This is a genomic window from Komagataeibacter xylinus, from assembly GCF_009834365.1.
GTDB lineage: Bacteria > Pseudomonadota > Alphaproteobacteria > Acetobacterales > Acetobacteraceae > Komagataeibacter > Komagataeibacter xylinus_D.
On record NZ_CP041348.1, the window covers coordinates 1142271 to 1198777 of the forward strand.

Annotated in this window: 54 protein-coding genes, 1 tRNA gene and 1 pseudogene (2 of these 56 cut by a window edge); 29 read left to right on the plus strand and 27 right to left on the minus strand. The window is 62.1% G+C overall.

Annotation, left to right across the window (positions count from 1 at the left end):
- Window positions 1-28, minus strand: the 5' end (the start) of a protein-coding gene (gene rho, locus FMA36_RS05395; RefSeq protein ID WP_159261390.1) for a transcription termination factor Rho. It extends 1283 nt beyond the left edge of the window; the window shows 28 of its 1311 coding nt (coding positions 1-28); it begins with the start codon at window positions 26-28; the stop codon falls past the left edge of the window.
- A 312-nt stretch (window positions 29-340) separates the two neighbouring features.
- On the opposite strand from rho, the gene FMA36_RS05400 reads away from it, so the two are divergent.
- The 3 genes from FMA36_RS05400 to FMA36_RS05410 are packed head-to-tail and all read left to right on the plus strand — an operon-like array spanning window position 341 to window position 5106.
- Window positions 341-1471 carry a glycosyltransferase family 61 protein gene (locus FMA36_RS05400; RefSeq protein WP_159261391.1) on the plus strand — a complete coding sequence of 377 codons (1131 nt, stop codon included), beginning with the start codon at window positions 341-343 and terminating at the stop codon, window positions 1469-1471.
- Between the two features lie 45 nt (window positions 1472-1516).
- Complete coding sequence (locus tag FMA36_RS05405) at window positions 1517-2980, plus strand: discoidin domain-containing protein (protein WP_159261393.1); 1464 nt, start codon at window positions 1517-1519, stop codon at window positions 2978-2980.
- A 41-nt stretch (window positions 2981-3021) separates the two neighbouring features.
- Window positions 3022-5106 (plus strand): hypothetical protein, encoded by a 2085-nt coding sequence (locus tag FMA36_RS05410; protein WP_159261395.1) that lies wholly within the window; start codon window positions 3022-3024, stop codon window positions 5104-5106.
- 96 nt (window positions 5107-5202) lie between these two features.
- Here FMA36_RS05410 and FMA36_RS19875 read toward each other — a convergent pair.
- Window positions 5203-5459, minus strand: a pseudogene (locus FMA36_RS19875) (outer membrane beta-barrel protein); the annotation flags it as partial.
- Window positions 5460-5635: 176 nt separating this feature from the next.
- Here FMA36_RS19875 and FMA36_RS05415 point away from each other — a divergent pair.
- Together FMA36_RS05415 and FMA36_RS05420 are read left to right on the plus strand one after the other, a co-directional pair.
- On the plus strand, window positions 5636-7387 hold the full coding sequence (locus FMA36_RS05415; protein ID WP_159261397.1) for a Hint domain-containing protein: 1752 nt from the start codon (window positions 5636-5638) through the stop codon (window positions 7385-7387).
- A 53-nt stretch (window positions 7388-7440) separates the two neighbouring features.
- Window positions 7441-8007: a helix-turn-helix domain-containing protein gene (locus tag FMA36_RS05420; protein ID WP_159261399.1), complete on the plus strand. Its 567-nt coding sequence runs from the start codon at window positions 7441-7443 to the stop codon at window positions 8005-8007.
- Window positions 8008-8283: 276 nt separating this feature from the next.
- On the opposite strand, the gene FMA36_RS05425 is transcribed toward FMA36_RS05420, so the two are convergent.
- Both FMA36_RS05425 and FMA36_RS05430 read right to left on the minus strand, forming a co-directional pair.
- Window positions 8284-9591: an outer membrane beta-barrel protein gene (locus tag FMA36_RS05425; RefSeq protein ID WP_159261401.1), complete on the minus strand. Its 1308-nt coding sequence runs from the start codon at window positions 9589-9591 to the stop codon at window positions 8284-8286.
- Between the two features lie 156 nt (window positions 9592-9747).
- Complete coding sequence (locus tag FMA36_RS05430) at window positions 9748-10713, minus strand: magnesium transporter CorA family protein (RefSeq protein ID WP_159261403.1); 966 nt, start codon at window positions 10711-10713, stop codon at window positions 9748-9750.
- 197 nt (window positions 10714-10910) lie between these two features.
- On the opposite strand from FMA36_RS05430, the gene trpB reads away from it, so the two are divergent.
- The 4 genes from trpB to FMA36_RS05450 all read left to right on the plus strand — a co-directional run bounded on the left by trpB (window position 10911) and on the right by FMA36_RS05450 (window position 15397).
- Window positions 10911-12140, plus strand: a complete 1230-nt coding sequence (trpB, locus tag FMA36_RS05435; RefSeq protein ID WP_159261405.1) for a tryptophan synthase subunit beta — start codon at window positions 10911-10913, stop codon at window positions 12138-12140.
- Window positions 12137-12967 (plus strand): tryptophan synthase subunit alpha, encoded by an 831-nt coding sequence (gene trpA, locus FMA36_RS05440; RefSeq protein ID WP_159261407.1) that lies wholly within the window; start codon window positions 12137-12139, stop codon window positions 12965-12967. The genes trpB and trpA overlap by 4 nt, the downstream gene beginning before the upstream one ends.
- Window positions 12968-13190: 223 nt before the next feature.
- Window positions 13191-14057, plus strand: a complete 867-nt coding sequence (gene accD, locus FMA36_RS05445; protein WP_159261408.1) for an acetyl-CoA carboxylase, carboxyltransferase subunit beta — start codon at window positions 13191-13193, stop codon at window positions 14055-14057.
- A gap of 17 nt (window positions 14058-14074) precedes the next feature.
- Entirely contained in the window at window positions 14075-15397 is a 1323-nt protein-coding gene (locus FMA36_RS05450; RefSeq protein WP_159261409.1) for a bifunctional folylpolyglutamate synthase/dihydrofolate synthase, read from the plus strand.
- A 104-nt stretch (window positions 15398-15501) separates the two neighbouring features.
- Here the strand turns inward: FMA36_RS05450 and FMA36_RS05455 are convergent, their stop codons facing one another.
- From FMA36_RS05455 to FMA36_RS05470, 5 genes are all read right to left on the minus strand, one after another.
- Complete coding sequence (locus FMA36_RS05455; RefSeq protein ID WP_159261410.1) at window positions 15502-16917, minus strand: sugar porter family MFS transporter; 1416 nt, start codon at window positions 16915-16917, stop codon at window positions 15502-15504.
- Window positions 16918-16961: 44 nt separating this feature from the next.
- The gene (locus tag FMA36_RS05460) at window positions 16962-17510 is read right to left on the minus strand and encodes a hypothetical protein (RefSeq protein ID WP_240906485.1); all 549 of its coding nucleotides are present in this window, start codon (window positions 17508-17510) and stop codon (window positions 16962-16964) included.
- A gap of 64 nt (window positions 17511-17574) precedes the next feature.
- Complete coding sequence (locus tag FMA36_RS05465; RefSeq protein ID WP_159263649.1) at window positions 17575-18063, minus strand: transcriptional repressor; 489 nt, start codon at window positions 18061-18063, stop codon at window positions 17575-17577.
- Between the two features lie 72 nt (window positions 18064-18135).
- Window positions 18136-18267 (minus strand): hypothetical protein, encoded by a 132-nt coding sequence (locus tag FMA36_RS19685; RefSeq protein WP_276612604.1) that lies wholly within the window; start codon window positions 18265-18267, stop codon window positions 18136-18138.
- Window positions 18268-18411: 144 nt separating this feature from the next.
- Complete coding sequence (locus tag FMA36_RS05470) at window positions 18412-18906, minus strand: flavin reductase (RefSeq protein WP_130730809.1); 495 nt, start codon at window positions 18904-18906, stop codon at window positions 18412-18414.
- Between the two features lie 125 nt (window positions 18907-19031).
- Here FMA36_RS05470 and FMA36_RS05475 point away from each other — a divergent pair, with 125 nt between their 5' ends.
- From FMA36_RS05475 to FMA36_RS05485, 3 genes are all read left to right on the plus strand, one after another.
- Window positions 19032-20093 (plus strand): enoyl-CoA hydratase/isomerase family protein, encoded by a 1062-nt coding sequence (locus FMA36_RS05475; RefSeq protein WP_159261411.1) that lies wholly within the window; start codon window positions 19032-19034, stop codon window positions 20091-20093.
- Between the two features lie 25 nt (window positions 20094-20118).
- On the plus strand, window positions 20119-21552 hold the full coding sequence (locus tag FMA36_RS05480) for a protein adenylyltransferase SelO family protein (RefSeq protein WP_159261412.1): 1434 nt from the start codon (window positions 20119-20121) through the stop codon (window positions 21550-21552).
- Between the two features lie 63 nt (window positions 21553-21615).
- Complete coding sequence (locus tag FMA36_RS05485) at window positions 21616-23097, plus strand: sugar porter family MFS transporter (RefSeq protein ID WP_159261413.1); 1482 nt, start codon at window positions 21616-21618, stop codon at window positions 23095-23097.
- A gap of 46 nt (window positions 23098-23143) precedes the next feature.
- Here FMA36_RS05485 and FMA36_RS05490 read toward each other — a convergent pair whose 3' ends face one another.
- Window positions 23144-25123 carry a S9 family peptidase gene (locus FMA36_RS05490; RefSeq protein ID WP_159261414.1) on the minus strand — a complete coding sequence of 660 codons (1980 nt, stop codon included), beginning with the start codon at window positions 25121-25123 and terminating at the stop codon, window positions 23144-23146.
- Between the two features lie 96 nt (window positions 25124-25219).
- On the opposite strand from FMA36_RS05490, the gene FMA36_RS05495 reads away from it, so the two are divergent.
- A complete protein-coding gene (locus FMA36_RS05495) occupies window positions 25220-25888 on the plus strand; it encodes a DedA family protein (RefSeq protein ID WP_240906486.1) in 669 nt (222 codons plus the stop codon).
- Window positions 25885-26826, plus strand: coding sequence for an SDR family oxidoreductase (locus FMA36_RS05500; protein WP_159261415.1), 942 nt, complete (start codon window positions 25885-25887; stop codon window positions 26824-26826). Before FMA36_RS05495 ends, FMA36_RS05500 begins: the two co-directional genes overlap by 4 nt.
- Here the strand turns inward: FMA36_RS05500 and trmB are convergent, their stop codons facing one another.
- Window positions 26827-27531 carry a tRNA (guanine(46)-N(7))-methyltransferase TrmB gene (gene trmB, locus FMA36_RS05505; protein WP_159261416.1) on the minus strand — a complete coding sequence of 235 codons (705 nt, stop codon included), beginning with the start codon at window positions 27529-27531 and terminating at the stop codon, window positions 26827-26829.
- A 39-nt stretch (window positions 27532-27570) separates the two neighbouring features.
- Here trmB and FMA36_RS05510 point away from each other — a divergent pair, with 39 nt between their 5' ends.
- The gene (locus FMA36_RS05510) at window positions 27571-27711 is read left to right on the plus strand and encodes a hypothetical protein (protein ID WP_159261417.1); all 141 of its coding nucleotides are present in this window, start codon (window positions 27571-27573) and stop codon (window positions 27709-27711) included.
- Here FMA36_RS05510 and metK read toward each other — a convergent pair.
- The 5 genes from metK to FMA36_RS05535 all read right to left on the minus strand — a co-directional run bounded on the left by metK (window position 27701) and on the right by FMA36_RS05535 (window position 34131).
- The gene (gene metK, locus FMA36_RS05515) at window positions 27701-28888 is read right to left on the minus strand and encodes a methionine adenosyltransferase (protein ID WP_130730815.1); all 1188 of its coding nucleotides are present in this window, start codon (window positions 28886-28888) and stop codon (window positions 27701-27703) included. The two genes, FMA36_RS05510 and metK, sit on opposite strands and share 11 nt — an antisense overlap.
- A 265-nt stretch (window positions 28889-29153) precedes the next feature.
- Complete coding sequence (gene dapB, locus FMA36_RS05520) at window positions 29154-29942, minus strand: 4-hydroxy-tetrahydrodipicolinate reductase (RefSeq protein WP_159261418.1); 789 nt, start codon at window positions 29940-29942, stop codon at window positions 29154-29156.
- Window positions 29943-30118: 176 nt separating this feature from the next.
- Window positions 30119-31246: a molecular chaperone DnaJ gene (gene dnaJ, locus FMA36_RS05525; RefSeq protein WP_159261419.1), complete on the minus strand. Its 1128-nt coding sequence runs from the start codon at window positions 31244-31246 to the stop codon at window positions 30119-30121.
- A gap of 189 nt (window positions 31247-31435) precedes the next feature.
- The gene (dnaK, locus tag FMA36_RS05530) at window positions 31436-33343 is read right to left on the minus strand and encodes a molecular chaperone DnaK (protein ID WP_159261420.1); all 1908 of its coding nucleotides are present in this window, start codon (window positions 33341-33343) and stop codon (window positions 31436-31438) included.
- A 185-nt stretch (window positions 33344-33528) separates the two neighbouring features.
- Window positions 33529-34131, minus strand: coding sequence for a nucleotide exchange factor GrpE (locus FMA36_RS05535; protein ID WP_159261421.1), 603 nt, complete (start codon window positions 34129-34131; stop codon window positions 33529-33531).
- A gap of 244 nt (window positions 34132-34375) precedes the next feature.
- Here FMA36_RS05535 and FMA36_RS05540 point away from each other — a divergent pair, with 244 nt between their 5' ends.
- Together FMA36_RS05540 and FMA36_RS05545 are read left to right on the plus strand one after the other, a co-directional pair.
- Window positions 34376-35086 carry a response regulator transcription factor gene (locus FMA36_RS05540; RefSeq protein ID WP_061275238.1) on the plus strand — a complete coding sequence of 237 codons (711 nt, stop codon included), beginning with the start codon at window positions 34376-34378 and terminating at the stop codon, window positions 35084-35086.
- Window positions 35087-35196: 110 nt separating this feature from the next.
- Window positions 35197-36867 carry a stimulus-sensing domain-containing protein gene (locus FMA36_RS05545; protein ID WP_240906553.1) on the plus strand — a complete coding sequence of 557 codons (1671 nt, stop codon included), beginning with the start codon at window positions 35197-35199 and terminating at the stop codon, window positions 36865-36867.
- Here the strand turns inward: FMA36_RS05545 and pqqE are convergent.
- The 5 genes from pqqE to pqqA are packed head-to-tail and all read right to left on the minus strand — an operon-like array spanning window position 36848 to window position 40026.
- Window positions 36848-37954 (minus strand): pyrroloquinoline quinone biosynthesis protein PqqE, encoded by a 1107-nt coding sequence (pqqE, locus tag FMA36_RS05550; protein ID WP_159261423.1) that lies wholly within the window; start codon window positions 37952-37954, stop codon window positions 36848-36850. The two genes, FMA36_RS05545 and pqqE, sit on opposite strands and share 20 nt — an antisense overlap.
- Window positions 37951-38232 (minus strand): pyrroloquinoline quinone biosynthesis peptide chaperone PqqD, encoded by a 282-nt coding sequence (gene pqqD / locus FMA36_RS05555; RefSeq protein ID WP_159261424.1) that lies wholly within the window; start codon window positions 38230-38232, stop codon window positions 37951-37953. Before pqqD ends, pqqE begins: the two co-directional genes overlap by 4 nt.
- Entirely contained in the window at window positions 38229-38966 is a 738-nt protein-coding gene (gene pqqC / locus FMA36_RS05560) for a pyrroloquinoline-quinone synthase PqqC (RefSeq protein WP_159261425.1), read from the minus strand. The genes pqqD and pqqC overlap by 4 nt, the downstream gene beginning before the upstream one ends.
- The gene (gene pqqB, locus FMA36_RS05565; RefSeq protein ID WP_159261426.1) at window positions 38963-39886 is read right to left on the minus strand and encodes a pyrroloquinoline quinone biosynthesis protein PqqB; all 924 of its coding nucleotides are present in this window, start codon (window positions 39884-39886) and stop codon (window positions 38963-38965) included. Before pqqB ends, pqqC begins: the two co-directional genes overlap by 4 nt.
- A gap of 59 nt (window positions 39887-39945) precedes the next feature.
- On the minus strand, window positions 39946-40026 hold the full coding sequence (pqqA, locus tag FMA36_RS05570; RefSeq protein ID WP_010508617.1) for a pyrroloquinoline quinone precursor peptide PqqA: 81 nt from the start codon (window positions 40024-40026) through the stop codon (window positions 39946-39948).
- 281 nt (window positions 40027-40307) lie between these two features.
- Between pqqA and FMA36_RS05575 the strand changes: the two genes are divergently transcribed.
- Window positions 40308-41585, plus strand: coding sequence for an AI-2E family transporter (locus FMA36_RS05575; RefSeq protein ID WP_408885648.1), 1278 nt, complete (start codon window positions 40308-40310; stop codon window positions 41583-41585).
- A 107-nt stretch (window positions 41586-41692) separates the two neighbouring features.
- On the opposite strand, the gene FMA36_RS05580 is transcribed toward FMA36_RS05575, so the two are convergent.
- The gene (locus tag FMA36_RS05580) at window positions 41693-42463 is read right to left on the minus strand and encodes a Crp/Fnr family transcriptional regulator (protein ID WP_159261427.1); all 771 of its coding nucleotides are present in this window, start codon (window positions 42461-42463) and stop codon (window positions 41693-41695) included.
- 208 nt (window positions 42464-42671) lie between these two features.
- Between FMA36_RS05580 and FMA36_RS05585 the strand changes: the two genes are divergently transcribed.
- The 7 genes from FMA36_RS05585 (at window position 42672) to FMA36_RS05615 (ending at window position 49723) form a co-directional block, all read left to right on the plus strand.
- Complete coding sequence (locus FMA36_RS05585) at window positions 42672-43139, plus strand: hypothetical protein (RefSeq protein WP_240906488.1); 468 nt, start codon at window positions 42672-42674, stop codon at window positions 43137-43139.
- A 139-nt stretch (window positions 43140-43278) separates the two neighbouring features.
- Window positions 43279-44106: an OmpW/AlkL family protein gene (locus tag FMA36_RS05590; RefSeq protein WP_159261428.1), complete on the plus strand. Its 828-nt coding sequence runs from the start codon at window positions 43279-43281 to the stop codon at window positions 44104-44106.
- Window positions 44107-44110: 4 nt separating this feature from the next.
- Window positions 44111-45475 carry an oxygen-independent coproporphyrinogen III oxidase gene (gene hemN / locus FMA36_RS05595; protein ID WP_159261429.1) on the plus strand — a complete coding sequence of 455 codons (1365 nt, stop codon included), beginning with the start codon at window positions 44111-44113 and terminating at the stop codon, window positions 45473-45475.
- A gap of 55 nt (window positions 45476-45530) precedes the next feature.
- On the plus strand, window positions 45531-46172 hold the full coding sequence (locus tag FMA36_RS05600) for a 2OG-Fe(II) oxygenase family protein (RefSeq protein ID WP_159261430.1): 642 nt from the start codon (window positions 45531-45533) through the stop codon (window positions 46170-46172).
- Between the two features lie 148 nt (window positions 46173-46320).
- Window positions 46321-47961, plus strand: a complete 1641-nt coding sequence (locus FMA36_RS05605) for an electron transfer flavoprotein-ubiquinone oxidoreductase (RefSeq protein ID WP_159261431.1) — start codon at window positions 46321-46323, stop codon at window positions 47959-47961.
- Between the two features lie 71 nt (window positions 47962-48032).
- Window positions 48033-48782 carry an electron transfer flavoprotein subunit beta/FixA family protein gene (locus FMA36_RS05610; RefSeq protein WP_159261432.1) on the plus strand — a complete coding sequence of 250 codons (750 nt, stop codon included), beginning with the start codon at window positions 48033-48035 and terminating at the stop codon, window positions 48780-48782.
- A gap of 2 nt (window positions 48783-48784) precedes the next feature.
- Window positions 48785-49723 carry an electron transfer flavoprotein subunit alpha/FixB family protein gene (locus FMA36_RS05615; RefSeq protein ID WP_159261433.1) on the plus strand — a complete coding sequence of 313 codons (939 nt, stop codon included), beginning with the start codon at window positions 48785-48787 and terminating at the stop codon, window positions 49721-49723.
- Window positions 49724-49793: 70 nt separating this feature from the next.
- On the opposite strand, the gene FMA36_RS05620 is transcribed toward FMA36_RS05615, so the two are convergent.
- Window positions 49794-49997: a hypothetical protein gene (locus tag FMA36_RS05620; RefSeq protein ID WP_159261434.1), complete on the minus strand. Its 204-nt coding sequence runs from the start codon at window positions 49995-49997 to the stop codon at window positions 49794-49796.
- Window positions 49998-50568: 571 nt separating this feature from the next.
- Between FMA36_RS05620 and FMA36_RS05625 the strand changes: the two genes are divergently transcribed.
- Entirely contained in the window at window positions 50569-52002 is a 1434-nt protein-coding gene (locus tag FMA36_RS05625; protein ID WP_159261435.1) for an MATE family efflux transporter, read from the plus strand.
- Window positions 52003-52044: 42 nt separating this feature from the next.
- Here FMA36_RS05625 and FMA36_RS05630 read toward each other — a convergent pair whose 3' ends face one another.
- The 3 genes from FMA36_RS05630 to FMA36_RS05640 all read right to left on the minus strand — a co-directional run bounded on the left by FMA36_RS05630 (window position 52045) and on the right by FMA36_RS05640 (window position 53765).
- Window positions 52045-52677: a dTDP-4-dehydrorhamnose 3,5-epimerase family protein gene (locus FMA36_RS05630; RefSeq protein WP_159261436.1), complete on the minus strand. Its 633-nt coding sequence runs from the start codon at window positions 52675-52677 to the stop codon at window positions 52045-52047.
- A 315-nt stretch (window positions 52678-52992) separates the two neighbouring features.
- Window positions 52993-53068 (minus strand) — tRNA-Ala (locus FMA36_RS05635).
- A gap of 97 nt (window positions 53069-53165) precedes the next feature.
- Window positions 53166-53765, minus strand: coding sequence for a Maf family protein (locus tag FMA36_RS05640; RefSeq protein ID WP_408885649.1), 600 nt, complete (start codon window positions 53763-53765; stop codon window positions 53166-53168).
- A 452-nt stretch (window positions 53766-54217) separates the two neighbouring features.
- Between FMA36_RS05640 and hemE the strand changes: the two genes are divergently transcribed.
- From hemE to hemJ, 3 genes are read left to right on the plus strand one after another with little or no spacing between them, the layout of a single operon-like run.
- The gene (hemE, locus tag FMA36_RS05645; RefSeq protein WP_159263655.1) at window positions 54218-55279 is read left to right on the plus strand and encodes a uroporphyrinogen decarboxylase; all 1062 of its coding nucleotides are present in this window, start codon (window positions 54218-54220) and stop codon (window positions 55277-55279) included.
- Window positions 55280-55282: 3 nt separating this feature from the next.
- A complete protein-coding gene (locus tag FMA36_RS05650; RefSeq protein ID WP_159261438.1) occupies window positions 55283-55996 on the plus strand; it encodes an HAD family hydrolase in 714 nt (237 codons plus the stop codon).
- Window positions 55989-56438, plus strand: coding sequence for a protoporphyrinogen oxidase HemJ (hemJ, locus tag FMA36_RS05655; RefSeq protein WP_159261439.1), 450 nt, complete (start codon window positions 55989-55991; stop codon window positions 56436-56438). Before FMA36_RS05650 ends, hemJ begins: the two co-directional genes overlap by 8 nt.
- Window positions 56439-56468: 30 nt before the next feature.
- Here hemJ and FMA36_RS05660 read toward each other — a convergent pair whose 3' ends face one another.
- A protein-coding gene (locus FMA36_RS05660) for a YjjA family protein (protein ID WP_159261440.1) crosses the window boundary here: on the minus strand, window positions 56469-56507 show its final stretch. Its footprint extends 399 nt past the window's final position; only the last 39 of its 438 coding nucleotides appear in the window; its start codon lies beyond the right edge, outside the window; it ends in the stop codon at window positions 56469-56471.

The following is a 56507-nucleotide window of genomic DNA, read 5'->3' on the forward strand; positions in this document are numbered from 1 at the left end:
TTTTGGCCTTGAGTTCGGCGAGTTGCATGCAGGATGTGCCTATAAGTGGGCAGTTCACGGAGGGAAAGAAAAGTCAGCAATCAGAGGGACAAAGGCGCGCCATGAAAGGGGCCTGACCATGTTCGGATGAAACGGTTGATGCTGCTTGACTGATAGGTGGGAATTCCAGCGGCACTGAAAGCACCTGCTGTAATTGCCATCTCTAATATGCTTTCATACGCCACATGTCAAGTCCCTGCTCACCTTTCTGGCCGGTTTCATGTGCTGCAGGCATGATGGATACGTTACATTAATCATTCACATCTACCGTGCGGCACGCCATTTTTGCCGGAGCCGTAGGATGAAAATTTCCATCAAGCCTTTTTTTGACATGTCGTGGCTGCGGACCGTCGAGGAATACCGCGAAATTTCCCGGCAAATTCCCCAGAAGATCATTATGCCTCCCCCACCATGGAAGGGAGCAAGCTCCGAGAATCTCCAGACAGGCATCCGGCGTTATAATGCCTTTGCAGAAAACGGATCCTTTTTTACGCCTTCCCTGAGCACGAACCTGTGCACCATCCGCAACGGCAAATTCCTTGTCGGGCATGGCATGGACGGCCTGATCCTGAATGATGACAACCAACCCATTCCCAATACAAACCTGCTGATAAAAAATACCAATATTGGCCGGGTCAACAATTATGCCATCGATCTTCCCGTTCAGCATCATTTCGATGAAATCTTCGTAAGCTTCGATGGCGCATGGAAAAACTATTTCCACTGGCTGACATTCGTCATTGCCCAGGGCGCCATGGCCAAGGACATTCTCGGCCCCGATGTCCAGATCGCAGCACCGGCCCATAACATCGACAATGACGAAACCCTGCCGGGCTACAGCCGGGATGTCTACAACCAGTCCATCCACTTCAGCGGACTGCGCAACAATATCGTTCCACTGAGATCGGGGCTGTATTCCGCCCGCAAGATCCACTTTTTCCTGCTGTTTCCGATGGATCCGCTGCATGTCATCTTCAACCGGAAATTCTATGATATTTTCGAGGCAATGCAGAAGTTCATACCACCTGCCACGAACACGCCCAAAAACATCTACCTTGCCCGTCGGGGCAACGCTCAGGAACGTATCCCGCCCGCATCACTGAACATACTGGAACGCGAACTGGCACAGCGGGGCTACACCAAGGTTCATTTTGAAGGCCACGACCTGCTGACACAGATGGCCTGTATCCAGAATGCAAAAAGTATCGTCTCACCGCATGGGGCAGGGCTGACCAATATCCTGTTCGGCAACAGCAGGCTCAGGGTAATGGAAATAAACCGTCAGATCGACGGGCCGAAAAATGGCTTTCGTCCGGCCTACTTCCTGTTCAGCAACGCGCTGGGCAACCGTTACCTGAATGTCGATGGCGATGAACTTGGTACGAACAGCACCAACATCACCCAGGCGCTAGATCAGCTCGAAGCCCTGTAAACAGGCATGCGAACGTACCGGATCTGAGCAGAAAGCCCTGTTGCAATGCCCCGAATTTATGACTGCTTCCTTTTCTTTAATGAACTCGATCTCCTGGAAATCAGGCTCCATGAACTTTACGATACAGTAGATCAGTTTGTACTGTGCGAATCTGCGTATACTTTTACAGGGCAAAAAAAAGAGACCATCTTTTTCAATAACAGGGAAAGGTTTGCGCCTTTCCTTGATAAGATAAAATACATGTGCATCGAAGAATTTCCCGATGGCATCAGCACCAGCATGCGGGATTTCTATCAAAGGCAGTATCTGCTCAATGGCATAGAGGATGCAGATGATGATGACCTGATCATCATGTCAGATGTCGATGAAATCCTGCGCGTGCCAGCGATAGAAAAAGCCCTGGCATTTGATGGCGTTACGCATTACCGCATGAACATCTACCAGTATTTCCTGAATATGCTCATCGCACCTGACTGGCAGGCCCCTTATGCCATAAGAAAAAAATATATCCCTCGCCTTGCCATCGCCTGCGAGGAAAAAGGCAGCAGCCTGACATTTGCCCGTTTCCACATGCCTCGCCTGACGCGTGAAGGAAACATTCCGTGCCAGACCATTGACGATGCCGGATGGCATTTTACTTTCATGGGGGGATTTGACGCCGTAAAGGCCAAGTTGCGGGCCTATGCCCATGCTGATGATTACTGGCCCGCGATGATGCGTGATGATGAACGCCTGCAGCAGGTGCTTGATATCGGCATCAAGATCTGGTCAGCAGATGAACTGGTGCATTATGTGCCGATTGATGAAACCTATCCCCGCTTCGTACGGGACAACATCACGGACCTGACAGGCAAAGGCCTGATCCGGAACATTTTTGATGCGCATTCTTCCCTGCAGCGCCTTTATATGGACCTGCGCCGGAAATTCGCCTTTTCCAATCTGGGGAACAACCACAAGCGGCAGGAACTGGGTAATTTTACCGGCCTTGAATACCTGGACTATACCAGCAAGCCGGAAGTGCCGCTTAGTTACATAGACCTGCCTGCGCCAGCAGGTCGGCTTGTCAGCCATGATGCAACTGCGACCCAGAGTTCGCGCTCCCCATGGTCACATGGCACGACGGAACAGGATGACGCCTCACGCGCCCTGACCGGGCTGCCCAATGGCAATTTCAGTTTCCATACGGAAAGCGAGCAGGATCCATGGTGGGAGGTTGATCTGGGCCGCGATGTCAATATTGCGGAAATCAGGATATTCAACCGTATTCTCCCGCGCCTGCATGATGATGCCGTGCCACGCCGTGCGGATGAAATGCAGGTCTATGTTTCACGTGACCGCCATCATTACAAATGCGTCTACTATCATAATTCCACTGAATACATCGGCGGCATCGACGGCAGGGCGCTGGTCCTTCCCCTGCATAAAGAGACCCATGCGCGGTATGTGAAAATACAGATTGGCGCTCACGGTTACCTGCACCTGGATAAAGTCTATATTTACGAAAAATAATAACACCGCAATGACGCCATAAAAACGGATGACTTACCGTCATGCAGATTGACAGAAAGAAAGCGCAATCCCCCCGTGGCATCAGTGCCCTCTATTTCATGGGAATGATTGCTTTTTCTGCGTCGTTTTTGCCAACGCTCATCCATGCCCAGACCACACGGCAGGCGAACCATACATTACCCCGGTATAAAGATGACAGCACGCCAATATCAGGCGCTCCATCGCCTGGCCTGAACACACCCATTGCGGGCGCATATGCCGATGGCTCCCCCGCGACACTGGCACAGATTGCCCGCATGGCTGACGGTTCCGTGCAGCAATCGGAAGGCAACAGGGCAAACGGTTACGCGCAACTCGATGCCAATGGTCATGTCACGGCACCCCTGGTGGGTGATATTTCAGGCGCACGCGTAAAAATGGATGACACGGCGCTCTCGCGCACACTGGCCGCCGTGCTGGGGAACACGAATGTTGTTCAGGACTATCTCTATGCCGATGGCAGGGAAGAGGACGCGCGCCGCCTGGATCATTTCATTGCATCGCATTGCGGGTCGGTCATTCACGTAAGGCAGGGTTTCATCATTCCAGCCCGTGCGAATGGGGAGGCCCTGTTCCCTGCCCGCGACTGCCCGGCCGGACAGAACAGCAACTGGGTCTATGAAGGACAGCCGCTGACCACCAAAGGCACCCCTACCACGCTGCGCACCCCCGATGACCTGCATGAAAGCCGGGCCAACGGCACTCTCTCCTTCAGCAAGCGCAAGAAAAACGATACCGGCACGGCGCCCGGTATCTACATGCAGATGGAAAATGAAGCCGTCCTGCCGCGAGTGCCCACGGGTGACGGCGGCTCCATGGCCCAGTCCGTCGCCATGCTGGGCATGAATGTGGTGCAGGAGCCCGGCGCAAAGGCATCGCTCAATGGCCTGGAAATCACCACACAGGATTACGGGACCGACACCAACGCAAGCCAGGTGCAGGGTGCGGGTATTTCCACCATGAAGCATGGCGCCGGTTCCGACTGGGCGCTTTCCCTTGCCGGATATGATTTTTCAGCCCGACAGCCCGATACAGTCCTGTCCTATACCGGGCTGGAAAACGATGTTCAGGTTAATGGAGACGACACGACAGCCGCCCTGTGGGACCCGACGCAGGGCGGTCGGCATCTGGTATGGCTGGGTGGCAACACCACTAATTCATGGCCACGCTGGAGCCCCGGCAGGCGGATCAGCGCAGGCAGCATCATCCAGGGTAACCATCAGCTCTGGATTGCCGTGAATGACGGCGTGACAGGCCAGAGCAACGACCCAACCAGCACATGGTCCATCGCAGGCATCCATCCAGACGGCACGGTGCGATGGAAATGGCAATACGGGTATGATGGCGTCATTTCCAAGGCCATATGGATTGTCAGTTCCAGTGATCCCGCCATGCTGTCTGCCTTTGATGAGGGTATTGCCACCAATGCCCGCATCCGTAACGCTTTCATCGACCTGACAGCCGAACACCTGATTGATGACAGGGCGGCCGCCATCCGGCTCCGACAGGGCGATCCAATCGATTTTTCAGGCGACGGCACGCAGGATGGCAAGAACCAGCATGTCATTGTAGCCGACAGTCATGTTACTCCGGACGGAAAGGATGCAGGCAGCCTGGACATCCGCATCAGGAACCACAGGACAGCCTCCTTTGCCGATGACCAGTCCTTCGTCACGGCAGGGCGTACCCATCTCGCCACGGGAGCGGACGCGACGCTGGCACGGCACGACCACGCCTATCCCACCGGACTGACCATTGGCCACAGCCGCATCATGCCCAACCAGACGGATCTGGTCATGGGGCAGAATGGCCTGGAAATGGTGGGAACGGACCAGAAGGGGAAAATAGGCAGCACGCCCGTCCTGACATTCCCCGCAACCGCGAGTGCCGATGGCGGTGTCACGGCAATCAACATCAATACGCCCCTGCACCTGCTGGACATGACACAGGCCCGTATCCTGGCGCTGCCCCGCCAGCAAGACGGCACATTACTGAATAACGTCGATACCGGCACGCCTGTCATTTCCGAACACGGTCACTGGTACCCCTTGGTGCTGGGGCCTCCCCTACAGCAGGTCTCAAAATAATACACTGACAAAAAACAATACAACTTCAGGAAGCTGCCTGTTCAAACAGGCGACTTCGCGTAGTCATAAAGAAGTTTCTGGTTTTAAAAACAGCACCTAAATCCAGAACCCGATCACGACATCGCCGCCAAAGGTGAACATGCCGTTATTTCGCCCGCCATTGAACGGCGTGGTAGCATTAAGGGCGCCATCAAAGCGGATTCAAGGTCGCAGCACAAACATGCGCACATGGGGCATGAAGGCATGGGGGCATCCAGTTCAGCCCTTGCGTCGTTTCTCCATAGGGGGCGCCGTGGCTTGAGGTCTGCAAGGGCCTCCATGCAGCAATTGTTAGCCCAAAAAGTCGCACCCATGGCATGACATGAGCGGCCACCTCCATCCGCCCTCAAGCCCGACTTTTCAGACTGCATTCATATGATGTTTGCAAAAAGAAATCATAATAAGTTCTTTAATTAAATATTATATATTGCCGCATATCCTGAAAATTCAGAAATATATAGTCCAGGCATCCAAATTCAGGAGCATGCACATGAGCGAGATTCTTGGTGTTTACTACGGAACAGGCAACACCGTGACCAAAAGTGGCTCATATACTCTGGATCCTGGTGGCCTGCTCGGCCTTCTGGCATCCGGGGAGATGACCGTCTCTTCTCCTGATGGCCAGCCCGTCGATGCGACCATCAACCTGGCCGGGCTGCTTGACCTGCCCGTAACCGCCACTGCCGCTTATACCGTCACGGCCGAAAAGAATACGGTTGTGACGGTAAGCGCCAGTGCCGTAAACGCGCTGACCACAACCACCCTCGATGCAAACGGCGGCACGATCGCCCTGGCTGGCGGGCTGCTGAACGCCGCAAGCGGGGTAACAATCAATCTGACCAATGGCGGCACATTCAACGGGTCTGGCATTATTTCGGCCCTGGCGGGTGCCACCATCAATTTTGGCAGCGGTGGCGGCGCGCTCAACCTTGCCGGTTCCAGTACCGGCATTGCGCTGCTGTCTGGCGTATCCATCAATAATTTCGGCAGTGGTGATTCCATTATCGTGGAGAATGATGGCGTCCCCGCAACCGTTACCGGCATCAGCTATGATGGCCTGTTTGGCACGTCTACCCTCACCTTCTCCAACGGGGATACGCTGTCGCTCCAGGGGCAGTATCAGGACACCGACCCGCAGGCTGCCGGTTATGTCTCCACCGTAGCCGATGCCGATGGCACAGGCACGGTGCTGGTCTGTTTCCTCGCCGGCTCCATGATCCGCACCCCGGATGCTGACATCGCCGTTGAAGACCTGTGTGCGGGCGACACCATCCTCACCATGGTGAATGACACGCCACAGCCCCGCGCCATCACATGGGCAGGCAGGGCGCATGCTTTGGTTCGCCCCGAACTGCCCGATGATGAAGCGGGTTACCCGGTCCGCATTCTCAAAGATGCCATAAGCGAGGGCGTGCCTTACAAGGACATGCTGATTACGGCGGAGCACTGCCTGTATTTCGAGGGCAGGTTCGTGCCCGCCCGCATGCTCGTCAATCACACGTCCATTTTCTATGATCGCACGATCACATCCTACGATTACTACCATATTGAAACGCAGGAACACGCGGTCATCATCGCTGATGGCATGCTGACCGAAAGCTATCTTGATACCGGCAACCGCCGTGCCTTCCGGCAGAAAGACAATGTCGTTTTACTCAGTGGCAGCCGCAACCTGACATGGGCGGATGCCGCCGCACCGCTTGATGTGTCGCCGGGCTTTGTCGAGCCGCTGTTCCGCCAGATCGCGGCCCGTGCCGCTGCGGCAGGGCACGAATCCTGCCCACAGGCCACGACCATGACAGACGAGGCCGACCTGCACCTGATGACGCCATCTGGCACCATCATCCATAAAATGCGCGAGGCAAACGGATTTGCCTTCTTCATGATCCCGCCCGGGGTGGAGAGCGTACGCATCATGTCCCGGACCAGCCGCCCATCAGACACGATCGGCCCCTACATTGATGACCGCCGCCAGCTTGGCGTTCTGATCAAGGATATCAAACTGTTCGAAGGCAGCGTAGCACGCCCCATTACCACCCATCTTTCCAGTGACGCGCCCGAAGGCTGGTATGATGGCTGGTACGCGCCCGAAAATGTTCCCTGCCGCTGGACAGACGGACAGGCCAGCATACATCTCGGCGCCCGTCACCCCACGCTCATGGGGCTGCTCTGCCTCGAAATCCTTACTGGCGGCCCCTATGTCATCAGCGCCGCTCCGCAGCCGCAGTCCCTGACAGCCTGAGAAATCCTCCCTGCGCCCTGAGCGGGTGCAGGGACCGACAGGTCTTAAAAAGCATGGATACACCCTTTACCCTCAAAGCCGGACAGATCTGGACCGGCGCGCCCCCCCGCCGCGAAATACGCGGTATTGATGAAGTGGGGGCAACCGAGGTCTCGTTTCACAAACAGACCTTAAAGCGCCGTTTCCTGACCTATCAGACCACGACGATCACGGGATTTCGTAAATGGATCCAGCAAAGTCAGGCCGTGTCCAATGATGGGCTGAGTGCTGCCAGTATCCACGGGTTTTCCCCATCGCGTGAAATCGGGCAGCGGATTCAGCTCCTGCGCAAGGCGGCGGGGCTGAGCCAGCAGGATCTGGCAGACATGCTTGGTGTCTCCCGTGCCGCCGTTGGTTTTTGGGAAACGGGGCGCCCCAGCATGATCAGCAAACATGTGCCCCGTATCGCGAAGATTTTTGGTATCAGCGAGGAAGTCTTTCTCAATGGGCAGAGCAGCGAAAAAACGCAGATGTCCATTACAAAAGACGAAAAAAATATCATAAATCTCTACAGAGCCCTTTCCATAGATGACAGGCTCCAGGCCATCAAACGCATGGAAATGCTTTATAAGAAGCAATGATAGTCTTTAAGGGGTATTGTAAAAGGCCAGGCTGAAACATGTCTGGCCTGCCCGCACCAGAACCTGCCGCACGCTTTTTGCTGGCTGTCCGGTCATACGGTGCCAGAATAATCAAGAACCTGTTTGGAAAGGGGCGGCGTTCTTTGAAGCTTTTTGGAAAAAGCTTCACCAAAAACTTTTTTATTTCAAATATATTACATGATTCTATTTTTAAAAATTATGTAATATATTTACTTATTATTTATATAAATAAATTATATTTTTTCAGGTTTCAACTTAAAACCCGATGACTGCATCCCCGCCAAAGGTGAACATGCCATTATTGCGCCCGCCATTGAACGGCGTGGTGCCATTGAGCGCCCGGTCAAAGCGGATTTCAGGCCGCAGCATGAACACGCGCACATGGTGGCCAATCTGCGGGCGGTAGCTCAGTCCCAGCGTCATTTCCCCATAGGTGGTGCCGTGACTTGAGGCCTGCGGCCCCGGCACCACCTCGCCCCCCGTGCCTGCAAGGGCCTCCATGTAGGAATTGTTGCCCCGGAAGGTCGCGACCATGGCGTTGTTGTTGTCGCGATAGATCTCGCCACGATAATTGAAGGTCAGGGCGCGGTTGATGCGGTAACTCAGGAAGCTGATGAAGCTCTCCGCATCCACGCCTGCAAACTGCCCGCGCGCGCCCATGCCACGCGTGCCTTCATCATGCAGGTAATTGAACTCCGCCGTGAGGCTCAGCCGTTTGTTGACCTGATAATAAGCGCTGACATCGTTCCAGAAACGCTGGGTGTGATCGGCTTCATAATGCCCGATGTCACGCCAGGCATTTTCCGGCCCGACCCGACTCAGTTCCACGATCCGGAGCTTGCCGTGGGCAAGATTGTTCAGGTTGAAGCCAAAATAGCCTGCGGGCGCGTTGTTGTTGTCTGAGCGGCCAAAGGATGTCTGGTTGCCGGTATCGATCCCGAATGTCACATCGACCATCGGCGTCACATGCCAGTTGAACATGGCCCCGATATGCTGGAACGGCACCGAATATTCAGATGTATAGGCCAGCGTGTAGAAAGGGCGCGAGGTGGGGTCCAGCCCCTCCACCCCCATCGGGGCCTGCAATATGCCCGCCTGCATGTCTAACCCGCCTCTGGTGACCCAGGGCAGGTGCACATCCATATGCGCCTGTGCCGGAATAAGCTGGTAACGCGCATTCCATTCCCGGTCACTCACGCCAAGCAACTGGTAGTAGCGGGCATCCGAGCCGTACATCCCTTCAAGCGTAAAACCGACCTGATAGGTATTGCGGGTGGAATCAATGGCTTTGGCGAGTGTGAATTCCGCCTGGTTCAGTTGCACCTGATTGGCGTGGTCGGCAAAGAAATCACCAAAATTATAGCCGGGCTGGGGGCGGGCTGGGTTGGCCATGATGCCGCCCTCGATCTGGCCCGTCAGGGTCACGCCGCCGAGCCAGCGCGTGAAACCCGTGTCATGCCCCAGCCCGGAAAAGACCTTTACCTGCGCCCGCGCCTTGCCCGAAACGCCGGTAAAAAGGCAGGCGACCACCAGAAGGCCCCAAACCCGGTGGTGTGATTTCATGACAGGCTGTTCCCCTCCGGCATCTGCGGACAGCGCCAGGGCCTATGCGCCCGTGTCCGGCAATCATGAAATTTCTTTTATTTTATTTTTCGCCGGTCTGGAACCTAAATTGTTGAAATAATTCGATATTATAACAATACCGTATAAGATATATCCTTACTTTCCCAGCCATCCTCGCCGCCAGAACCACAGAAGCGGCAGCACGACGGTGGCCGCCATCAGGGCCAGAGAATACCAGTAGCCGTATTTCCAGTTCAGTTCCGGTATATCGTGAAAGTTCATGCCATAAATACCGGCCACCAGCGTGGGCGCCACGCCAATAAAGCTGACCACGGTCAGGATCTTCATGCCGTTATTCTGCTCGATGCTGATAAAGCCCAGCGTCGCATCAAGCAGGAACTGCACCTTGTTGGCGGTCTGTGAAACAAAATCGTTGAGCGAACGGATATCACGCCCCACCGTGCCCAACCGCGCCTGCAGCCGCTCGCTCAGGTCATGGCGCTTGTTCTCGCCCAGAAAGATCGAGATCCGCTCAAGCCCCAGCAGGCTGTCGCGCACGGATGAACTCAGGTCGCCCGACCGCCCCACCCGGCGCAGCATGTTACGCAGCAGGTTGGCCGCCTGCGCCTGGCTCGGGGCCTCGGACTGAAAGACATCCTTGGACATGCCATCAAGCGACTGGCCCAGATGCTCAAGGATATCAGCCAGCCGGTCCACGATGGCCTCAAGCAGCATGATCCCCGCCTCGTTGGCGCTGAGCGGCGCATCCTGCCCCGCCACCTGCCGGGCCACCACGTCAAACGCGCTGAAGCCGGTATAGCGGATGGTCAGGATCCGGTCATGCATGAGCACGAACCCCACAGGGGAGACGAAAAAGTCATCCGGCGTCTTGCGCACCAGCGGCGTGGAGAGATAGACGGCATTCCCTTCCATGAACAGGCGCGATGAACTCTCGATCTCGTCAAGCTGGGCGCGGGTAGGAATGCGCAGGCCGGTCAGTTCGGCGGCGAGGGCTTCCTCATCCGTGGTGGGGTCAAGCAGGTCCAGCCATGCTGCGTCGGCCACATCCGCCGCCGCAGTCACGGTACGGGCCGGGGCGCCGGGGCGATGCGCTAGAAACATGGGCTGTCTTTCATTGGTTCGCGTCGTTGTTCATCCATCATGCCGGGGCAAACATGTCAAATCGTGACATGCCCCTCCGGCCCGCGGGGGGCTGGTATTTTGCCGCCATCCAGTCCAGAACCGCATGATATGCCAGCCCGGGACGGCTGCATGACGAAATCCTTGAGCCACGCACCTATTCTTGCGGAGTAGCGAAGTTGAGCGCAACAGACACACAGGCAGGCGCCAACAGCCTGCGCAGCGGGCCGGACGGGCGCGGCCGTTTCGGCATTTTTGGGGGCCGTTTCGTGGCCGAGACCCTGATGCCGCTCCTGCTGGAGCTGGACGCCGCCTACACGGCCGCCCAGGCCGACCCCGAATTCCACCGTGAGCTGGATTATTACCTCAAGGATTACGTCGGCCGTCCCAGCCCGCTCTGGCTTGCCCGCCGCATGACCGAGCAGCTCGGTGGTGCCAGAATCTACATGAAGCGCGAGGAGCTGAACCACACCGGCTCCCACAAGCTCAACAATGTCATGGGCCAGATCCTGCTTGCCCGCCGCATGGGCCGCACGCGCATCGTGGCCGAGACGGGCGCGGGCCAGCACGGCGTGGCCACCGCCACCGTGTGCGCGCTGTTCGGCATGAAATGCGCCATCTACATGGGCGCTACCGATGTCGAGCGGCAGAAGCCCAACGTGTTCCGCATGCGGCTGCTTGGCGCTGAAGTGGTTCCCGTCACGGCAGGCGCCGGCACGCTCAAGGATGCCATGAACGAAGCCATGCGCGACTGGGTGACCAACGTGCATGACACCTACTTCCTGGTTGGCACCGTGGCAGGCCCCCACCCCTACCCGCAGATGGTGCGTGACTTCCAGTCCATCATCGGCGTGGAAACCAAAGAACAGATCATGGAAGCCGAAGGCCGCCTGCCTGACGCCATCGTGGCGGCCATTGGTGGCGGGTCAAACGCCATGGGTATCTTCCACCCCTTCCTCGATGACCCCGAGGTGAAGCTGATCGGCGTCGAGGCGGCAGGCTGCGGGCTGGACAGCGGGCGCACCGCCGCCTCCATCGAGCGCGGCAGACCCGGCGTGCTGCATGGCAACCGCACCTACCTGTTGCAGGATGAGGACGGGCAGATCACCGAGGCGCATTCCATCAGCGCGGGCCTCGACTACCCCGGCGTCGGCCCCGAGCATTCCTGGCTCAGCGACATTGGGCGGGCGGAATATGTCGGGGCGACCGACCAGGAGGCGCTCGACGCCTTCCAGCTCTGCACCCGCACCGAGGGCATCATCCCCGCGCTGGAAAGTGCCCACGCCATCGCCTATGCCGCAAAGCTCGCGCCCACCATGGGCAGGGACCAGATCATCGTGATCAACATTTCCGGTCGGGGAGACAAGGACATCTTCACCGTGGCCGAACATCTGGGAGTGAAACTGTGAGCCGCATCGCCCGCCGCTTCGCCACCCTGCGCGCGCAGGGCCGTGGCGCCCTCATCCCCTATGTCGAGGCCTGCGACCCCGATTACGATACCGCGCTCGCCATCCTGCGCGGCATGCCTGCTGCCGGTGCCGACCTGATCGAGGTGGGCGTGCCCTTTTCCGACCCGTCAGCCGATGGCCCGACCATCCAGAAGGCCGCCCTGCGCGGCCTGAAGGGCGGCTCGACCATGAAGCGCGTGCTGGAAATGGTGCGGGCCTTCCGCGAAGGCGATGACGAGACGCCGATCATCCTCATGGGTTACACAAACCCTATCGAGGCCTACGGCGCCGAACGTTTCTGCACGGATGCAAAAGCCGCGGGCGTGGACGGGCTGATCGTGGTCGACATGCCACCGGAGGAAGCCGACCTGCTGGCAGGCCCGGCGGCAGCCAGCGGGCTTGACATCATCCGCCTCGTCGCCCCCACCACGCCTGACGAGCGCCTGCCTGTCGTATTCAATGGCGCGTCGGGCTTCGTGTATTATGTCAGCATTACCGGCGTGACCGGCACGCGCACCGCCAGCACCAATGAACTGGCCCAGGCCCTGCCGCGCCTGCGCAAGGCGACAGACCTGCCGATTGCCATCGGCTTTGGCATCCGTACGCCCGAACTCGCGGCCAATGCCGTAAGCGTGGCCGATGCCGCCGTGGTGGCCTCGGCCCTGCTCAACACGCTTGAGGGCTCGCTTGATGCGGATGGAAAGGCAACAGCCACAACCGTGCCTGCCGTGCTGGACCAGTTGCGGGGGCTGGCCGATGCCGTGCATGCCGTAAGCAAGACCACCTAAAAGTAATCCATTGATAAAAAACAGAAGTTTTCGGGTGTGGCCTTTTTTCAAAAAGGCAGCATTCTTCTGAAGCTTTTTGTTAAGAGTTTCACCAAAAACTTTTTACAGTTTGCGGGCCGTTTCACAGGTGATTTTGCGGAACGCCCCCTGCAATGACAATCTGGCCCAATCGTTCATCTGCCTGTATGGAACAGGCCTCCAGAAAGCTTAAGGGAGAGGCAACATGAGCTGGCTGACCGAATATGTGCGCCCCAAGATCCGCGGCCTGCTCAAGCGGGAAGTGCCGGACAACCTGTGGACCAACTGCGAATCATGCGAGCAGATGATCCTGACCAAGGACCTGCGCAAGGCGCTGAACGTGTGCCCGCATTGCGGCCACCACATGCGTGCCACCGTGCCCGAGCGGCTGGAATGGACGTTCGATAACGGGGAATACACCCGCATCGAACTGCCCAAGGTACCGGTTGACCCGCTCTCCTTCCGTGATCGCAAGCGCTATACCGACCGGCTGAAGGACGAGCGCGCCAAGTCCCACCTTGAGGAATCGATGGCCGTGGCCCATGGCCAGATCGGCGGCCATAATGCGGTCGTGGCCGTGATGGCGTTCGAGTTCATTGCAGGCACCATGGGGGCAGCGCTTGGCGAGGCATTCCTCGCCGCCGCCCGCCTGGCCATTTTGCAGCAGTCACCGCTGATCGTGTTCACCGCATCAGGCGGCGCACGCATGCAGGAGGGCATGATCAGCCTGATGCAGATGCCGCGCACCACGGTGGCCGTGCAGATGCTCAAGGAAGCAGGCCTGCCCTACTTCGTGGTGCTGACCAACCCGACCACGGGTGGCGTGTCCGCCTCGTTCGCCATGCTCGGCGACGTGCAGATTGCCGAGCCCAATGCGCTGATCGGCTTCGCGGGCCAGCGCGTGATCGAGGATACGGTGCGCGAGAAGCTGCCCGAAGGCTTCCAGCGCGCGGAATACCTGCTTGAGCATGGCATGCTCGACATGGTGGTCAAGCGCGGCGACCTGCGCGAGGTGCTTGGCCGCCTGGTCGCACAGCTCAACTACCGCCACATCGCTCCCCGCGCCGCGTAGCTGACGGAACCCCGCACATGAAAGCGCCTGCCCTCGGGCCGGAATTCGTGGGCCGCACAGGGCAGATACTGGAACGGCTGAACCGGCTGTATCCGGCCCTGATCGACCTGTCGCTTACCCGGCTTGAAACGCTGCTTGGCCGCCTTGGCCACCCCGAGCGCCACATGCCGCCCGTCGTGCATGTGGCGGGCACCAATGGCAAGGGCAGCACCTGCGCCTTCATGCGCGCCGTGGCCGAGGCTGCGGGGTGGCGCGTGCATGTGCTCACCTCGCCCCACCTCGTGCATGTGACCGAGCGCTTCCGCATTGCGGGCCAGATCGTGAGCGAGCACGAACTCGCCGCCGTGCTTGAAGAGATCGAACAGGTCAACGCAGGCGCGCCCATTACCGTGTTCGAGGTGCTGACGGCGGCAGGCTTCATGCTCTGCGCCCGCCACCCGGCGGACCTGACCATTGTGGAAGTGGGGCTGGGTGGCCGGTTTGACGCCACCAACGTGATACAGCGCCCGGCTTCCTGCGCCATTACCGCCATCTCGATGGACCACGAGGCCTTTCTGGGCGATACGCTAGGTGCCATCGCGGGTGAGAAGGCGGGCATCATCAAGCACGGCGTGCCAGTCGCCACGGGCCGCCAGCCAGCCGAGGTGATGGACGTCCTTGTCCGCACCGCGCAGGCTCAGGCAGCCCCGCTATGGCGGCGCGACCATGAATGGTTCATTGACCCCACGGCCCAGGGCACGGGCCTGCGCTACCGCGACGTGCATGGCACGCTGGAGCTGCCCCTGCCCGGCCTGCGTGGCGCCCACCAGATCGATAATGCAGGCCTTGCCATCGCCACCCTGCGCGCGGGCGCCCTGCCCGTATCTGCCCAAGGCTGGGCAGGCATTGCGCAGGCACGCTGGCCTGCGCGCATGCAGCGCCTGTCGGGCCATCTGGCAGCCCTTCTGCCTGCACGGTGGGAGCTATGGCTTGACGGGGGCCACAACCCCGGCGCAGGCCACGTTCTGGCGCAGGTTATGGATGAGTGGGCGGACCGGCCCACCCATCTGGTCATTGGCATGAAGCAGACCAAGGATGCCACCGGCTTCCTCGCCCCGCTGCTGCCGCGTGCCGCTTCCATTCAGGCCGTGGCGGAAGAAGGCCAGCATCTGGCCCAGCCCGTGGCCGATATCGTGGCCGCATCCGACGGTCGTGCGACTGCGGGCCCGACCCTGCATGCCGCCCTGCGCCATCTTGCGGCTGAGGCAGGCCCTGACGCCCCCCCGGCCCGCGTGATCATATGCGGCAGCCTGTACCTAGCCGGTGTTGCGCTACAGCACGATGGCTGGCAACCGGACTGAAAACGGATAAACGTTTTGGGTGAAGCTTTTCCCAAAAAGCTTCAGAAGGAACGCCGCCTTTTTGAAAAAAGGCGGCACCCGAAAACTTTTACTTTTATCCCAGCCTACTTTTCCTCAGGCAGCGGTGCGCCCCGGCCGATCTCGCGCAGCGGCAGGCCTGCCATCAGGCGCTGCTCGATCTTTTCAAGCGACATGTCCCGCGTCTCGGGAATGAAGCGCCACGTGACCAGCACGAAGAACAGGTTGAAGCCTGCAAACAGCCAGAAGGTGGGGCCGTTGCCCATCCACTGCAGCAGCGACAGGAAGCTTGCGCCCACGATCATGTTGGCGATCCAGTTGGTGAGCGTGGAGATGGAAATGCCAAGGTCACGCCCCTGCAGCGGCTGCACCTCCGAGCACAGCACCCAGATCAGCGGACCCGCCGACATGGCGAAGCCGGAAATATAGATCAGCAGCATGAACACCGCGATGATCTGCTCCGACTGGTCCAGATGCGGGCGGTTAAGCATGAAACCAAGGCTGCCCATGCCCACCGCCATGATCAGGAAGCCGGTATAGAGTATAGGCTTGCGGCCCCAGCGGTCGACAAGACCAATGGCAATGAAGGTGGCCAGCATGTTCACCAGCCCCACCATGGCCGTGCACCATAGCTGCGCAGGGCCGACATAGCCTGCAAGCGCGAAGATCTTGGGGGCGTAGTACATCACCACATTCACCCCTGCGAGCTGCTGCATGACCTGCAGCGCCATGCCCAGGAAAATGGAGCGGCGGAAATTGCGGTTGTTGCGCAGCAGGCTCCAGCCGCGCTGCTTCTGCTGGAGCTGGCGGCTGATGTTCTGGATCTCCTGCATGGCCACGCTTTTGTCGTTACGCAGGTCTTCCAGCACTTCCAGCGCTTCCTTGCGGCGGCCACGCATCATGAGCCAGCGCGGGCTGTAGGGCAGGAACAGCACGCCAATCAGGAACAGCACGCCCGGCACGGCCGCCACGGCGAACATGCCGCGCCAGTTGCCCGAATAGCTGAACATGGTGTTGCTGAGGAAGGCGATGAAAATGCCCGCCGTGATCATGAGCTGATAGGTCGAGATCATGGCGCCACGCGCCTGCTCGCTTGCAATCTCGGACAGGTAGAGCGGCGCCGTGAAGGCCGCCACCCCGATGGCAAGCCCCATGATGAGACGGCCTGCAATCATGGACGGAATCGACCAGGCCAGCGCACAGGCCAGCGAGCCCGCCACAAACACGGCCGCCCCCACCAGCAGCGCATGCTTGCGCCCGATCTGGTGCGACATCCAGCCCCCGCACAGCGAACCGACCGCAGCACCCCCCATCATGGCGCTGACAATCCATTCCTGCTGGAAGGTAGTGGCGTGGAAGGTGGCGGCAAGCAGGTCGAGCGCACCGGATATGACCCCGATATCAAGCCCGGCCATGAGGCCTGCCAGCGCAGCAAGGCAGCCGATGATGAGGGTACGCATCCGTGCCGAATCAAATGCGGGGGGCGCGGTCTGATTTTCCATTAAAATCCGGTCCTTTGATATTCTTATTGTTGCCGGTGATCACATTATTCCTGCCGCGCGAGACCGGTCAGGAGAAAGAACGATACACCATATTCGCGCGTCCGGTCGGGATCATGGTCCAGCAGCCTGTCAATGACAAATCGTTTTACCCTAAAAACAACAGGGCTATCTGCTCTATGCCCTGCTTCACAATCCGATTCCATGACTTCCATCATGTTTGCAAGCCATGGAAGCACGCCGGGGCGTTCTGTCAGCGCCAGGGGCGCGCGGGGCGAAAACAGAAGCGTGCCACGCGCGCGCAGCATGTCCATCCCGGCAGCAGTGATGATGTGGTAAAGATAGCCATCCGGCCCGTCATCCGGGCGCAGGGTGCGGACGGGCACCACGGCCAGCCCCAGCCCTGCAATATCAAGATAGGTCAGCGCATGCGGGCGGTCCGTCGTGGCGGCTGCAAACAGGTCGGGTTGCTGTGCCTCGGCCATGGGCGGCGGGGGCGCTGCGGGGGACGCCACGGGCCGCCTGCGGCGCGGGTGCCGGGGGGCTGCGGGTATGAGCGGCAGCCCTGCCATCCTGCCTTTGCGCCCCTGCCCCATGCATCCGCCCCATCAATACCGGCTCACGCCCCTTCAGGGTCGCGCCTGCTCCGTTCAACCACCCTCAGCCACACGCGGCGCACAGGCCTTCAGCCTCAATGGTGGTCTGCCGCATCGTAAAGCCCCGCGCCTTCGTCACCTCAAGGAGTGCCTTGAGGATATGGGGATCATCGAGTTCGGTCACACGCCCGCACGCGCTACAGATCAGGAACTGCGCCGCATGGACATGCCCGTGGCAGCCATGCCCCGATTCCAGCATGTGCCTGCACCCCACAAAAGCCGAAAGCCGCTCGATCTTGTGGATCAGCCCCTGCTCCATCAGAAAATCCAGCGCCCGGTACACCGTGGGCGGTGCCACCGGCTTGCCCCGGCTGGCACGGATCTGCTCAAGCAGTTCATAGGCGCCCAGCGGCCGGTCGGCGGCCAGCACCAGCCCGAGCACCAGGCGGCGCATGTCCGTCAGCCTTACCGCGCGCGCGGCGCACAGGCTGGCAGCCTGCTCAAGCAGGGACTCGATCCCCGCGGGCAGGCTGGTTCCGGCCGTCTGTGTCATGCGGGCCACTGCTGTGCTCCTGTGCGGTTGCCGGGGTTTACCAACCACCGTGCCCTGTGCCCCGGCAGGCGGTCAGTCCGGCAGGTGGTCCGCCCACATGGCCATCAGGGCCACGAAAAGGGCAAGTCCAGCATGTATCCAGATCAGCCCGCGCAGCGTCAAGACAGGAACCTGCGGGGCGCGGGCGCGCGGGGTCTGTGTCATGTCGTGTGCTCCTCCTGTCGCATTGCTGTGCTGTGCATGCGGCAAAAGGCTGGATTTTTTCTTAATATGGAGAAGTGTAAAAGTTTTTGGTGAAGCTCGTTGGGAAAAAGGCGGCACCGGGAAACTTTTCTCTCCAAGGTCGTGCTATTCGCCCGGCGCGTGAGGCAACATATGGTAGCTGCGGTTGAAGTAGACCAGCCCGCCACGGGGGCTGGAATTGCGCAGGCTTTCCACCGCGCCGAACATGACGCTGTGGGTGCCCACCTCCACAATCCGCTCAATGCGGCAGTCAAGCGACAGCACCGCCTCGTTCAGCACGGGAGCACCCGTGGTCAGCGTATCCCAATGGCCGGAACGGAAGCGCTCGGCCTGCTCGAGCGGGCTTGCGAACACGCCCGATATATCCTGCTGGTCGGCAGCGAGCACGTTGATGCACATGGCCGCATCCACCCGGAAGCGGTCACGCACACGGGAGTTGCGGTTGAGGCAGACCAGAACAGTAGGGGGCGTATCGGTGACCGAACACACGGCAGACGCGGTAAAACCCGCCGGGTCATCAAGTGTTCCCGTCGTAACAACATTTACGGCCGCGCCAAGGCGGGCCATGGCGTTGCGAAAGGTGAGGGCGTCAATCCCCATGGTTCTTCTGCCTCGGTAACTGTGCATGCCTGTGGTCCGCACGCAGCCGTGACGCCGGACAGCAGCGGAGGTAGCGCATTCTACCCTCGTTGAATACCGCAAAACCACATGAAAGGACGCAACCCGTGCCCCCCGAACCCATCCAGACCACCATGCAGGGCGCGCTCGGCCGCATCACGCTCGCCCGCCCCGAGGCGCTCAATGCCCTGAACCTGGACATGATCAACCACCTTGCCGCCACCCTGCATGCGTGGCGCCATGATTCACGGATTGAAACCGTGCTGCTCGACAGCACCAGCCCCCGCGCCTTCTGCGCGGGCGGCGATATCCGCGCCATCCGTGCCCTGCTGCGCGAGCACGGGGTAGCGGCGGCGGCAGAACCCTTCCGCCACAGCTACCGGCTGGCCTCGATGCTGGCAGGCTACCCCAAGCCGGTTGTCTCGTTTCTGGACGGGATCTGCATGGGTGGCGGCGTGGGGCTTGGCGGGCATGTGCGCCACCGCATCGTGACAGAGCGCGCCTGCATAGCCATGCCTGAAAACGCCATTGCGCTTACGCCGGATGCAGGCGGGTCCTACCTGCTCTCGCGCGCGCCGGGGCTGAGCGGGCTGCGCCTTGGCCTGACCGGCGGGCGCATGAACGCCACCATGGCCCTTGCCGCAGGCTTTGCCGACCGGCAGGCCCCCTCCGGCCAGCTTGAAAGCATAAGGCAGGCGCTCACCCATCTGCCCGCGGGGCAGGTGATGGACAGCCTGCCGCCCTGCCCTGCCCTTGATGGCGGCCCGGACACCGCCACCATCGCCCCGGTCTATGACGCGCCGGACGTGGCAACGGTCATGGCGCGGCTCCACGCCCATCCGGCCCCATGGGCGCAGGCTGATCTTGCGGCCATGCGGGGGGCCTGCCCGTTCTCGCTGTGCATTACGTTTGCCGCCTATCATGCAGCGCGCGCCCTGCCTGATCTTGACCATGTGCTGGAGCAGGAATTCCAGCTTATCAGCCAGTTGCTCCGCCGCCCCGATTTTGCCGAGGGCGTGCGCGCGCGCCTGATCGACAAGGACAACGCGCCGCGCTGGTCACCCGCCACGCTGGCCGAGGTGCCCGGGCGGGAAATTGCCTTCTGCCTGAAAAACCATGCATCCTTTTCCCTCGACCTGCCTGTGCCCGATGCGGATCAGGAACAATAAATTATCACCCGTAAAGTATATGAAAATGCCCTTCTCCACCAGCTATGCCCCCGCCACCCATCACAGCCGCCTCGGCGATGAATTCTATGACGTGGTCCAGGCCGCCACCTTCCCCGCCCATATCCTGCGCTACCGCAATCACGATGCCTCGCCCCGCATTGGCCTTGACGGGCTGACGGATGCGGAGTGGATCCGCCATTTCGGTCATTTCGACCCCCTGCCCGGCTCGCTGCCCCAGCCATTAGCGCTGCGTTATCACGGCCATCAGTTCCGGTCGTACAACCCCGACCTTGGCGACGGGCGGGGCTTCCTTTTCGCGCAGCTCATGGACAGCGTGGATGGTCGCCTGCTCGATATCGGCACCAAGGGTAGCGGCACCACGCCGTGGTCACGCGGGGGGGACGGGCGGCTGACGCTCAAGGGCGGCGTGCGTGAGATCCTGGCCAGCGAGCGGCTTGATGCAATGGGCGTGCGCACCTCGCGCACACTGAGCGTGATCGAAACCGGCGAGGCCCTGCACCGGGGTGATGAACCCTCGCCCACGCGCTCATGCGTGCTGGCGCGGCTAAGCCATTCGCACATCCGCATCGGCACGTTCCAGCGCCTCGTGGCGAATGATGACCAGGCCAGCCTGAAGCACCTCGTGGCCTATGTGCTCGAGACCTACTACCCCCATCTGGCCAATGAGGCCGACCCGGCGGCAGCGCTGTACGATGCCGCCACCACCCGTATGGCCGAGATGACGGCGCAGTGGATGACGGCGGGCTTCGTGCACGGGGTGCTCAATACCGATAACATTAATCTGACCGGCGAGAGCTTCGATTACGGCCCGTGGCGGTTCCTGCCCAGTTTCGATCCCCGTTTCACCGCCGCCTATTTCGACCATTCGGGCCTGTATGCCTATGGCCGCCAGCCCGAGGCGATGATGTGGAATGTGGCCCGGCTGGGCGAGTGCCTGATCGCGATTTCGTCACTTGAGAAAATTCAAAGTATTTTTGATGACTTCTGGGATCGATATGAAAGATTCCTTGATATTTCTGTATTAAACCGGCTTGGTGTCAATGAAATTTCAAGAAAATCATCGCAACATCTACGTGAATGTCTGTTCTCATTCATGGAAGAAAGCCAGATTGGGTTTGAATTTCCGTTTTTTGACTGGTATGGTGGCCCCAAGAGCCAGAAACGGGCTGTATCGGGGTCACGTGCATCCTTCTATGCACAGGATAGTTTCCGCCCCGTGCTCGACGCGCTCATGCAACATGAGCCCATGGCAGGCCGCGACCTGTCGCACCCCTATTTCAGTGACGGGGTGCCGTGCCTGATGCCGGTCGAAACCGTGGAAGCCCTGTGGCAGCCCATCGCCACGGCCGATGACTGGAGCGGCCTGCACGCTACCATGGGGCACATTGCCCGCATGAAGGCCGCCCTCGACACCGTGCCCCACAAAGGGGCAGGCTGACCCCACGGGGGAACCGGGCCGATACGGATGAATTATAACAATAAGGAAGGAAAAGGCACCCGCATGAACACCCAGTCCCCCCCAGCCCAGAACACACAGCAACAACCCACCGAACCATTACCCGATCTGTCGCAGATCGAGATTTCACCCAACGCGCGCAAGACCCTGTGGCTCGCAGCCATCGTGGCCGCAATCTGTGGCGGCCTCTATGGTTACGATACCGGCATCGTATCAGGCGCGCTTTTGCTCATTACGCGTGATTTCCACCTCAGCAGCTTCCTGCAGGAGATGGTGGCCTCCGCCATTCTGGCAGGCGCGGTGCTGGGCTCGCTGCTCACCGGCTGGCTGTCGGAGCATTATGGCCGGCGCAAATCGGTCATGATCGTAACGGCGGTGTTCGTGCTCGGCGCGCTGGCCTGCGCCTTCTCGCCCGATGTGTATACGCTGATCGTGGCGCGCGTGTTCCTCGGGCTGGCGGTGGGTGGTTCCACGCAGGTGGTGCCGATGTACATTTCGGAACTCGCCCCCGCGCACAAGCGCGGCCACATGGTCACCATGTTCAACATTGCCATCGGCATCGGCATCTTTGCCGCCAACATCATCGGCTTTGCCGCGCGTGATGCCTGGGGCTGGCGGCCGATGGTGGCCATTGCGGCCATTCCGGCGGCGGGCGTGTTCATCTCCATGTTCTTCCTGCCCAAGAGCCCGCGCTGGGCGGCGGAGCATGAAAGCCTGGATTCCGCCCTTGAGCAGCTCCAGCGCATCCGCACCTCCGAGCGTGAGATCCGCCGCGAGATGCGTCGCATCCACGCCAATGCCAATGAGGAGACCGATCCGCGCGACATCGGCTGGCGCGGCATCCGCCAGCCCTGGGTGCGCCCTGCACTGGTAGCGGCCCTTGGCGTTGCTTTCTTCACGCAGGCAGGCGGGCTGGAGATGATGATTTACTACGCGCCGACCTTCCTGTCGGATGCAGGGTTTGGCAGCTCATCGGCGCTGATGGCCAGCATCGGTATTTCCATCATCTATCTGGTCATGACCGTACTGGGTTCGAACATTGTCGACCGCATCGGCCGCCGCCGCCTTGTGCTGGTCATGGGGCCGGGCAGCGTGCTGAGCCTGATCGGGCTGGGCATCATGTTCCTCGCTCATCCGCAGCCGGGCAGCATGGGCAGCTGGCTGATCATCGTGTTCATGCTGCTGTTCATGGTGTTCAATGCCGGTGGCATTCAGGTGGTGGGCTGGCTGCTCGGTGCCGAGATGTTCCCGCTTTCCATGCGCGGCAACGCCACCAGCCTGCATTCCGCCATGCTGTGGGGCAGCGACCTGCTGGTCACCAGCACGGCGCTTACGCTGGTCACCAAGATCACGCTGGGTGGCACCATGTGGTTCTATGCCGGAGTGAACCTGCTTTCGGTGCTGTTCGTGTATTTCATGGTGCCGGAGACGCGCGGTGCCTCGCTTGAGGATATCGAGGAGGCCCTGCGCGAAGGCCGCTTCCGCCCCACGCGCGGCAACACCGCGATTGTGGAAGAGGAAGAATAAAAGTTACCAGGTGCCGCCTTTTTTCAAAAAAAGGCGGCATTCTGCTTTACGCTTTCAGGTCAACCGGCAGGGCAGGAGTCACGGGCAGGCGCAGCACCTGCTGGTAGAAGGCCAGTTCCAGTTCCCAGGCCTGCCGTATGGTCGCCTCCTGCCGGAAGCCATGGCCTTCGCCTGCAAATTCATACAAGGCACAGGGCACGCCCTGCCCGCGCAGGGCCGCGACCATGGAGCGCGCCTGCGAGGGCGGCACCACCTTGTCATCCAGCCCCTGCAAAAACAGCACCGGCGCCTTGATATGCGCCACCTGCGTAATGGGGGAACGAGCCAGATAGGTCGCTTCATCGGCAGGGTAGGGGCCAACCAGCGTATCAAGATAGCGTGACTCGAATTTGTGAGTATCGGTTGCCAGCGCCCGCAGGTCGGTCACGCCATACAGGCTGGTGCCTGCGGCGAACAGGTCGGAACGCGCCAGCGCCAGCAGCACCGTCAGCCCCCCGGCACTGCTGCCGCGTATGACAATACGGGTGGGGTCCACCAGCTTTTGCCCGGCCAGATAATGGCAGGCGGCGATGCAGTCATCCACATCCACCACGCCCCACTGGCCCTCCAGCCGCTGGCGGTAGGCGCGGCCAAAGCCGGTCGAGCCGCCATAATTGACATCTACCACCGCAAAGCCCCGGCTGGTCCACCACTGCACCTTGAACGAGAAGGCGGCACTCGCCCGCCCGGTCGGGCCGCCATGGGCCATGACCACCAGCGGCGGCTTTTCACCCGCAGGCCCGGCATGGCGGCTGCTGGCAGGCGCATAGAAAAAGGCCTGGCCCATACCATCGCCCGTGGGCAGGGGAAAGGTGATGGCGCGCGGCAGGGCGATATCGGCTGGCCCGAGGGGCAGGTCGGTTGCCCGGCGCAGCACATGGGGCGGCTGGCCTGCGTCGCCTGTCACCACCGCCGCCGCATTGTCCGGCGGCACGTCGAGCCAGGCAAAGCCGCCGCCTTCCACCGGCACCGGACAGCCAGAGGGGTGGCCAAGAGCCACGGGTGTCGCCACACCATCACGCAGGCAGGCCATGCGGGCTTCGCCGCCGCTGATGATCATGGCAAGGATCGTGCCATCGGCCAGCAGCGCGTAGCTGCGCAGGCCAAAGATCCAGTGCGGCTGACCAATTTCGGCCTGCATGGGGGCCAGCGCCACCGGGGCGGAGGATGTGGTGTCGAAGCGGTAGAGGTTCCACCACCCGCTACGATCCGACAGGGCCAGCAGGCGGCCTGCCGCATCCCAGCATGGTTCAATGACGGATTCCGCCTGCTCGCCTTCGCCCGCCAGCGTCCAGGGTGCAGCAAGGCGCGGGGGGTCGCTGCCTTCCTGCAGCAGGGTAGCAACACGCAGGCGGGTGGCATCCCACGGCATGGCGGGGTGATCCCACTCGATCCAGGCCAGGTACCGCCCATCGGGCGACGGACGGGGCGAGGACAGGAAATCCGGCCCCATCACCAGCGGCGTGCCACCATTGAAGGTGGGGTCATCCACCACCGCCATGCAGTCGAACACCACGATGGCGGCAGCGGGTTCGCCCTCTTCCACGCCATGATCCTCACGCACGCAGAACAGGAAGCGCCCATCGGCGCTGAAGGTCAGGTCGGCAAAGCGCAGCCCGGCGCCTGCACAGAGGCAGCGCGACTGCCCGCCTTCCATCAGCCACACGCTGCCATCGCGCCGGTTGCTCAGCGCAATGCGACCCTGACACACGGCATAGGCCCCGCCGCCATATTCATGCACGCGGGTGCCGACATCAAACGGGGCAGGGGTCACGTCCGCCACCACGCCTGCACGGGCGCGCACCAGCACCCGCCGGCCGCCTTCGGCCGGGCGGCCTTCGATCCAGTAAATATCCCGCCCATCGACCCGCACATCGGACAGCGACACCGTTTGCCCCGCCACCAGCGCCGCGCTGACGGGTGAGGGCCATGTGCCATAAGGGCTTGTATCGATGTCCGTCTTGCCGCTGGTGCCGGACTGGGTCATGCTTCTGCTCCTGCCATTTGTGCGTGACAATGGTGTCGGGATTGCCCAAACCGTGTTTCACGGCCTGAGCCCGTACCCTACATAATCTTCTTATCTGTGACAGGTAGTCCGCTGCTTCACCATCTTGAATCCCTTTTCCAGCATTACGGCTATGGCGTGATCGGGGTCATTGTCATGCTCGAGAGCATGGGCATCCCGCTCCCGGCGGAAACACTGGTCATTTCCGCAGCACTTTACTGCGCCACCACCCACAGGCTGGATATCAGATGGGTGGCGACAGCCGCCATCATGGGCGCGATCATGGGCGACAACTGCGGCTACCTGATCGGCAAATGGCTGGGCTACCCGCTGCTCGAGCGCAAGGGCGCGCGGATCGGGCTAACAGCACGGCGGCTACAACTCGGGCGCTTCCTGTTCCGCCGGCACGGGGGCATCATCGTGTTCCTGGGGCGCTTTATCGCCATATTGCGGGTGTTTGTTGCCCTGCTGGCGGGGGCCAACCACATGGCGTGGCCCAAATTCCTCCTGTTCAACGCCATGGGGGGCATATTATGGGCGGGGGGGTATGCCTACGCGGCCTACTACCTGGGCAACCGGATCACGCGGCTGTCCGGCCCGGTGGGCATGACGGTCGCCATCTGTGGCGGGATCGTGCTGGTGTGTGTCATCATCTTCATGCGCCGCAACGAAGCACGGCTGACGGCCGAGGCGGAAGCCGCCGCCGAGAAAGAAATGAACCAACCCGGAGAACAGGCTGAACCATGAGCAGACACTGGACCATAAAACAGGCCCCCCGCATGGACGGGCGCCTGGCCCTGGTCACGGGTGCGACCGGCGGCCTGGGCTACCAGACCGCCCTTGGCCTGGCAAAGCGTGGCGCGCGGGTCATGCTGGCGGGGCGCAACCCCGACAAGGGGCTGGCAGCACTCACGCGCCTGCAAAATGACGTGCCGGGGGCCAATGCCTCCTTCCGCCTGCTTGATGTCGCCTCCCTTGAATCGATCGCGACCTTCGCCCACAACCTCGCCGCCGAGACCGATGCGCTCGATGTGCTGGTCAATAACGCAGGCGTAATGGGCACGCCCCACCGGTTGGAAACGCGCGACGGGTTCGAACTGCAGTTCGGCACCAATTTCCTTGGTCCCTTCGCGCTCACCGCGCGGCTGCGCCCGCTGCTGTGCGCGCCCCGCCACGGCGGCCGGGTGGTGACGGTGGCAAGCCTTGCGGCGCTGACCGGCCAGATCGTGTTTGATGATTTGCAGGCCCGCCGCCGTTACGCGCCGTTCCGCGCCTACCGCCAGAGCAAACTGGCCGACCTTATTCTGGCGCTGGAACTTGACCGGCAGGCCCGCACGCATGGCTGGAACCTTCATTCCATCGCAGCCCATCCCGGCTGGTCCATGACCGATATTGCCACAAGCCGCCTCAATAACGAGCAGGGCCTGCATGAGCGCATGACCCGCTTTGGCGCGGTGTGGGCGTTCCGCCTCATGGGGCAGTCGGCAGTGGAAGGGGCGCTGCCCATCGAATTCGCCGCCATGGCGCCCGAGGCGCGTGATGGCGGTTATTACGGCCCCGGCGGCTGGGGCGAGCGCCGGGGGCCGGTGACCGAAGCCTTCGTGCCGCCTGCCGCCCGCGACCTGACCATTGCACGGCGGCTGTGGCAGGCGGCGGAACGGCTGACCGGCACGTCGCTGTCGTAATCAGCGGCGGGTGAAGCTCCAGTACATCGGCTGGCGGCCTGCCTTCAGCGCCTTGGCCTCATAGCGGGTGGGAGGCCAGCCTTCAGGCCGCACGGTGGCGGGGGGTGCGGTATCGAACAGATCCTGCGCACCCATCACTTCCTCCACCCAGGCCTGATAGGTCGGGTCATCGCTGGCCACGCGCCACACGGCGCCGGGGCGCAGGATGCGAGCCGCCATCTTCACCGTCTCGGGGTGCACGAAACGGCGCTTGGCATGGCGCGACTTGGGCCACGGATCGGGGAACATGAGGAACAGGCGGTCGATCGACTGGTCCGGCAGGCCACGCAGCAGGATACGTGCATCCTCATCCCATACCCGCAGCATGTCGGGCACGGGGGCGGTTTCCTCGCCGCCATCAGGCACCACGCGCGAGAGCAGGGAACACAGGCCGTTCTCGAACACCTCACAGGCAATATAGCCCACATCGGGGTGGGCTGCGTGCTGGGCCAGCGAATGCTCGCCCCCGCCAAACCCTACCTCAAGCCATATCTGCGCGGGCTTATGGCCAAAACCTGTGGCGGGGTCAGCAATGGCGGCCTCGGGAAAGCGCAGGCGCGGCAGCGTCTGGTCGAGCAGGCGCTGCTGGCGCGGGCGCAGCGGATGGCCGCGCTGGCGCCCGTAAAGTCGGTCTGGCGATGCCTTTACATCCACGGAGGCCGTCATCTATCCGAAAATCCTGCTCCTGCTGCCGTGGTACACGGCATGATTGAAAAATGCATCGGGGGCCGCCACGACCCGCTTTTGCAAGCAGCCATGGCAAGCCCCCTTGATACAGAAGTTTTTGGTGAAGCTTTTTCGAAAAAAGGCCGCACCCAAAAACTTTTATTGTTTTTTAGCGGTTGAACGCACCACGCAGGGCGTCGACCAGATCGGTCTGCTCCCAGGTGAAGTCGTCCTTCGCGGCATCCGGCGTGCGGCCGAAATGGCCGTAGGCGGAGGTCTGGGTGTAGATGGGGCGGTTGAGGCGCAGATGCTTGCGGATGCCGCGCGGGCTGAGGTCCATGACCTCGCGCAGGACGCGGCCGAGCTTAGCCTCATCGATGTCCTTGCCCGTGCCATCAAGGTCCACATAGACCGAGAGCGGGTGCGACACGCCAATGGCGTAGGAGATCTGCAGCGTGCAGCGATCGGCAAGGCCTGCGGCCACGACGTTCTTGGCCAGGTAGCGGCAGGCATAGGCTGCCGAGCGGTCCACCTTCGTGGGGTCCTTGCCCGAGAACGCGCCACCACCATGCGGGGCTGCGCCACCATAGGTGTCGACAATGATCTTGCGCCCGGTCAGGCCGCAATCGCCATCGGGGCCACCGATCACGAACACCCCGGTCGGGTTAACGTAGAATTCATCTTCCGGCGGCATCCAGCCCTCGGGCAGCACATCGCGCACGATGCTGCCGAGTTCCTCGCGGATGGTGGCCTGGCTGGCGCCTTCCACATGCTGGGTCGAGATCACGACCGAGGTCGCACCCACGGGCTTGCCATCGACATAGCGCAGCGTGACCTGGCTCTTGGCATCGGGCTGAAGGGCTGCTGCACGCGGGTCACCCGCCTTGCGCAGGTCGCGCACGCGGTGAAGGATGTCATGCGCGTAGAACAGCGGCGCGGGCATGAGGCTTTCGGTCTCGCGCGTGGCGAAACCGAACATGATGCCCTGATCGCCTGCGCCTTCGTCCTTCTCGCCCGCGCTGTCAACGCCTACGGCGATATCGGCGGACTGGGCATGCAGGTAGTATTCCACCTCGGCATTGCGCCATGAGAAGCCGGCCTGGTCGTAGCCGATATCCTTCACCGCATCGCGCGCGCCCTGAATCAGCAGGTCAGGCGTTACGGAAGACGGACCACGCACTTCACCGGCAAGGATGATGCGGTTGGTGGTGACCATCGTTTCACACGCAACGCGGGATTCACCGTCTGCTGTCAGGAATGCATCGAGAACGGTATCACTGATCCGGTCAGCGACCTTGTCGGGATGCCCTTCGGATACTGATTCCGATGTAAACAGAAAATCGCCTTTATTGCGCATGATGGTCCTGTCTGCCTCGTATGGAGTAGAATAACGCCTGCGAAACCGGGCGTACGATCGCATGCGTTTGACCGAAACCCACCCAAGCGTCAAGCCATTTCCCTGAATACCTCCCTCCCGCACGGCCTGCGGCGCGCGGATGGTCAGGGCACTGTCGTGAGAAAGTTTTTGGTGAAGCTTTTTTCAAAAAGCTTCGAAACACGCCGCCTTTTTGAAAAAAGGCGGCACCAAAAAAATTTTATCTTTTATTATCAATATTTTGATATCAATTGCGTGGCAGACCCAGCACATCTTCCATATCATAAAGGCCAGCCCCATGCCCGCGCAGCCAGTGCGCCGCGCGCACCGCGCCCGTGGCGTACACCCTGCGGTCAAACGAGCGGTGAGTCAGGCTGATCTGTTCATGGCTGGAGGTGAAAATGACCGAATGCTCGCCCACGATCTGCCCGCCACGCAGGGCCGCGAAGCCGATCGCCCCATCGGCACGCGGGCCGGTATGGCCATCGCGCCCGCTTTCAATATGGTCTTCCAGCCTTATGCCCCGCCCCTGCGCCACCGCGCGACCCATGGCCAGCGCCGTGCCAGAAGGGGCATCCACCTTCTGGCGGTGATGCATTTCCAGTATCTCGGCATCATACTCGCTGCCGGGCAGCACGGCGCTCATCTGCCGCGCAAGGCGCGTGACCAGCGTGACACCGGGCGAGAAATTGGCTGCCTGCACCACGGCAATGCGGGTCGCGGCCTGATCGACCGCCTGCTGGTCGGCCACGGACAGGCCGGTCGTGCCCAGCACCCAGGCCGTGCCTGCTGCAGCCAGGGCCTGAGCGTGCGCCACCACCGTGCTGGCATGGGTGAAGTCGATCACCACATCGCACTGCGCCGCAAGGGCGGCGATATCGGCATGAACGGGGCAGTCAATCCCGTCAACAGGGCGGCCATCGCGCGTCGTGCCACCGGCCAGCACGGCCCCCGCCGCTGGCACTTCCTGCGCCAGAAGGCGACCGACACGGCCATTGAGGCCCGTAATCCCGATCCGCAAGGGCTGCGCGTTCATGCTGTCTTCTCCACCAGTACCCAGATATGCAAATGGCGGCGCGACCGGGGGATCGCGCCGCCTGAACTCTATCCATGGTGCAGGTTGGGGGGATTCACCATGAATAGTGGTTCGACCCTACACCTGACCCATCAGCAATTTCAACCATCTGCACGCCATGGAGTGAGAGCAGACGCTTACAGCTTGCCTTCAAAAAAGTCCTTCACCTTGCTGAAGAAGCCTGTGCTCTCCGGGCTGCCCTTGGCGTGACCCGCCGCGTCGGTTTCAAACTCCTCAAGCAGTTCCCGCTGGCGCTTGCTCAGGTGGCGCGGGGTCTCGACCACGACCTGAATATACATGTCACCCCGCGCGGAAGAGCGCAGTACCGAGAAACCCTTGCCGCGCAGGCGGAAGTGCTCGCCCGTCTGGGTGCCTGCCGGGATCTTGACCTTGGCGCGCGAGCCATCGACCACCGGCACCTCGATCTCGGTGCCAAGGGCGGCCTGCCCCATGCGCACCGGCACGCGGCAATAGATGTTAGCGCCATCCCGCTGGAAAATGGCGTGCGCCTCCACCGACACATGCACGTACAGATCGCCTGCGGGCACGCCCTTGCCGCCGGCCTCGCCCTCGCCGGTAATGCGGATGCGCGTGCCATCCTCAACGCCCGCGGGGATCGCCACCTCGATGGTACGGTTCTTTTCCACCGTGCCCGCGCCATGGCATTCCTTGCACGGGTTGCGGATCAGGCGGCCGGTGCCGTGGCAGGTGGGGCAGGGGCGCTCAATGGCGAAAAAGCCCTGCTGCGCGCGCACCTTGCCCGCGCCGTGGCATGAGGGGCAGGTTTCGGGCGGCTGGTCCTTGTCGGCCGAGCCGGTGCCATCACAGCTTTTGCAGGTGACGCGGGTGGGGATGGTGATTTCTTTCTTCACCCCGGCAAAGGCCTCGGCGAAGGTGATGCTGACCTGCACCTGGATATCAGCGCCCGAGCGGCGGCCACCGCGCCTGCCGCCCATCATGTCGCCAAACATCTGCTCGAAGATATCGCCAAGCCCGCCGCCACCGAAGTCGAAGCCACCCGGCCCCGGGCCACCACCCTCGAACGCGGCATGGCCAAAGCGGTCATAGGCGGCGCGCTTCTGGTCATCCTTCAGCACGTCGTAGGCTTCGCTGATTTCCTTGAACTTGTTTTCCGCTTCCGCATCTCCCGGATTGCGGTCGGGATGGTATTTCATGGCCAGCTTGCGATACGCCCGCTTGATCTCGTCGCCATTGGCATCGCGCGAAACTTCAAGGGCTGCGTAATAATCTATCTTGGTGGCCATGTTGGTCCTCTAGCAAACGCGGTCGCCCGGCTTGTCGCGGCACGATCCTCGCGTTCCAGCTGTAGTTGTTGGGCTGCATATGAAAAGCGCCCGTCTTCAAAGAAGCACGGGCGCCACCCTGGTGGAAGGGGGCGCAGACCCGCAGGTCTGCACCCCACTTTCCGGAGCCTGTATGACGCCTTGCGGCAATCAGGACTTCTTGGGTTCGTCCACGTCCTCGAAATCGGCGTCGACAACCTTTTCGTCCTTCGGTGCTGCCCCACCGGCGGCGGCCCCTGCGGCACCCTCGGCCTGGCCTGCCTTGTGGATGGCCTCGCCAACCTTCATGGCAACCTGCGTCAGGTGATCGGTCGCGGTCTTCAGGGCCTCGGAGTCGGTGCCTTCGAGCGCCTTGCGCACGGCGGCGATCGCGGCTTCCGCCTCGGCCTTTTCAGCAGCCGGGATCTTGTCGCCACCTTCAGCCAGGGACTTCTCGACCTGATGGGTCATGCCTTCGGCCTGGTTGCGGATCTCGATCTGCTCCTTCTTGGCCTTGTCAGCCTCGGCGTTGGCTTCGGCGTCCTTCACCATCTTGTCGATGTCGGACTCGGACAGACCACCAGAAGCCTGGATCTTGATCTGCTGTTCCTTGCCGGTCGCCTTGTCCTTGGCCGAGACGGACACGATGCCGTTGGCGTCGATGTCGAACGTCACCTCGATCTGCGGCACGCCGCTCGGAGCAGGCGCGATGCCGGTCAGGTCGAAGTTGCCAAGCAGCTTGTTGTCAGCCGCAATTTCACGCTCGCCCTGATAGACCTTGATGGTCACGGCCGTCTGGTTGTCTTCCGCGGTCGAGAAGGTCTGGCTCTTCTTGGTCGGGATGGTCGTGTTGCGGTCGATCAGGCGGGTGAAGATGCCACCACGCGTCTCGATGCCCAGCGACAGCGGGGTCACGTCGAGCAGCAGCACGTCCTTCACGTCACCCTGCAGCACCGCACCCTGCACGGCGGCGCCGATGGCGACCACTTCGTCGGGGTTCACGTTGCGGGCGGGTTCCTTGCCGAAGAACTCCTTAACGGCCTCGATCACCTTGGGCATGCGGGTCATGCCGCCCACAAGGATGACTTCGTTGATCTCACCCGACGAGACGGACGCATCCTTCATCGCCGCGCGGCAGGGCTCGAGCGTGCGCTGGATCAGGTCATCGACCAGGCTTTCGAGCTTCGCACGGCTCAGCTTGACCACGAGATGCTTGGGGCCAGACGCATCAGCGGTGATGAACGGCAGGTTGATCTCGGTTTCCTTGGAGGAGGAAAGCTCGATCTTCGCCTTTTCCGCCGCTTCCTTCAGGCGCTGCAGGGCCAGCTTGTCCTGACGCAGGTCGATGCCCTGCTCGCGCTTGAACTCGTCGGCCAGGAAGCTGATGATGCGGGCATCGAAGTCTTCACCACCGAGGAAGGTGTCGCCGTTGGTGGACTTCACCTCGATCACGCCATCGGAGATCTCGAGGATGGACACGTCGAACGTGCCGCCGCCAAGGTCATAGACCGCAATGGTGCCGCCGTCCTTCTTCTGCAGGCCATAGGCCAGGGCAGCAGCGGTCGGCTCGTTGATGATGCGCAGCACTTCAAGACCCGCGATGCGGCCCGCATCCTTCGTGGCCTGGCGCTGGGCATCGTTGAAGTAGGCCGGAACGGTAATGACGGCCTGCTTGACCGGCTCGCCAAGATAGGACTCGGCGGTTTCCTTCATCTTGCCCAGAATGAAGGCGGAGATCTGCGCGGGCGCGTATTTCTTGCCCTGCGCCTCGACCCATGCATCGCCGTTGTCGCCCTTGACGATCTCGTAGGGAACAAGGCCCTTGTCCTTCGCAACGGTCGGGTCGTCATAACGGCGGCCGATCAGGCGCTTGACGGCATACAGCGTGTTGGCGGGGTTGGTGACCGCCTGGCGCTTGGCGGCCTGGCCTACGAGCATCTCACCGTTGTCGGTAAAGGCGACCATCGACGGGGTCGTGCGTGCGCCTTCGCTGTTCTCGATAACCCGCGTCTCGTCGCCTTCACGCACGGCAACGCAGGAATTGGTCGTACCAAGGTCGATACCGATAACCTTGCTCATAAAATCTTCTCCTTTTCAGCGGCCTGTCCGGACCCGAAGCATCGGGACAGACCCTTCTTTTTCAGTATTCCGGCGCGTGGTGCGGACTGTCTTTTTTCACATCCACCCGCACGTCGTCATCATTACCCGATGTAGGCAGCCCATGCGTCGCTTTCAAGAGGATCCAGCCATGCACGGGCGGGTTTTCACCCTGCCTGCGCCGGCCCTTTTGACACGACCACCATGGCCGGCTTGAGCAGCCGCCCGTGCAGGGTCCAGGCCGGGGTCCAGGCCTCCATCACGGTATCGGCGGGATGTTCGTCGCTGTGCTGCTGGCTCATGGCCTGATGCAGGTTGGCGTCAAAGGGCTTGCCCTTCGCATCTTCCGCCTTGATGCCATTGCGCTCGAGAATGCCCATGAACGAACGCTCGGTGCTCTCGATGCCTTCGCGCATGCTGGTCAGCAGTTTGTCCTCGCCCTCGGCCGGCTTGGGCAGGCTGGCCAGCGCGCGCTTGAGGTTCTCGGCGGCCTCGACCACGTCCTTGGCGAATTTCTGCACGGCGTACTGCCGGGCGTCTTCCACTTCGCGCTTGGTGCGGGTGCGCAGGTTCTGCATGTCGGCTTCCGCGCGCATCCACTTGTCGCGCATGGCCGAGACTTCGGCTTCAAGCTCGGCTATGCGCGGATCGGGTCCGGCCTCCGCCTCGGGCGCTGCCGCTTCATGGGCGGGCGCTTCATGGGCGTCGGAGGGCGTGCCGTCGCCATGGGGGGCGTCGGCAAAGGGGGTGGGGTCTGTGTTCTCGCTCATGCTCTTACAAGTAGGTAACGACTGACCGATGGACAAGGCATTGCGCTCCCGGCAGGCATACCGATTTTGCGCAACATCCCTGCCGTGAACGGAGCAGCCGGAATGACGTTAGCATTCCAATGGATCCCGGCACCCGCATCCCCTCATGACATGCGGGCGGTTATGACGCTATGCTGCACGCGCCTGCCAGGCAAGATGCTGGCGGTCATGCCCGGATCGGCGAAGGAGCAAAAAGAGAGCCCCCATGGAGCCAACGAAACAGACGATCGTGCTGGTTGACGATGACAGGAACATCCTGACCTCCGTGCAGATGACACTGGAGGCGGAGGGCTTCATCGTCCGCACCTATACCGATGGGGAGAGTGCGCTGCATGGTCTGTCATCGCGCCCGGCCGACCTGGCGGTGCTCGATATCAAGATGCCGCGCATGGATGGGATGGAACTGCTCCAGCGCCTGCGCGCGCGCTCGCAGTTGCCGGTGATCTTCCTGTCATCCAAGGATGAGGAAGTGGACCAGCTCATGGGCCTGCGCCTGGGGGCGGATGATTACATCACCAAGCCATTCTCGCAGCGTCTGCTGCTCGAGCGCATCCGCGCGCTGCTGCGCCGCAACGAGGTCAGCCGCAGCGAGGCGGCGGGCATCAGCCCCACCGGCACCATGGTGCGCGGCGGCCTGTCGCTTGATGAAACCCGCCACCAGTGCCTGTGGCACGGGCGCGACATCCAGCTTACGGTCACCGAGTTCCTGCTCGTCAAGGCGCTTGCCGCCCGGCCCGGGCTGGTCAAGTCGCGTGACCAGCTGATCGATGCAGCCTATGGCGAGAACATCTACGTGGATGACCGCACCATCGACAGCCACATCAAGCGCGTGCGCAAGAAGTTCCGGCAGGTGGATGACGAGTTCAACCAGATCGAGACGCTGTACGGCATCGGCTACCGCTACAAGGAAGAATGACCACGCCGGTGTCCCGTCTCCTTCTGTCCGCGCTACCGCTTCCCCGCCCGCTGCGCCGCCTGCTGCCCCGGCGGTGGAGCGGGGAGCAGCAGAATGCGGTTGCGGAATTCATGGAATACCGCACGCGGCTGGTCTCGCCGCTCATGCGGCGAATCCTTCTGGTCAATACGCTGCCGCTTGGCCTGCTGGCGCTGACGCTGCTGTACCTGACCCAGTTCCAGAACAGCCTGCTTGAGGCCGAGGTCTCGGCCCTGCGCGAGCAGGCGCGCATCTATGCCGGTGCGCTGGGGCAGAGTGCGGTGATCGTATCGCGCCGCGACGTGACCCTGGCGCCTGAGCTTGCAGGCCCGCTGCTTTTGCGCCTGACCGAGCCCAGCCCGAGTGCGCATGCCCGCCTGTTCGCCCCCGATGGACAGGTCGTGGCCGACAGCCGCGTGGAACAGGCAGGATTCGGCATCAAGGCCACCCCCCTGCCACCGGCAGAGGAAGATGAGCACACAGCCCCCCCCCGCGGGGCCTCGATCAATATGGGCGAGCGGCTGTATAACTGGCTTCTGGCGCAGTTGCCCACGCTCTCGGGCGAGCGGATCATGACGCTGGACACGCCGGATTCAGATCCGTCGATCCAGCCGGTCACCCAGCCTGATGGCACGCGGGTGATGGAAATTCCGCCCTATATCCGCCGCAACGCCGACCACCAGCTTATGGTCACGGTGGCCGAGCCGGTCATGCATGCGGGACAGACCACGGTGGGCATCATCCAGCTCACGCGTGAGGCGCGCGATGTCGACCGCTCGCTGTTTGCGGTGCGCTCCTCCATCCTATCGCTGTTCCTCATGGCGCTGGCGCTGACCATCCTGCTCTCGTGGTATCTGTCGCTCACCATTGCGCGGCCACTGCTGCGGCTTGCGGCCTCGGCCCATACCATGCGCGAATCCTCCGACCGCACCGACATGGTGCCCGAGCGCCTGCTGGCCCGGCGCGACGAGATTGGCGAGGTCGCCCGCGCGCTACAGGACAGTGCGAGCGCGCTCTGGGCCCGCATGGACGCCATCGAACGCTTTGCCGCCGATGTCAGCCACGAGATCAAGAACCCGCTCTCCTCCATCCGCTCGGCCATTGAAAGCCTGCTGCGCATTGATGACCCCGAGCGCCAGCGCCGCCTCATGTCGATCATCAATGACGACGTGCGCAGGCTCGACCGGCTGATTACCGATATTTCCGATGCCAGCCGCGTGGATGCCGAACTCTCGCGCACCCGCGCCGAGCCGGTGGCCATCGTGCCGCTGCTTTCCGTGCTGGCCGAGATTCATCAGGCCACCCGCCAGCCGGGCCAGCCCTTCATGGCGGTGGCGAGTAGTGGCGACAGCCCGGAGCGCAGGCTGGTGGTGCTGGCGGTGGAGGACCGGCTGGTGCAGGTGCTGCGCAACCTGATCGGCAATGCCATCTCGTTCTCGCCGCCTGATGGCAAGATCCTGCTCAGCGCAGTGCCTGCGGGCGGCATGGTGGAGATTGCGGTCAGCGATGAAGGGCCCGGCATTCCGCAGGCCAAGCTCGACAACATTTTCGACCGCTTTTATTCCGAGAGGCCAAGCAGCGAGAATTTCGGCCAGCATTCCGGCCTGGGCCTGTCCATCAGCAAGCAGATCATCGAGGCCCTGCGCGGCACCATCAGCGCTGAAAACCGCATGGATGCCGATGGCCACGTGCAGGGCGCGCGCTTCGTGATCTGCCTGCCGCGCGTGGACGTGAAGGGTGAGGTCAGCCGACCTCATCCGTAGCACGCGCATACCGCCGGTAACGAAATGGCGGCGGCTCGGCGGGCAGGGTATCGAGCACGGCCTTGATCCGCTCGTGGTCGGGCGCGCGTGAGCAGACCGGGTCGGTTGCGGCTGCATCACCCGCCAGCGCCAGTGCCTGGCAGCGGCAGCCGCCCCAGTCCTTCTCGCGCTGGTCACAACTGCGGCAGGGCTGGGGCATCCAGTCCGTTCCGCGGAACATGGTAAAAAGCGGGGCCTCGCGCCAGATATGGTCCAGCGTGTCATGCTTTACGTCGGGGAAAGCGACGTTGGGGATGGTCTCCGCCGCATGGCAGGGCAGAACCCGGCCCGACGGCGAGATGTTGATGAACCGCCGCCCCCAGCCGCCCATGCATGGCTTGGGCCGGTCGGCATAATAATCAGGCGTGACGTAATCGATGGTCAGGCGGCCTTCGTATTTTTTCCGCGCTGCCTCCACCGCCTCGGTGGTCTGCTCAAGCTGGGCGGCGGTAGGCATGAGGGCCTCGCGATTGACCAGTCCCCAGCCATAGTACTGCGTATGGGCGATCTCGACCCGGCGCGCGCCCATCTTTACGGCGGCTTCAAGCATCTGCGGCACGCGCGCGGCATTTTCGCGGTAGATGACGAAGTTCAGCGTCAGCGGCATGCCATCGGCGGCAATCAGCCGTGCCGCCTCGATCTTGCGGGCCTGCGCGCCCTTCATGCCGCCCACAAGCTCGGCATTTACCGTGTCGATATCCTGAAACGAAAGCTGGACGTGATCGAGGCCCGCAGCCACCAGAACCGGGAAGGTCTTTTCGTTAAGCAGCACGCCGGAGGTGATGAGGTTGGTGTACAGCCCCAGCCCCACGGCATGACGGATGAGTTCGGGCAGGTCGGGGCGGCTCATCGGCTCGCCACCCGAGAAATGCACCTGCAGCACCCCCATCTCGGCGGCCTGGTCGAGCACGCTGATCCACTCGGTGGTGGAAAGCTCGTTTTTACGCGGCTCCAGCGCCAGCGGATTGGAACAGTACGGGCACTGCAACGGGCAGCGATGCGTGAGTTCCGCCAGCAGGCTCATGGGCGAGAGAATGGTTTCGGTCATGCCACCAGCACCTGTCGGGTCATGAGGTCATTCACCATGACATGGACATCGCGCCCGATCACATCAACCGGGGCCGCGAAGCGGCTGGCCAGATCGGCAATGATCTGGCCCAGCGTGCGCGTGCCATCAACGAGCCTGAGCACCTCGGCTGCGATGGGGTCGGGAATGAAGGCCCGCTCCGGCGCCTGGATGATCCAGCGCTCGCGCACGCGGTCATGCTGCAGCCGCACCCCGCGTGCGAAGCGGATAACGCTGTCGTCTGTAAGGTCAGCGCTCATGCCGCGTCCGGGCGGAACGCACCGGGGGGGATGCGGCCCGGATTGACGTAGCCGTATTCCAGCTCATCAAGCATGGCCCACAGCACGCCGCACTTGAACTTCAGCGCGCCGAGCACCGCCTGCTGCTGCTCGGGCGTGCGGGCATGCTCCTTCACGTAACCCAGCGCGAAATCGGAATCACGCGGGGCCTGTGTGAGGCGCGGCTGGAAGTAGGCCAGCGTCTCGGGCGTGATGAAGTCATAATGGCGCAGCATGCCCGCCACGCGCTCGCTGATGATGGTGGGCGAGAACAGTTCGGTCAGCGATGAGGCAATGGCCTCGAGGATGGAGCGATCACGCACGAAGGCCACATACGCATCCACCGCAAAGCGGGTGGCGGGCAGCAGCCCTTCAAGCGACTCCACATAGGCACGGTCCAGCCCCAGCCCGTCGGTCAGCTTGAGCCAGCGCGCCACGCCGCCGGTGCCCGGTGCATCGCCATCATGATCAACCAGCCGCCTGCGCCATTCACGCCGCAGTTCCGCCGTGGGCAGGCGGGCGAGCAGCGTTGCGTCCTTGGCGGGAATGCTGGCCTGATAATAATAGCGGTTCAGCGCCCAGGCCTGCACCTGCGCACGGTTCAGCCGCCCGTCATGCAGCGCGCGGTGAAACGGGTGCAGGTTGTGATAGCGTTCCGCCCCGATGGCGCGGAGTGCCGCCTCAAGTTCATCGGGGGAAAGCAGGGGTGCGCTCATGCCGTAATCCTCATCCCGTCATGGGAGATTTCCCACCCTGCAGCCTCAACGGCGGCACGCTCGGGCGTATCCGCCAGCAGCACAGGGTTGGAATTGTTGATGTGTATGAAAATCCTGCGCTTGATGCCCAGGTCACGCAGGGCGGCGATGGTGCCGTCCATGCCATCCATGGACATGTGGCCCATGCGGCGGCCGGTCTTTTCACCCAGGCCCGCGCGCACCATCTCGTCATCCACCCACAGCGTGCCGTCAAAGAAAACGGCATCTGCCCCGCGCAGGCGCACGCGCAGATTATCGGTCATGCGCGCGCAGCCGGGCACGAAACACACACGATGGCTGCCATCGGAAATCTCGAGGCCGATCGTCTCGCCATTTTCGCAGATGGCGGCAGGATCGGGGCCGGACTCGGCATAAAGCGGCACCTTGCCGGGCACGGCAAAGGGCACGATGGTCAGGCCCGCAGGCGTGCCATCGGTCAGCTTCAGCGCCAAGGGCGCGTCGAGTCCCATCGGTGCACGGGTCACGACCGCGCGGTTCAAGGCTTCAAAAATGGGGTTGGCGTCCAGCATGGACAGCACTTCAGGCGTGGCCAGAAGGGTAAAGGGCTGGCGCTCGCGCAGGGTGAGCAGGCCGGTGATGGTATCCACCTCGCCGCCTGTAAGGATCACGCCGGCGATGGGCGTGGAGCGCAGGCCCTCGCTGGGATGCAGCGCCGGGGTCTGGTTGATCTGGGTGCGCAGGTCAGGCGATGCGTTGACCACGAACCAGTTCTTTCCATCTCCACTGATGGCGATGGAAGCCTGTGTGCGGGGCAGGGCTGCCGGATCGCCGGCCCTGGCCCGCCTGCAACCGGGAGCGTTGGAGTTCCATTGGGGAAAGCCGCCGCCCGCTGCCGCGCCGAGAACGATAATGTCGATCATGGACGCAGAGTGTAAAAGAAAATCGCCGCCTGTGCGAGACAGGCGGCGATGTTTCCATCTTACTTCTTTTCGCCGCAGACGTAGCTGTTGATCTCGGCGCCCAGGGGGACTTCAACGATCTTGGGGGTATTCCAGGCCATGGGACTCTCCATTGATTGTATGCGAAAGGCAGAAACCTTCGTCTAGGGCTTATTTGAGCCCGGTCTCCCGCCACTTTCAAGTCGCGTGTGGGGGCATATGGGGCCTGAAAATTCACGTTAGCGTGTACCGCTGTGCCCCCTGCAATGGTTGCGTAGCGGGAATGTGCCAAAATCCTTGGTCCTGCATGCCCGATACGGCCATAAGAAGCGGGTTGGCACGGAAACGCGGATACCAGCCCCGGCCATACGGGCCAAGCCAGCACAAGCCAGGACCTGAACCGATGCCGCCCGAGACACCGCCCCCCCAGCCGCCATCCTACGAGCAGGTCCAGCAGCAGCGCGCCATCGAGGTCATGCGCCACAGCCGCATCGACACCCGCACGGCCTGCCTGCTGCTGCTCAGCGTGCTGGCGGTGTTCTATACGCTGTATTTCGCCTCGGCCATCATTCTGCCCATGATCCTGGCGCTGGTGGTCAACCTTCTGCTGTCCTCGCCGCTACGCTTCCTGCACACGCGGCTGCACCTGCCCAAGCCGCTGGCGGCGCTGTGCCTGATCCTGTGCGTGTTTGGCATGGTCGGCGCGGTCGGCACCGCCATTTCCGTGCCTGCCACGGGGTGGCTGGAGCGCGCGCCCGAGGCGATCAATACATTGCAGGAGCGCCTGGCCTTCCTGCGCGGGCCATTCCAGCTCCTGACCGGCGCTTCGGACCGGATCCATAATTTCCTGTCCATCGCAGGCGGTCATGGCACGGCCGCCACCACCGACCAGCCCGCAGCCGACGGGCACGTCATTATCGTGTCCACGCCCGCAGGCGGTGGCGGGGTGGTGGGGCTCGACCGCTTTTCCTCCTCCATCCTGCTGGGCACGCAGGCGTTCATGGGCCAGTTCTTTACCATGATCCTGATGCTGTTCTTCCTGCTCGCGCAGGGAGACAGCCTGCTCAGGCGCTTTGTCGAGATCATGCCCACCTTTGCCGACAAGCGCCGCACGGTGCAGATCGCCTATCAGATCGAGCGCAATGTGTCGGAATATCTGGCCACCATCACCATCATCAACAGCCTCGTGGGCCTGGTGAACATGGTGCAGTGCTGGCTGCTGGGCATGCCAAACCCGCTGCTGTGGGGGGTTATGGCGTTCCTGCTCAACTACATTCCCATCATCGGGCCGATGATGGGCATCATCATCTATTTTCTGGTGGGGCTGTTCGTTTATCCATCGGTGTGGCAGGCGCTGCTGCCACCGGCCATCTACCTGTGCATTCACCTGACGGAAGGCGAGACCATAACCCCCATGGTGCTGGCGCGGCGTTTTACGCTCAACCCGGTGCTGGTCATGGCGTCACTCATGTTCTGGGACTGGCTGTGGGGCATTTTCGGGGCGTTCCTGTCGGTGCCCCTGCTGGCAGTGTTCAAGATCATCTGCGACCATGTGGAGATCCTGACCCCGCTGGGCCACATCGTCGGGGGTCCGGCCCATCCCGCACCACAGAAACCGCTCTTTACCGAAATGCCCGACAGCACCACGCCGGATGAAGATCCCGACCGGCTGGAAGACTAGAGCATTCCCACCGAAAACCGGTTCGGTGGGAATGCTCTGGCTTTATTGTTTTTACGAGCATCTTCACCTGTTTGAATGCACACATTCACATTCAAACAGGATCTGCTCTAGCTGTTGCCCGCAGCCAGAACCTCAAGCTTGGCCGTTGACACGATGGTAATGGCATAGCCCTTGCCCACCTCGATCATGCCCTGAGCGCGCATCCAGCTCAACGTGCGGCTGACGGTCTCGATGGTCAGGCCGAGATAGTCGGCAATGTCGCCGCGGGTCATGGGCAGGTGCAGCCGACCGCCTGATGGCGGCGGCTGGCCGGGCAGAAGGCCTGCCTGCATCTGGTCAAGCAGGAAGCTCGCCACGCGCTCACGCGCAGTCTTGCGGCCAAGCAGGAGCATCTGGTTCTGGGCGGCAACGAGTTCGTTGGAGGCTTCCTCAAGCAGGCGACGCTCGAGCTTGGGGAAATCATCAAGCAGTTCGCCCATCTTCTCGCGCGAGAAGCGGCACACGCGCACCGTATCGATCGCCTCCGCGCCAAAGGCATAACTGTCGGACACGGCAAGACCAAGAAAATGCCCTGGCGCCGCGAAACCGGTAATCTGGCGCCGCCCGTCGGGCAGGGCCTTGAAAAGCTTCACGGTGCCCGATGTCACATTGAAAAAGTCGGTGGCGGGCGCGCCTTCCTCGATAAAGCCGCGACCGGGGGAAACGATGGTTTCCACCGCGACCTCGGCAAGACGGGAGATATCGGAGGGTTCGATCACGCTACAGACGCTGGTGGGGCGAACGCTGCAATTGGCGCAGAAATCTGCCTGCACTCCGCTCGACCCGATCACGATACGCCGTGGCCTCGATTCAAACTGACACGAAGGCATATCCGACATGATAATTTCCAATTCACTTTCAGGCGCCCGCGTTCCGGCGCCGAAGTAACCGGACATGCCCTGGCTCCCTAGAAATACAATAAATGCATTCGCCAAGAGCGCAGACTATGGCGGATGGGTTGATGTAAATCAATGCGGTCAACCCAGAAATATAAGGTAAACACGACTGATCGTAACAAAAAAACCTAACCCGAGGAAATCCCGACGCGTGCAGGCCGTCCCTCCGCCCATGGTCAGACGACTGGACCCCGCCGATGTCCCGCTCCTTTATCCGCTTGTGCGCCTGTCCTTTCCACACCTTACGCTGCGCGAATGGATGCGGATCGGCCGCAGGCTGGCGCGCCCCGGCGCGCGGGCGCGGCAGGGCATTCTTGTCGCCCGCTATGGCGATGGCAGGCCACCGTGCGGCATGGCCACCTTCCGGCGGGGGTTTGACCTGCGTTCAGGCGATACCCTGACATCGGACTACATCATCACCCTGTCCTACACCCACGCGCAGACCATTATCGACGCGCTGCTCCCCGCAATGGAGACACTGGCACGCGAGTGGGGGTGTGACGCCATACGGACCATTACCCATAGTAAACCCGTTGCAGAACCACACAGCGCGCTTCCCGAACTGTGTTCATACGGCAACATTACCGAAAGAACAGTCAGGCTGGACCACAACACGTAAATAGTTCTGCCTGGTTGATTGATTCATATCAAGGTCGAGTGCTAGGTGGCCGTGATTTCTGCACACATCAAACTAACTTGAATATTCTTAACGTTCTCGCCTGCCTGCCAGCCGGGAAAGAAATTAGGGTCTGCTTACCATGAAGAACATTCGCAAACTCGCCCTGTCGGCAGTGCTCGGCGCTACGGCGCTGGCACCCGTGGCGGGCCACGCACAGACGACCGCCCCTTCCACCTACGTCAATGCCCCGCTGGCGGCACCTGTTGCTCCCGCACAGCCGAAGGGCCATTGCGGCATCTTCGAGACCTGCGCCTCGACCAAGATCGGTCTGGGCAAGGGCGACTTCATGATCCGCCTGTCCGCCGTTGGCGTGCTGCCCGAAGATCGTGACAGCCGGGTGTGGGCCACGGCAAAGGCCATCGGCCTGAACAACACCATGCTGCCCGGCACCCGCGTCAAGACCACCAACCAGGTCATGCCGGAACTAACGTTCGAATACTTCGTGACCGACAACATCTCGCTGGACCTGATCGCCACCAGCACCCGTCACGAAGTCTCGGCCGAAGGCGGCTCCGCGCTTGAAAGCCTGACCCACACCAGCAAGACCGATGTCGGCAGCGCCTGGGTGCTGCCGCCCACGGTCACGGTGGCCTGGCACTTCCGCCCCCACAAGCGCCTGAACCCGTATGTGGGTGTGGGCGGCACGTTCATGTGGTTCCACAATATGAATGCCGCAGGCAACGCACTGGGCACAACCAAGCTGAACTCCGGCTTTACCGGTGGCCCGTCCATCAACGCCGGTGTGGATTACCAGCTTGTTGGCAACTGGTTCTTCAACTTCGACGTGAAGCAGATGTTCGTGCGCATGCACGCCTGGGCTGAAAACAGCGACGAAAGCCTGAAGGTCAAGGCCCACGACTCGCTGGACCCGACCGTCGTTTCCGCCGGTATCGCCTACCGGTTCTGATGGCATGAACGCGGCGGACAGCACCCTGCTTTCGCGCTACGGGGGCAACCTGCCGCGTTATACCAGCTACCCCACCGCAGCCCAGTTCACGGATGCGGTGGGCCCGGACGACAGCCGAAACTGGCTGTCCTCCCTCCCGGCGGATCAGCCGGTTTCCCTTTACCTGCATGTTCCTTTCTGTGACACGCTGTGCCGGTTCTGCGGGTGCAATACCGCCGTGCTGCGCAATGCGGATGCGCGGGCTGCCTATGCCGCCCTGCTGCACGAGGAACTGCGCCGCGTCATTGCCCTGATCGGCCCTGGCCGCCGTGTCACGCACCTGCAATGGGGTGGCGGCACGCCCACCACGCTGCCTGCCAGTGCGATGCGCCGCGTGATGGACGCCATCCGCCGCGATTTTGACATCGCACCCGATGCCGAGATCAGCATCGAGGTCGATCCCCGCCATCTGCCCCCCGAATACCCGGCCCTGCTGCATGAGCTCGGCTTCAACCGCGCCAGCATGGGTGTGCAGGATCTTGATGCCAGCGTGCAGCAGGCCTGCGGCCGCATCCAGAGCTGGGAGCAGACGCGCGACTGCCTTGACGCGCTGCGCAATGCGGGTGTCGCCTCCATCAATATCGACCTGATCTATGGCCTGCCCCGGCAGGATACCGAAGGCGTTGCCCGCACGGCGCAGGCCGTGGCCAGCCTGAAGCCTGACCGGCTGGCCGTGTTCGGCTATGCCCATGTGCCGTGGAAGCAGAAGCGCCAGAATCTCATGCCCGTGGGCGCCCTTCCCGGCGCGGAAGAGCGCATCAGCCAGCGCGCGGCGATGGACGGGGTGCTGCGCGCGGCCGGTTTCCTGCCCGTGGGGCTTGATCATTACGTCAGCCCCGATGACAGCATGGCCCATGCCCTGCGGGCGGGCACGCTGCACCGCAATTTTCAGGGCTACACGACCGACAGCGCGCCGGTGCTGATCGGCATCGGGGCCTCGGCCATTTCCTCGCTGCCCGGCGGCATAACGCAGAACGCCGTCTCGGCTGCCGCCTATGCCCGCCTCATGGGCCGCCCCGACAGCCTGCCCGTGGCACGCGGCGTACGCCTGCAAGAAGATGACCGCGCCCGCGCCGATATTATTGAACAGCTCATGTGCACCATGCGGGTTGATCTTGATGCGCTGAGCACCCGCCACGGCTTGGCCGCCAGTCATTTCGACTCCGAACGTGACCGCCTCGCGCCCATGGTGGCGGACGGGCTGGTCACTCTCACGAGCCACGAAGTGCGTCTGACCGAAAAGGGGCGGCCGTTCGTGCGGCATGTCGCAGCACTCTTTGACCGCTACCTCACGGCCCAGAGCAGTACCCGCCACGCCAGCGCCCTCTAGCGCGCGCTCGTGGCACCCGGCACGGCCCAAACCCACAGCCAGCAGCAGACCCTTCATGCAAACCAACTGCGTCACCGCCGCCCTTGCCGCAAGCCCCGTCCTGCCGTGGCCCTATCCCCACTGGCAACTGCATGACGTGCTGCCTGCCGCCATTGCCGCCTCCCTTGTGCAATGGGTGCCCGGCACGCGGTTCATCGGCGGCGACAGCGGCGGCCAGCGCGCGGGCCGCAACGGGCACCGGCTCTTCGTAACCCCCGCCCAGCGCGCGGCCCACCCCGCACTCGACCAACTGGCCTGCCTGTTCGATGACGCCACCACGCGCGCAGGCTTCACCCGCCAGTGCAACGCCCGGCTGGAAGATGCCGCCCTACGCCTTGAACTGTGCCTCGATACCGATGGCTTCTGGCTTGAGCCGCATACCGATATCGGCGCCAAGCGGCTGACGCTGCTGGTCTCGCTCTCGATGGGTGCCGAGGCGATGGACTGGGGCACCGATATCATGACAGCGGAGGGCACGCCGGTGGCGCGGGCCTCGGGGCTGTTCAATTCGGGGCTGCTGTTCATTCCGTCCGCGCAGTCATGGCATGGCTTCGTGCGCAGGCCGCTGCACGGGGTGCGGCGCACGCTGATCGTCAATTACGTCAGTCCCGAATGGCGGGCGACGGAGGAACTGGCCCGGAGGCCATATGCCGCCTGAATACAGCCCCGCCCTGCGGCTCGACGGAACAGAATGCGCACGCAAGGCTTTATTCGCGCACCAATCGGTTCTAGGAAACACTCCTATACAAATGTAACCCCTTTCATCCCATGTCATCCCGGTCATGACGCAAGAGGACAACAGAGGTATGAGCGAGACCCCGCGCGAGACTATGGAATTCGATGTCGTCATCGTAGGTGGCGGCCCGTCTGGCTTGGCCGCGGCCATCCGGCTGCGCCAGATTGCCCCCGATGCCACCGTGTGCCTGATTGAAAAAGGCAGCGAGATTGGCGCCCATATCCTGTCTGGCGCGGTGATCGAGCCGCGCGCGCTGGCGGAACTCCTGCCGCACTGGCACGAGGAAGGCGCACCGCTGAACACCCCCGTGACGGAAGAGCAGATGCTCTACCTGACCGGGAATGGCAGCATCGAGGTCCCGTTTCTTGACCGCGTGATGCCGCACATGCGCAACCACGGCAACTACATCGTAAGCCTTGGCGACCTGTGCCGCTGGCTGGCGGGGCGCGCGGAAGAACTCGGCGTGGAGATCTATCCCGGCTTTGCGGGCGCGGAAGTGCTGGTTGATGACAGCGGGCGCGTGGCTGGCGTTGCCACGGGCGACATGGGCGTGGGCCGCGATGGAGAGCCCACCGGCAATTACGCGCCGGGCATGGAACTGCGCGCGAAATACACCCTGTTTGCCGAGGGCTGCCGTGGCTCGCTGACCAAGCAGGTCATGGCGATGTACAACCTGCGCCAGGGCGTGGACCCGCAGACCTACGGGCTGGGCATCAAGGAGCTGTGGGAAATCCCCAAGGAGATGCACCGCCCCGGCCTGATCCAGCACAGCTTTGGCTGGCCGCTCGATGACCGGACCTATGGCGGCGCATGGATGTACCATTTTGGCGACAACCTCGTCTCCTACGGCTTCGTGGTGGGGCTGGACTACCCCAATACATGGCTCTCGCCGTTTGACGAGATGCAGCGCGTAAAGCTGCACCCGTCCTTCCGCCCGTATTTCGAGGGGGCACGGCGCATCGCCTATGGCGCGCGCGCGCTGTCGGAAGGGGGCATCCAGTCCATTCCGCGCCTGACCTTCCCCGGGGGCGCGCTGATTGGCGATACGGCGGGCTTCCTCAACGTGCCCAAGATCAAGGGCACGCACACGGCCATGAAGTCAGGCATGCTGGCTGCCGAGGCCGTGGGCGAGGCGCTGGCCACCAGCCGCGTGGAGCCGGGCTCCTACACCCGCCGCATCAAGGATTCCTGGCTGTGGGATGAACTGCGCTCGGTGCGCAACATCCGCCCCGCCTTCGCCAAATTCGGCATGAAGGGCGGCGCGCTGTATGCGGGTATTGACGCCATGCTGCTGCGTGGCCGCGCGCCGTGGACGCTGCACACCCGCCACGCCGATAACGAAGTGCTGGAACCGGCCTCGATCGCGCCCAAGATTGACTACCCCAAGCCCGACGGCAAGATCACCTTCGACCGCCTCTCCTCGGTGTTCCTGTCGGCTACGAATCATGAGGAAGACCAGCCCGTCCACCTCAAGGTGCGCAACATGTCGCTGTGGAAGACAGTGAACTGGGATGTGTTCCGCGCGCCCGAAAGCCGCTACTGCCCGGCGGGCGTGTATGAAGTGGCCGATGAAGCGACCGACCCGCACCTGCAGATCAACGCGCAGAACTGCGTGCACTGCAAGACATGCGACATCAAGGACCCGGCGCAGAACATCGACTGGGCCACGCCAGAGGGGGCTGGCGGCCCGAACTATCCGGGCGGGATGTAATTGCCCGGCGGGTACGGTATGTATCCGCCACACCGATTGCCCTTATCCGAAGACAGACAGGCAAATATGCAATGAAGGTTCTTGTACCCGTTAAGCGCGTGATTGATTACAACATCAAACCCCGCGTGAAGGCCGACGGCTCCGGCGTGGAGACCGCTGGCGTCAAGATGTCCATGAATCCGTTTGACGAGATCGCGGTCGAGGAAGCCGTGCGCCTGAAGGAAAAAGGCGCAGTCAGCGAGATCATCGCCGTCTCCATCGGCGAGGCCAAGGCGCAGGATACGCTGCGCACCGCCATGGCCATGGGTGCTGACCGCTCCATCCTGGTCGAGACCGATGTGGTGACCGAGCCGCTGGCCGTCGCCAAGGTGCTCAAGGCACTGGTGGAAAAGGAAAAGCCGGAGCTCATCATCCTGGGCAAGCAGGCCATTGATGATGACATGAACGCCACCGGCCAGATGCTTGCAGGCCTGCTCGACCGACCGCAGGCCACCTTCGCCTCGAAGGTGGAAGTGGCTGATGGCACGGTTACGGTGACGCGCGAGATCGATGGTGGTTCACAGACCGTGAAGCTGGCGCTGCCCGCCATCATCACCGCCGACCTGCGCCTCAACGAGCCGCGCTACGCCTCGCTGCCCAACATCATGAAGGCGCGCAAGAAGCCAATGGAAAAGATCACGCCAGCCGATCTGAGCGTGGACATGACCCCGCGCCTGAGCGTGATCTCCGTGGCCGAGCCGCCGGAGCGCAAGGCTGGCGTGAAGCTCGACTCGGCGGCCGAACTGGTTTCGCGCCTGCGTAACGAAGCAAAGGTGATCTGATCATGACCGTTCTCGTTTATCTCGATCATGAAGGCGGCGTGATCCGTCAGGCTTCGCGCTCCGCCATCACGGCTGCCGCCAAGCTCGGCGATGTCGATGTGCTGGTCACCGGCCCCGATGCCGCTGCTGCCGCGAAGTCGGCTGCCGCCATCCCCGGCGTGAAGAAGGTGTTTGCCGTAACCGACACCACGGGCAACAGCGAACTCGCCGAGCCGGTTGCCGCCCTGCTGGCACAGCTTGCGGGCGGTTACACGCACATTCTGGCGGCCTCTTCCGCCACGGCCAAGAACGTGCTGCCGCGTGCGGCAGCCCTGCTTGATGTGCAGCCGATCCCCGATATCGTCGCCATCAACGATGCCGAGACCTTCGTGCGCCCGATCTATGCAGGCAGCGCGCTGGCGACCGTGAAATCGGCTGATGCGAAGAAGGTGATTACGGTGCGCGCCTCCGCCTTCGATCCCGCCCCGGCAGAAGGCGGCAGCGCCGCCATCGAGGAAATCGCCCTGCCCGCAGGCCCGGGTGGTTCCACCTTTGTCGCCACCGAACTCTCGAAGTCCGAGCGGCCGGAACTGGAATCCGCCCGCGTGGTGGTTTCGGGTGGTAACGGCATGCTCAATGAAGAGAACTTCAAGCTGCTCGAGCCACTGGCCGACCGCCTGGGTGCCGCCATTGGCGCCTCGCGCGCAGCGGTGGACAAGGGCTTTGTCTCGAACGAATATCAGGTGGGGCAGACCGGCAAGATCGTGGCGCCGGAACTGTATATCGCCATGGGCATTTCCGGGCAGATCCAGCATCTGGCCGGCATGAAGGACAGCAAGGTCATTGTTGCGATCAACAAGGACCCCGAGGCCCCGATCTTCCAGGTGGCGGATTACGGGATCGTGGGCGACCTGTTCACCATCCTGCCGCAGCTTGAGGCGGAACTCGACAAGGCAGGCTGACCCCTACGGGCCAGTCGTGCAAAAAGGGTGACGGGCGGTCTGTCCGGCACCCCTTTTTTATTGTGCGGGTCTATTCATTTTCCAGCACGGCGTGGGCGCGGGCGACTACGGTGTCGTATTCCTGCTGGCTCAGGTCGCCACGGTGCAGCATCTCGCTTGCACGGGCCAGCGCATCACGCGCATGGGTCACGTCGGGTATGGGGTAGCGTCGGCCCGGCAGGGCAAAGGCTGAATCGGGCAGGGCATCGCGTTCGGACGCCGTCAGTCTGGACATCGGTATTCCTCCCTTAATGCAGGGGTTCCGCCATGGGTGGGAACCCGCTCCAGCGTAACGGCGCCACCCTGCGCGCTACCAGCGGTAAAAATGCTGGTCTCCCGCGCTGCCATCAGCCCTTTACACGCGCGCCCCGCAACCATTGCGGCCCCTACGGCATTACATGGGCAGGGCACAAAAAAAGACAGGGCCTCCCATAGGGTGACCCTGTCAGTAGAACGTTGATACCGGAGGTAACACGCTCAGCCCGGTATCATGACCGGATTTTGTTGGTTTTTTATGGAAGCCAGCGGCTTCGTGTAACCCCTTATGCCATCCTCCTATTTAAACGTCAACAATAAATATAAATAAAAATACGATTTTACTTTTTTTGCACTGCACAATTGTCATGGTTATTTTGCACTGCACAATCAAATTTTATTATATACAGCAATAGTAAGGTCATTTTGTGCCCTGCAGCAAAAACAGGGTGAGCAGGGGTCTTGTGCCCGGTTTCAATGCCCCGCATCATGGGGTGTGACCATGGCGGCACCGGCCAGGCCGCCCCCACTGCAGCAGACAGGACACCCGAATGGGGGGACAACCCGCGACCCGACCAAAAGCCGCATTCTGCACAGGCAGCATTGTCCGCCATGTGGTGGTCATGGCGGGTACGGGGGCCATTGGCCTGATGGCGGTGTTCCTTGTCGACCTGCTGAACCTTTTCTACATTTCGTGGCTTGGCAACCCGGCTCTGACGGCGGCCATCGGTTTTTCCAGCGTGATCAACTTCGTGCAGATCGCGGTCTCCATCGGGCTGTCGATTGGCATCGGGGCCATCACCGGCAGGCTGATCGGCGCGGGCAAGATGGAACAGGCGCAGCGGGTCGCGTCATCCTTCGGCATTGTCATGCTCGGCTTCTGCCTGCTCATCGGGGTGTTCACCGCATGGCTCGCACCGCTCCTGCTGGCCCTGCTCGGGGCACATGGAGATGCGGCACGGCAGGGAACCACGTTCCTGCGCATCATCTCACCCGGCCTGCCGCTGATCGCAGCCGGCATGGGGTGCTCGGGCCTGCTGCGCGCCATCGGGGCTGCGCGCATTTCCATGAATGTGACGCTGATCGGCGCCATGATCTCGGCCATAGCCGACCCCGTGCTGATCGTAGTCCTCGGGCTGGGGCTGAAGGGGGCGGCAATCAGCACCATTCTCTCGCGCGGTATCGTGGCGCTGATGGGCTTTCGCTGCGCGCGCCGTCACGGCCTGCTGGCGTGGCCCGTGCGCACCCATGTCGTGGCCGACACAAAGCTGGTGGGACAGGTCGCCATGCCCGCCATCCTGACCAACCTGGCAACGCCAGTGGGCAGCGTGTTCGTGACGCACGCCATGGCGGGGTTCGGACTGGCGGCAGTTGCGGGACAGGCGACCATCGAGCGGATCGTACCGGTGGCTTTCGCCTTTATCTTTGCCCTGACGGGATCGGTGGGGCCGATCATGTCGCAGAATCTTGGCGCGGGTAAACTCGACCGCGTGCGGGCGACGCTCGTGGCTTCGCTGTGGCTGGTGGCAGGCTGCGTGGCGCTGACATGGGCCATCCTGTTCCTTACCCAGGACCTGGTGGTGCGAGTATTTTCTGCGCAGGACACGGCAGCGATGCTGATCCACCTGTTCTGTAACTGGACCATTGCAGGCTACGTGTTCATCGGCATGCTGTTCGTGGCCAATTCCGCCTTCAACAATCTGGGCCACCCGCTGTATTCCACGCTGTTCAACTGGGGGCGGGCGACACTGGGCACCATTCCGTTCGTGTGGATGGGCATGCGTTACGGACCGGGCGGCGTGCAGGTGGGGCAGGTGCTGGGCAGCGTGCTGTTCGGGTCCTGTGCCGTGCTCACCGCTTTTTCCGTAGTGCGGCGCCTGCACCCGGGTGATCAGGCCACGGAACAGGCCATGCCGGTCATTCCCCCACCCCAGACCGGCGAAGCGGGCCTGATCGAGCTCGACGAACTCGACCACTCGGCCTGATTATCGGACCAAGGCTATCAGCGACGCAGGACAGGCTGCATGTCACGCGTAATGGAACCAGTCGATCACGGCAGAAAATGGGGGTGCTGCCGCATCGTGCCCCGAGACAATGGCCTGCCCATCAGTCACCGGCCATTCAATGCCCAGAGTTGCGTCGTTCCAGCGCAGGCTGCGCGCGCAGCTATGGTCGGAGGGGGTCGTGCATTGGCAAAACACCTCCGTCTGGTCGGTCAATGTGCACAGACCGTTCAGGAAACCTGGCGGTATCCAGAACTGGCTGCCATTTTCGGCACTCAGGGTCACGCCCACCCATTGCCCGAACGTAGGCGAGCCCGTGCGCACATCCACCGCTACATCCCATATCGCCCCGCGCGTGCACCGCACCAGCCTGCCCTGGGCATGTGGCGCCACCTGGGCGTGAAGCCCCCGCACCATGTCCCTGTGCCGCCACAGGCTATAATGATCCTGCACGAAAGGGCTGACCATCCCGATCCGGGCCAGCAGGGCGGCAGGCCAGACCGGACTGGTCAAGCCCTGCTCGTGTTCCTGGCGGGGCGGGGTGAGCAAAAACAGGCCTTCAAGCGGCAGGGCCTCGACCTGGAGGGCGTGCCCCGCGCGCGTGCTGCCTGAAGCAGAAAAACCCGGCCGGGAACGGGCCTTGGGCTGCGTTCCCATTTTCAGCATGCCCGCATGGTTCGGTAATTGGTTGAAGGGTGCATCACGGCCCCGCTCGCTGTCCGGTCTGATTATTTCATCATTGTGAAATGCAGTTTTAACGCAGCATCGGTTACGAACCGATTAAGAGTGTGCCTTGAAATAACTATATGATATTAAATAATAAAATTTCTTGAATGCTGCTTTTTTCAAAAAAAGGCGGCGGTATCTGAAACTTTTTCAGAATTTAAGAACGCATAAAGCCCTCATGCAGAACATGAAGGCACTGACGCGGTCATCAATAAATAAAATGTGGGGGTTACCAGATAAGGAATCTGGTGGAGCCAAGGGGAGTCGAACCCCTGACCTCCTGAATGCCATTCAGGCGCTCTCCCAACTGAGCTATGGCCCCACTGTTCCGACGGTGCAGGCCATCTGCATGGCCTCCGTAGTCCGGTGACGGGGGTATAACCGCAAGCGCAGGGCGATGCAACCCCCCTTTATTCGATTCAGGGCAAGATAATGCCCTGCCTGCGCAGGGCCGCGAGCAGGGGCAGCAGCGGCAGGCCCATAATGGCCGACTGTTCGCCCTCAATGCGGTCGAAAAGCAGGATCCCGCGCCCTTCAAGCCGGTAGCACCCCACACAGGACAGGATCGCCTCGCCCTCGGCTGCCAGATACCATGCCAGAAAGGAATCGCTGAACGCGCGCATATGCAGCATGGGGCAGGCGACATGGTGCCAGACCTCACGGCCATCATGCAGCAGGCATACAGCCGTATGCAGCACATGCGCGCGACCCCGCAGGCGCAGCAACTGCGCGCGGGCCGTGCTGCGGTCTTCGGGCTTGTCGAACCATTCCTCCCCGCAGGACAGGATCTGGTCCGCGCCAATCACCACCGTGCCCGGTGCAGCCTGAACCGCACGGGCCTTGGCGCGGGCAAGCGCAAGGGCTGCAGCACTGGCATCATGCCCACCCGCACGCATGGCCGTGCGAATGGCGTGTTCATCTACATCCGCCGCCATGAACCGGGCCGCCAGCCCCGCCGATTCCACCAATGCGCGCCGTGCAGCCGAGCGGCTGGCAAGTACTATCGGTGGCGACTCCACCTGTAATGGGGCGGTCTTTAGTACTAAACTGGAGTCGTCTGGCATCGCGCTCTCCGTACTGCGGAAGTGAAACATTTAATTCGGGGCTCTGGAGTACTGGGGTACATGGGGACAGTACTCCAAACAATTCTGTGCCGTACCGAGTACCGTGGACAACGTGTACCCGCCCCATTCCGGTGAGTTGTACACAGCCTTGTGTCGGTACATCCGGGATAACTTTCCGACTCCGTGAGAAACCTTGGAGTCGGAAACGGTACACACTGTGGGGAAAACGGGGTACATTTTCGGAAACATGGGTACCCCGTGATCCACAGCACTAAAAGTACATCAAGAAATTTCTTTCTCTTTTCTTTTATTGTTTTGAAAGGGGCGCGCGCGTTGCGCCCTGCCCGCTATCCGTCGGCCCGAAAGTACGAGATAGTCCGGCCACAATGAAACAGAACGACGGATCGATGACAGAAACACGCAAACCCCTGCTCGCCACCCTGATGGGAGAGGCGACCTGGCCCCCTCCGGTATGGCTGATGCGGCAGGCGGGCCGGTTCCTGCCGGAATTCCGGGCATTGCGTGAAAAGGCTGATTTCATAACACGCTGCATGACCCCCGACATGGCGGTCGAGATCACGCTGCAGCCCATCCGCCGTTTCGGCATGGATGGGGCCATCCTGTTCTCCGATATCCTGATCCTGCCCTGGGCCATGGGGCAGTCGCTGGAATTCGTGCCCGGCAGGGGGCCTGTTCTGGGGGCCGTGCGCTCACAGGCCGATCTCGACCGGCTTGATCCAGGCCGGGTGGCGCAGGCGGTCGAACCGGTCATGCAGACACTGCGCAGGCTGCGGGCCATTGTCGATGGGCCGGAAGCAATCGGCCCGGCCCGACCGGGACAGGTAACGCTGATCGGGTTCGCGGGCGCGCCATTTACGGTGGCGTGCTACATGGTGGAAGGCCATGGCTCGCGTGAGTTCGAGGAAACCCGCAAACTCGCCTATACCGACCCTGCGTTTTTCGATCGTCTGATCGATCTGCTCACCACCTCCACGGCGGATATGCTGTGCGACCAGATCGAGGCGGGGGCCGAGGCGGTCATGCTGTTCGATAGCTGGTCGGGCCTGCTGCCGCCCTCGCAGTTCCGCAAGCACGTGATTGAACCGGCCAAGCGCATCACCGCCATCATCAACGCCCGCCATCCCGGCGTGCCGGTCATTGGTTTCCCCCGTCTGGCGGGGCTGATGGCGGTTGAATACGGGCGTGAAACCGGCGTGAACGCAATGGCGCTCGATACCGGGGCGGACATGAAGGCCGTGGCCGACAAAGTACCCGGCACGCTGGTGCTGCAGGGCAATCTCGACCCGATCCGCGTTCTGGCTGGCGGCGAAGGCATGCGTGCGGAAGCGCGTGCCATCCGCGATGCCATGAAGGGACGCCCGCATGTGTTCAACCTTGGCCACGGCGTTATTCCCACCACGCCGCCCGAGCATGTGGGCGACCTGATCAAGACTATCAGGGAGGTCTGAGCCATGCTGCCCTCCGCCCTGCGCCCCGATGGCGCGCTCAGGCTGGTCATTTTCGATTGTGATGGCGTGCTGATCGATAGCGAAGGCCCGTCATGCCGCATGATCGCCCGCACCCTGCGCGAGTATGGCACCGAGATCAGCGATGAAGACGCCGTGCACCGGTTTGCAGGCCACGCCCTGACCGCGCTCAAGCACGAGATCGAGGATGCGGAGGGCATAAAGCTGCCTGCTGACTGGCCCGCCCGGATGCAGCGCAATCTCGTTACCCTCATGCGCGATGAGGCGGAAACCATCGAGGGCGCGCCCGCCATGCTGCGCGGTGTGGCGAAGCTGGGTCTGCCCTACCGTATTGGCTCCAATTCCTCGGTAGAGGAAATGGAGGCCAAATTCGGTCGCACCGGACTCGATGCGCTGATTGCGCCCGCCAACATTCACTCCGCGCGTGACATGGGCCAGCCAAAGCCGGACCCGGCGGTCTATCTGGCGGCAGCAAAACAGCAGGGTGTGCCGGCGGAATGCTGCATTGTGCTGGAAGATACCGATACTGGCGCCCGTGCGGCGCAGGCCGCGGGCATGGGCTGCGTGCTGCTGCGCGCGCCCGACCTGCCGGCACCCAAATGGCCGGGGCTGCTGCGGATCGCGCATCTGGATGAGTTCGTGCCGCTGCTCGCGCGCATCCTGGCCAGCCACAAACAGGCGGGTCACTTGAATGGGTAGCGCCCTCATTCCCTTCATGCTGTGGCTCAAGGCATTCCACATCATGTCATTCATTGCGTGGATGGCGGGGCTGTTCTACCTGCCGCGCCTGTTCGTCTATCACTGTCAGGTCGTGGCCGGTTCACCGGAATCAGCCCGCTTCAAGGTGATGGAATACAAGCTGCTGCGCTTCATCATGGCGCCTGCCATGATCAGCACCTTCGTGTTTGGCGGGCTGCTGGCCGCCATACCGGGGGTGATCGACTGGCATGCGGGGTGGTGGCTGGTCAAGCTGGCCTGCGTGCTCGCCATGGCGGGCTTTCAGGGGGCGTGCGGGCGGTGGCGGCGTGACTTCGCCCATGATCGCAATATGCGGCCCGAACGCTTCTACCGCATGGCCAATGAAGTGCCGACCGTGCTGATGATGGTCATCGTCATAATGGTGGTGGTCCGCCCGTTCTGAACCGATCAGGCGGACCCGCTCAGGCGTGGATCAGAGCAGGGACTTGCCCTGCTTGAGCACCGCGTTGCA

Coding starts and splice junctions, on each gene's coding strand:
- FMA36_RS05400 (WP_159261391.1), top strand. CDS start 341: ATGAAAATTTCCATCAAGCCTTTTTTTGACATGTCGTGGCTGCGGACC.
- FMA36_RS05405 (WP_159261393.1), top strand. CDS start 1,517: ATGCCCCGAATTTATGACTGCTTCCTTTTCTTTAATGAACTCGATCTC.
- FMA36_RS05410 (WP_159261395.1), top strand. CDS start 3,022: ATGCAGATTGACAGAAAGAAAGCGCAATCCCCCCGTGGCATCAGTGCC.
- FMA36_RS05415 (WP_159261397.1), top strand. CDS start 5,636: ATGAGCGAGATTCTTGGTGTTTACTACGGAACAGGCAACACCGTGACC.
- FMA36_RS05420 (WP_159261399.1), top strand. CDS start 7,441: ATGGATACACCCTTTACCCTCAAAGCCGGACAGATCTGGACCGGCGCG.
- FMA36_RS05425 (WP_159261401.1), bottom strand. CDS start 9,591: ATGAAATCACACCACCGGGTTTGGGGCCTTCTGGTGGTCGCCTGCCTT.
- FMA36_RS05430 (WP_159261403.1), bottom strand. CDS start 10,713: ATGTTTCTAGCGCATCGCCCCGGCGCCCCGGCCCGTACCGTGACTGCG.
- accD (WP_159261408.1), top strand. CDS start 13,191: ATGAGCTGGCTGACCGAATATGTGCGCCCCAAGATCCGCGGCCTGCTC.
- FMA36_RS05450 (WP_159261409.1), top strand. CDS start 14,075: ATGAAAGCGCCTGCCCTCGGGCCGGAATTCGTGGGCCGCACAGGGCAG.
- FMA36_RS05455 (WP_159261410.1), bottom strand. CDS start 16,917: ATGGAAAATCAGACCGCGCCCCCCGCATTTGATTCGGCACGGATGCGT.
- FMA36_RS05460 (WP_240906485.1), bottom strand. CDS start 17,510: ATGGGGCAGGGGCGCAAAGGCAGGATGGCAGGGCTGCCGCTCATACCC.
- FMA36_RS05465 (WP_159263649.1), bottom strand. CDS start 18,063: ATGACACAGACGGCCGGAACCAGCCTGCCCGCGGGGATCGAGTCCCTG.
- FMA36_RS19685 (WP_276612604.1), bottom strand. CDS start 18,267: ATGACACAGACCCCGCGCGCCCGCGCCCCGCAGGTTCCTGTCTTGACG.
- FMA36_RS05470 (WP_130730809.1), bottom strand. CDS start 18,906: ATGGGGATTGACGCCCTCACCTTTCGCAACGCCATGGCCCGCCTTGGC.
- FMA36_RS05480 (WP_159261412.1), top strand. CDS start 20,119: ATGCCCTTCTCCACCAGCTATGCCCCCGCCACCCATCACAGCCGCCTC.
- FMA36_RS05485 (WP_159261413.1), top strand. CDS start 21,616: ATGAACACCCAGTCCCCCCCAGCCCAGAACACACAGCAACAACCCACC.
- FMA36_RS05490 (WP_159261414.1), bottom strand. CDS start 25,123: ATGACCCAGTCCGGCACCAGCGGCAAGACGGACATCGATACAAGCCCT.
- FMA36_RS05500 (WP_159261415.1), top strand. CDS start 25,885: ATGAGCAGACACTGGACCATAAAACAGGCCCCCCGCATGGACGGGCGC.
- trmB (WP_159261416.1), bottom strand. CDS start 27,531: ATGACGGCCTCCGTGGATGTAAAGGCATCGCCAGACCGACTTTACGGG.
- FMA36_RS05510 (WP_159261417.1), top strand. CDS start 27,571: ATGATTGAAAAATGCATCGGGGGCCGCCACGACCCGCTTTTGCAAGCA.
- metK (WP_130730815.1), bottom strand. CDS start 28,888: ATGCGCAATAAAGGCGATTTTCTGTTTACATCGGAATCAGTATCCGAA.
- dapB (WP_159261418.1), bottom strand. CDS start 29,942: ATGAACGCGCAGCCCTTGCGGATCGGGATTACGGGCCTCAATGGCCGT.
- dnaJ (WP_159261419.1), bottom strand. CDS start 31,246: ATGGCCACCAAGATAGATTATTACGCAGCCCTTGAAGTTTCGCGCGAT.
- dnaK (WP_159261420.1), bottom strand. CDS start 33,343: ATGAGCAAGGTTATCGGTATCGACCTTGGTACGACCAATTCCTGCGTT.
- FMA36_RS05535 (WP_159261421.1), bottom strand. CDS start 34,131: ATGAGCGAGAACACAGACCCCACCCCCTTTGCCGACGCCCCCCATGGC.
- FMA36_RS05540 (WP_061275238.1), top strand. CDS start 34,376: ATGGAGCCAACGAAACAGACGATCGTGCTGGTTGACGATGACAGGAAC.
- FMA36_RS05545 (WP_240906553.1), top strand. CDS start 35,197: ATGGAATACCGCACGCGGCTGGTCTCGCCGCTCATGCGGCGAATCCTT.
- pqqE (WP_159261423.1), bottom strand. CDS start 37,954: ATGACCGAAACCATTCTCTCGCCCATGAGCCTGCTGGCGGAACTCACG.
- pqqD (WP_159261424.1), bottom strand. CDS start 38,232: ATGAGCGCTGACCTTACAGACGACAGCGTTATCCGCTTCGCACGCGGG.
- pqqC (WP_159261425.1), bottom strand. CDS start 38,966: ATGAGCGCACCCCTGCTTTCCCCCGATGAACTTGAGGCGGCACTCCGC.
- pqqB (WP_159261426.1), bottom strand. CDS start 39,886: ATGATCGACATTATCGTTCTCGGCGCGGCAGCGGGCGGCGGCTTTCCC.
- pqqA (WP_010508617.1), bottom strand. CDS start 40,026: ATGGCCTGGAATACCCCCAAGATCGTTGAAGTCCCCCTGGGCGCCGAG.
- FMA36_RS05575 (WP_408885648.1), top strand. CDS start 40,308: ATGCCGCCCGAGACACCGCCCCCCCAGCCGCCATCCTACGAGCAGGTC.
- FMA36_RS05580 (WP_159261427.1), bottom strand. CDS start 42,463: ATGTCGGATATGCCTTCGTGTCAGTTTGAATCGAGGCCACGGCGTATC.
- FMA36_RS05590 (WP_159261428.1), top strand. CDS start 43,279: ATGAAGAACATTCGCAAACTCGCCCTGTCGGCAGTGCTCGGCGCTACG.
- hemN (WP_159261429.1), top strand. CDS start 44,111: ATGAACGCGGCGGACAGCACCCTGCTTTCGCGCTACGGGGGCAACCTG.
- FMA36_RS05600 (WP_159261430.1), top strand. CDS start 45,531: ATGCAAACCAACTGCGTCACCGCCGCCCTTGCCGCAAGCCCCGTCCTG.
- FMA36_RS05605 (WP_159261431.1), top strand. CDS start 46,321: ATGAGCGAGACCCCGCGCGAGACTATGGAATTCGATGTCGTCATCGTA.
- FMA36_RS05610 (WP_159261432.1), top strand. CDS start 48,033: ATGAAGGTTCTTGTACCCGTTAAGCGCGTGATTGATTACAACATCAAA.
- FMA36_RS05615 (WP_159261433.1), top strand. CDS start 48,785: ATGACCGTTCTCGTTTATCTCGATCATGAAGGCGGCGTGATCCGTCAG.
- FMA36_RS05620 (WP_159261434.1), bottom strand. CDS start 49,997: ATGTCCAGACTGACGGCGTCCGAACGCGATGCCCTGCCCGATTCAGCC.
- FMA36_RS05625 (WP_159261435.1), top strand. CDS start 50,569: ATGGGGGGACAACCCGCGACCCGACCAAAAGCCGCATTCTGCACAGGC.
- FMA36_RS05630 (WP_159261436.1), bottom strand. CDS start 52,677: ATGGGAACGCAGCCCAAGGCCCGTTCCCGGCCGGGTTTTTCTGCTTCA.
- hemE (WP_159263655.1), top strand. CDS start 54,218: ATGACAGAAACACGCAAACCCCTGCTCGCCACCCTGATGGGAGAGGCG.
- FMA36_RS05650 (WP_159261438.1), top strand. CDS start 55,283: ATGCTGCCCTCCGCCCTGCGCCCCGATGGCGCGCTCAGGCTGGTCATT.
- hemJ (WP_159261439.1), top strand. CDS start 55,989: ATGGGTAGCGCCCTCATTCCCTTCATGCTGTGGCTCAAGGCATTCCAC.